The sequence below is a fragment of the uncultured Polaribacter sp. genome (assembly GCF_947495205.1).
In the GTDB taxonomy this organism is placed as follows: Bacteria; Bacteroidota; Bacteroidia; order Flavobacteriales; family Flavobacteriaceae; genus Polaribacter.
Window position 1 is genome coordinate 1 of the sequence record NZ_CANLXV010000006.1, and the last position, 57,671, is coordinate 57,671.

At 30.0% G+C, this 57,671-nt stretch carries 54 protein-coding genes and 2 tRNA genes (1 of these 56 running past the window's edge); 38 read left to right on the forward strand and 18 right to left on the reverse strand.

All coding sequences use genetic code 11. The features are described 5' to 3' along the window. Positions 1 to 213: 213 nt before the first annotated feature. From trxB to Q0762_RS07150, 4 genes are all read right to left on the reverse strand, one after another. The gene (trxB, locus tag Q0762_RS07135; protein WP_298765307.1) at positions 214 to 1,161 is read right to left on the reverse strand and encodes a thioredoxin-disulfide reductase; all 948 of its coding nucleotides are present in this window, start codon (positions 1,159 to 1,161) and stop codon (positions 214 to 216) included. 117 nt (positions 1,162 to 1,278) lie between these two features. After that, positions 1,279 to 1,713, reverse strand: a complete 435-nt coding sequence (locus Q0762_RS07140) for a cytochrome c (protein ID WP_298765309.1) — start codon at positions 1,711 to 1,713, stop codon at positions 1,279 to 1,281. Position 1,714: 1 nt separating this feature from the next. After that, complete coding sequence (locus tag Q0762_RS07145) at positions 1,715 to 2,824, reverse strand: PQQ-dependent sugar dehydrogenase (RefSeq protein ID WP_298765311.1); 1,110 nt, start codon at positions 2,822 to 2,824, stop codon at positions 1,715 to 1,717. Positions 2,825 to 2,844: 20 nt separating this feature from the next. Beyond that, entirely contained in the window at positions 2,845 to 5,160 is a 2,316-nt protein-coding gene (locus Q0762_RS07150; RefSeq protein ID WP_298765312.1) for a TonB-dependent receptor, read from the reverse strand. Positions 5,161 to 5,299: 139 nt separating this feature from the next. Between Q0762_RS07150 and Q0762_RS07155 the strand changes: the two genes are divergently transcribed. The 30 genes from Q0762_RS07155 (at position 5,300) to Q0762_RS07300 (ending at position 37,747) form a co-directional block, all read left to right on the forward strand. After that, positions 5,300 to 5,374 (forward strand) — tRNA-Pro (locus Q0762_RS07155). Positions 5,375 to 5,605: 231 nt separating this feature from the next. Continuing rightward, on the forward strand, positions 5,606 to 6,865 hold the full coding sequence (locus Q0762_RS07160; protein WP_298765313.1) for a site-specific integrase: 1,260 nt from the start codon (positions 5,606 to 5,608) through the stop codon (positions 6,863 to 6,865). Positions 6,866 to 6,897: 32 nt separating this feature from the next. Beyond that, on the forward strand, positions 6,898 to 7,245 hold the full coding sequence (locus Q0762_RS07165) for a DUF6660 family protein (protein WP_298765315.1): 348 nt from the start codon (positions 6,898 to 6,900) through the stop codon (positions 7,243 to 7,245). A gap of 53 nt (positions 7,246 to 7,298) precedes the next feature. Then, positions 7,299 to 9,485, forward strand: a complete 2,187-nt coding sequence (locus tag Q0762_RS07170; protein ID WP_298765317.1) for a TonB-dependent receptor — start codon at positions 7,299 to 7,301, stop codon at positions 9,483 to 9,485. Positions 9,486 to 9,487: 2 nt separating this feature from the next. Continuing rightward, positions 9,488 to 9,901 (forward strand): transcriptional repressor, encoded by a 414-nt coding sequence (locus tag Q0762_RS07175; protein WP_298765318.1) that lies wholly within the window; start codon positions 9,488 to 9,490, stop codon positions 9,899 to 9,901. Positions 9,902 to 9,957: 56 nt separating this feature from the next. Further along, entirely contained in the window at positions 9,958 to 10,320 is a 363-nt protein-coding gene (locus Q0762_RS07180; RefSeq protein WP_298765320.1) for a DUF3703 domain-containing protein, read from the forward strand. A 10-nt stretch (positions 10,321 to 10,330) separates the two neighbouring features. Further along, complete coding sequence (merTP, locus tag Q0762_RS07185; RefSeq protein WP_298765322.1) at positions 10,331 to 10,924, forward strand: mercuric transport protein MerTP; 594 nt, start codon at positions 10,331 to 10,333, stop codon at positions 10,922 to 10,924. After that, a complete protein-coding gene (locus tag Q0762_RS07190; protein WP_298765324.1) occupies positions 10,924 to 11,130 on the forward strand; it encodes a GDCCVxC domain-containing (seleno)protein in 207 nt (68 codons plus the stop codon). The genes merTP and Q0762_RS07190 overlap by 1 nt, the downstream gene beginning before the upstream one ends. 11 nt (positions 11,131 to 11,141) lie before the next feature. Then, on the forward strand, positions 11,142 to 13,091 hold the full coding sequence (locus Q0762_RS07195; RefSeq protein ID WP_298765325.1) for a heavy metal translocating P-type ATPase: 1,950 nt from the start codon (positions 11,142 to 11,144) through the stop codon (positions 13,089 to 13,091). Between the two features lie 63 nt (positions 13,092 to 13,154). Continuing rightward, a complete protein-coding gene (locus tag Q0762_RS07200; protein WP_298765326.1) occupies positions 13,155 to 13,577 on the forward strand; it encodes a hypothetical protein in 423 nt (140 codons plus the stop codon). Positions 13,578 to 13,687: 110 nt separating this feature from the next. Further along, the gene (locus Q0762_RS07205; protein ID WP_298765328.1) at positions 13,688 to 17,416 is read left to right on the forward strand and encodes an efflux RND transporter permease subunit; all 3,729 of its coding nucleotides are present in this window, start codon (positions 13,688 to 13,690) and stop codon (positions 17,414 to 17,416) included. Beyond that, complete coding sequence (locus Q0762_RS07210) at positions 17,413 to 18,630, forward strand: TolC family protein (protein ID WP_298765330.1); 1,218 nt, start codon at positions 17,413 to 17,415, stop codon at positions 18,628 to 18,630. The genes Q0762_RS07205 and Q0762_RS07210 overlap by 4 nt, the downstream gene beginning before the upstream one ends. Positions 18,631 to 18,635: 5 nt before the next feature. After that, positions 18,636 to 19,190: an AraC family transcriptional regulator gene (locus Q0762_RS07215; protein WP_298765332.1), complete on the forward strand. Its 555-nt coding sequence runs from the start codon at positions 18,636 to 18,638 to the stop codon at positions 19,188 to 19,190. A gap of 74 nt (positions 19,191 to 19,264) precedes the next feature. Further along, positions 19,265 to 19,990 carry a heavy-metal-associated domain-containing protein gene (locus Q0762_RS07220; RefSeq protein WP_298765334.1) on the forward strand — a complete coding sequence of 242 codons (726 nt, stop codon included), beginning with the start codon at positions 19,265 to 19,267 and terminating at the stop codon, positions 19,988 to 19,990. Between the two features lie 12 nt (positions 19,991 to 20,002). Beyond that, positions 20,003 to 20,494, forward strand: coding sequence for a DUF305 domain-containing protein (locus Q0762_RS07225; RefSeq protein WP_149025838.1), 492 nt, complete (start codon positions 20,003 to 20,005; stop codon positions 20,492 to 20,494). Continuing rightward, entirely contained in the window at positions 20,484 to 22,253 is a 1,770-nt protein-coding gene (locus tag Q0762_RS07230) for an efflux RND transporter periplasmic adaptor subunit (RefSeq protein WP_298765340.1), read from the forward strand. Before Q0762_RS07225 ends, Q0762_RS07230 begins: the two co-directional genes overlap by 11 nt. A 28-nt stretch (positions 22,254 to 22,281) precedes the next feature. Next, a complete protein-coding gene (locus tag Q0762_RS07235; RefSeq protein ID WP_298765342.1) occupies positions 22,282 to 22,680 on the forward strand; it encodes a heavy-metal-associated domain-containing protein in 399 nt (132 codons plus the stop codon). Positions 22,681 to 22,796: 116 nt separating this feature from the next. Then, the gene (locus tag Q0762_RS07240; RefSeq protein ID WP_298765346.1) at positions 22,797 to 23,108 is read left to right on the forward strand and encodes a DUF6660 family protein; all 312 of its coding nucleotides are present in this window, start codon (positions 22,797 to 22,799) and stop codon (positions 23,106 to 23,108) included. Between the two features lie 120 nt (positions 23,109 to 23,228). Then, complete coding sequence (locus Q0762_RS07245) at positions 23,229 to 27,563, forward strand: CusA/CzcA family heavy metal efflux RND transporter (protein WP_298765349.1); 4,335 nt, start codon at positions 23,229 to 23,231, stop codon at positions 27,561 to 27,563. A 4-nt stretch (positions 27,564 to 27,567) separates the two neighbouring features. Continuing rightward, on the forward strand, positions 27,568 to 28,773 hold the full coding sequence (locus Q0762_RS07250; RefSeq protein ID WP_070236305.1) for an efflux RND transporter periplasmic adaptor subunit: 1,206 nt from the start codon (positions 27,568 to 27,570) through the stop codon (positions 28,771 to 28,773). A 3-nt stretch (positions 28,774 to 28,776) separates the two neighbouring features. After that, entirely contained in the window at positions 28,777 to 29,184 is a 408-nt protein-coding gene (locus tag Q0762_RS07255) for a transcriptional repressor (RefSeq protein ID WP_298765365.1), read from the forward strand. 56 nt (positions 29,185 to 29,240) lie between these two features. After that, positions 29,241 to 29,603: a DUF3703 domain-containing protein gene (locus Q0762_RS07260; RefSeq protein WP_070238185.1), complete on the forward strand. Its 363-nt coding sequence runs from the start codon at positions 29,241 to 29,243 to the stop codon at positions 29,601 to 29,603. Next, on the forward strand, positions 29,600 to 31,558 hold the full coding sequence (locus tag Q0762_RS07265) for a heavy metal translocating P-type ATPase (protein ID WP_298765373.1): 1,959 nt from the start codon (positions 29,600 to 29,602) through the stop codon (positions 31,556 to 31,558). The genes Q0762_RS07260 and Q0762_RS07265 overlap by 4 nt, the downstream gene beginning before the upstream one ends. 114 nt (positions 31,559 to 31,672) lie before the next feature. Next, on the forward strand, positions 31,673 to 32,518 hold the full coding sequence (locus Q0762_RS07270) for an RteC domain-containing protein (protein ID WP_298765375.1): 846 nt from the start codon (positions 31,673 to 31,675) through the stop codon (positions 32,516 to 32,518). A 313-nt stretch (positions 32,519 to 32,831) separates the two neighbouring features. Continuing rightward, positions 32,832 to 33,110 carry a helix-turn-helix domain-containing protein gene (locus Q0762_RS07275; RefSeq protein ID WP_077811306.1) on the forward strand — a complete coding sequence of 93 codons (279 nt, stop codon included), beginning with the start codon at positions 32,832 to 32,834 and terminating at the stop codon, positions 33,108 to 33,110. Positions 33,111 to 33,500: 390 nt separating this feature from the next. Then, entirely contained in the window at positions 33,501 to 34,187 is a 687-nt protein-coding gene (locus Q0762_RS07280) for a hypothetical protein (protein WP_298765380.1), read from the forward strand. Further along, entirely contained in the window at positions 34,184 to 34,846 is a 663-nt protein-coding gene (locus tag Q0762_RS07285; RefSeq protein WP_298765383.1) for an ATPase, read from the forward strand. The genes Q0762_RS07280 and Q0762_RS07285 overlap by 4 nt, the downstream gene beginning before the upstream one ends. A gap of 50 nt (positions 34,847 to 34,896) precedes the next feature. Then, on the forward strand, positions 34,897 to 35,799 hold the full coding sequence (locus Q0762_RS07290) for a sce7726 family protein (protein WP_298765386.1): 903 nt from the start codon (positions 34,897 to 34,899) through the stop codon (positions 35,797 to 35,799). Further along, entirely contained in the window at positions 35,760 to 36,698 is a 939-nt protein-coding gene (locus tag Q0762_RS07295) for a sce7725 family protein (RefSeq protein ID WP_026775375.1), read from the forward strand. The genes Q0762_RS07290 and Q0762_RS07295 overlap by 40 nt, the downstream gene beginning before the upstream one ends. 2 nt (positions 36,699 to 36,700) lie before the next feature. Then, the gene (locus tag Q0762_RS07300) at positions 36,701 to 37,747 is read left to right on the forward strand and encodes an RES domain-containing protein (protein WP_298765398.1); all 1,047 of its coding nucleotides are present in this window, start codon (positions 36,701 to 36,703) and stop codon (positions 37,745 to 37,747) included. A gap of 968 nt (positions 37,748 to 38,715) precedes the next feature. On the opposite strand, the gene Q0762_RS07305 is transcribed toward Q0762_RS07300, so the two are convergent. The 4 genes from Q0762_RS07305 to Q0762_RS07320 are packed head-to-tail and all read right to left on the reverse strand — an operon-like array spanning position 38,716 to position 40,315. After that, positions 38,716 to 38,913, reverse strand: coding sequence for a hypothetical protein (locus Q0762_RS07305; protein ID WP_298765400.1), 198 nt, complete (start codon positions 38,911 to 38,913; stop codon positions 38,716 to 38,718). A 1-nt stretch (position 38,914) separates the two neighbouring features. Further along, on the reverse strand, positions 38,915 to 39,157 hold the full coding sequence (locus Q0762_RS07310) for a hypothetical protein (protein ID WP_298765401.1): 243 nt from the start codon (positions 39,155 to 39,157) through the stop codon (positions 38,915 to 38,917). Next, complete coding sequence (locus Q0762_RS07315; protein ID WP_298765402.1) at positions 39,135 to 39,557, reverse strand: DUF5675 family protein; 423 nt, start codon at positions 39,555 to 39,557, stop codon at positions 39,135 to 39,137. Before Q0762_RS07315 ends, Q0762_RS07310 begins: the two co-directional genes overlap by 23 nt. 2 nt (positions 39,558 to 39,559) lie before the next feature. Beyond that, positions 39,560 to 40,315, reverse strand: coding sequence for a hypothetical protein (locus Q0762_RS07320; RefSeq protein ID WP_298765404.1), 756 nt, complete (start codon positions 40,313 to 40,315; stop codon positions 39,560 to 39,562). 158 nt (positions 40,316 to 40,473) lie between these two features. Here Q0762_RS07320 and Q0762_RS07325 point away from each other — a divergent pair, with 158 nt between their 5' ends. Further along, complete coding sequence (locus tag Q0762_RS07325) at positions 40,474 to 40,674, forward strand: hypothetical protein (RefSeq protein WP_366940990.1); 201 nt, start codon at positions 40,474 to 40,476, stop codon at positions 40,672 to 40,674. A gap of 520 nt (positions 40,675 to 41,194) precedes the next feature. Here Q0762_RS07325 and Q0762_RS07330 read toward each other — a convergent pair. Further along, the gene (locus Q0762_RS07330; RefSeq protein ID WP_298765406.1) at positions 41,195 to 42,616 is read right to left on the reverse strand and encodes a DUF1338 family protein; all 1,422 of its coding nucleotides are present in this window, start codon (positions 42,614 to 42,616) and stop codon (positions 41,195 to 41,197) included. A 111-nt stretch (positions 42,617 to 42,727) separates the two neighbouring features. Then, positions 42,728 to 43,603, reverse strand: a complete 876-nt coding sequence (locus Q0762_RS07335; RefSeq protein WP_298765408.1) for an MBL fold metallo-hydrolase — start codon at positions 43,601 to 43,603, stop codon at positions 42,728 to 42,730. 207 nt (positions 43,604 to 43,810) lie between these two features. On the opposite strand from Q0762_RS07335, the gene Q0762_RS07340 reads away from it, so the two are divergent. Continuing rightward, positions 43,811 to 43,883 (forward strand) — tRNA-Gly (locus Q0762_RS07340). A 155-nt stretch (positions 43,884 to 44,038) separates the two neighbouring features. Here Q0762_RS07340 and Q0762_RS07345 read toward each other — a convergent pair. Then, positions 44,039 to 44,695, reverse strand: coding sequence for a rhomboid family intramembrane serine protease (locus Q0762_RS07345; protein ID WP_298765410.1), 657 nt, complete (start codon positions 44,693 to 44,695; stop codon positions 44,039 to 44,041). An 83-nt stretch (positions 44,696 to 44,778) separates the two neighbouring features. On the opposite strand from Q0762_RS07345, the gene Q0762_RS07350 reads away from it, so the two are divergent. Together Q0762_RS07350 and Q0762_RS07355 are read left to right on the forward strand one after the other, a co-directional pair. Continuing rightward, positions 44,779 to 45,678 carry a lysophospholipid acyltransferase family protein gene (locus tag Q0762_RS07350; RefSeq protein ID WP_298765415.1) on the forward strand — a complete coding sequence of 300 codons (900 nt, stop codon included), beginning with the start codon at positions 44,779 to 44,781 and terminating at the stop codon, positions 45,676 to 45,678. Positions 45,679 to 45,704: 26 nt separating this feature from the next. Further along, positions 45,705 to 46,616, forward strand: a complete 912-nt coding sequence (locus Q0762_RS07355; RefSeq protein WP_298765418.1) for a lysophospholipid acyltransferase family protein — start codon at positions 45,705 to 45,707, stop codon at positions 46,614 to 46,616. A gap of 201 nt (positions 46,617 to 46,817) precedes the next feature. Here Q0762_RS07355 and glmM read toward each other — a convergent pair whose 3' ends face one another. After that, positions 46,818 to 48,209 carry a phosphoglucosamine mutase gene (glmM, locus tag Q0762_RS07360; protein WP_298765421.1) on the reverse strand — a complete coding sequence of 464 codons (1,392 nt, stop codon included), beginning with the start codon at positions 48,207 to 48,209 and terminating at the stop codon, positions 46,818 to 46,820. Positions 48,210 to 48,473: 264 nt separating this feature from the next. Continuing rightward, positions 48,474 to 49,481, reverse strand: coding sequence for a 3-oxoacyl-ACP synthase III family protein (locus Q0762_RS07365; protein WP_298765424.1), 1,008 nt, complete (start codon positions 49,479 to 49,481; stop codon positions 48,474 to 48,476). A gap of 190 nt (positions 49,482 to 49,671) precedes the next feature. Here Q0762_RS07365 and htpG point away from each other — a divergent pair, with 190 nt between their 5' ends. Both htpG and Q0762_RS07375 read left to right on the forward strand, forming a co-directional pair. Further along, positions 49,672 to 51,579, forward strand: coding sequence for a molecular chaperone HtpG (gene htpG, locus Q0762_RS07370; protein ID WP_298765427.1), 1,908 nt, complete (start codon positions 49,672 to 49,674; stop codon positions 51,577 to 51,579). A gap of 135 nt (positions 51,580 to 51,714) precedes the next feature. Then, positions 51,715 to 52,083, forward strand: a complete 369-nt coding sequence (locus Q0762_RS07375; RefSeq protein WP_298765430.1) for a hypothetical protein — start codon at positions 51,715 to 51,717, stop codon at positions 52,081 to 52,083. 4 nt (positions 52,084 to 52,087) lie between these two features. Here Q0762_RS07375 and Q0762_RS07380 read toward each other — a convergent pair whose 3' ends face one another. Further along, positions 52,088 to 52,609 carry a YkgJ family cysteine cluster protein gene (locus Q0762_RS07380; RefSeq protein ID WP_298765432.1) on the reverse strand — a complete coding sequence of 174 codons (522 nt, stop codon included), beginning with the start codon at positions 52,607 to 52,609 and terminating at the stop codon, positions 52,088 to 52,090. Between the two features lie 208 nt (positions 52,610 to 52,817). On the opposite strand from Q0762_RS07380, the gene Q0762_RS07385 reads away from it, so the two are divergent. Next, the gene (locus Q0762_RS07385) at positions 52,818 to 53,960 is read left to right on the forward strand and encodes an ATP-binding protein (protein WP_298765435.1); all 1,143 of its coding nucleotides are present in this window, start codon (positions 52,818 to 52,820) and stop codon (positions 53,958 to 53,960) included. A gap of 131 nt (positions 53,961 to 54,091) precedes the next feature. Here Q0762_RS07385 and Q0762_RS07390 read toward each other — a convergent pair whose 3' ends face one another. The 4 genes from Q0762_RS07390 to Q0762_RS07405 are packed head-to-tail and all read right to left on the reverse strand — an operon-like array spanning position 54,092 to position 56,843. Then, positions 54,092 to 54,778 carry a hypothetical protein gene (locus Q0762_RS07390; protein WP_298765437.1) on the reverse strand — a complete coding sequence of 229 codons (687 nt, stop codon included), beginning with the start codon at positions 54,776 to 54,778 and terminating at the stop codon, positions 54,092 to 54,094. Continuing rightward, entirely contained in the window at positions 54,779 to 55,144 is a 366-nt protein-coding gene (locus Q0762_RS07395) for a GntR family transcriptional regulator (protein WP_298765439.1), read from the reverse strand. Position 55,145: 1 nt separating this feature from the next. Next, positions 55,146 to 56,018: a hypothetical protein gene (locus Q0762_RS07400; RefSeq protein WP_298765441.1), complete on the reverse strand. Its 873-nt coding sequence runs from the start codon at positions 56,016 to 56,018 to the stop codon at positions 55,146 to 55,148. Between the two features lie 3 nt (positions 56,019 to 56,021). Then, on the reverse strand, positions 56,022 to 56,843 hold the full coding sequence (locus Q0762_RS07405; RefSeq protein ID WP_298765443.1) for an ATP-binding cassette domain-containing protein: 822 nt from the start codon (positions 56,841 to 56,843) through the stop codon (positions 56,022 to 56,024). A 155-nt stretch (positions 56,844 to 56,998) separates the two neighbouring features. Between Q0762_RS07405 and argS the strand changes: the two genes are divergently transcribed. Then, positions 56,999 to 57,671, forward strand: partial view of an arginine--tRNA ligase gene (argS, locus tag Q0762_RS07410; RefSeq protein ID WP_298765446.1) — the start only. It continues 1,103 nt past the right edge of the window; 673 of the gene's 1,776 nt are visible here — the first part of the coding sequence; its start codon is at positions 56,999 to 57,001; its stop codon lies beyond the right edge, outside the window.

Sequence of the window (57,671 nt, forward strand, 5' to 3'; positions counted from 1 at the left end):
TGTTTATCAATTTATAATTCTAAAGATAGAAAATTTAGATATCTTTGAACATCTCAAAGATATGAGCCCAGATTGAAACGGCATCCTTTTTGTAAGCTCCTAAATGAAATTTAGGAGCTTACAAAAAGATATAGTGGAAAGCTGGAAATAGCTTCAAAAAAAAAAGATTCCATTACTGAAATCTCTTTTTTTATGATAAATGCAACTTTGTTACTATTCTAAAGCGCCTAAATAACGTTCTGCATCTAAGGCTGCCATACAACCTGTACCTGCTGCTGTTACTGCTTGTCTGTAGTCTTTGTCTTGTATATCTCCTGCTGCAAAAACACCTGGTAAATTTGTTTTAGTTGTTTTGCCTTCAGTGATTAGATAACCGGTTTCATCCATATCTAAAACGCCTTTAAATAAATCTGAATTTGGTTTATGGCCAATGGCAATAAATACGCCTGTTACAGGAATTTCTTGGGTTTCTTTGGTTTGGTTGTTAATGGCTCTAACACCTTCTACCACGTTACTTCCTAAAACTTCGTCTATTTCTGTGTTGTATAAAACTTCAATATTTTTAGTTTTATTTACCCTATGTTGCATTGCTTTAGAGGCTCTCATGTAATCTTTACGCACCAACATGGTTACTTTACTACAAATGTTAGCTAAATATGTTGCTTCTTCTGCGGCGGTGTCTCCTGCACCAACAACCACAACATCTTGTCCTTTATAAAAGAAGCCATCACAGGTTGCACAAGCAGAAACTCCGCCGCCAATTAAACGTTGTTCGCTTTCTAAACCTAAATATTTTGCAGTTGCACCTGTAGAAATAATTATGGTTTCTGCTTCTATTTGTTTAGATTCATCTACCACAACTTTATGAATGCCGCCAACTTTTTGGCTTAACGCTACTTTAGTAACCATACCAAAACGCACTTCTGTACCAAAACGTTCTGCTTGATGTTTTAAATCGTCCATCATTTTAGGTCCTTCTGTACCGTCTTTATATCCAGGAAAATTATCTACCTCTGTTGTGGTAGTTAATTGGCCTCCCATTTGCATACCTGTATACATTATCGGTTTCATATCTGCTCTTGCTGCATAAATTGCAGCAGTATAACCTGCAGGTCCAGAACCAATAATTAAACATTTTATTTTTTCTATAGTGTCTGACATAATCGTTCTTTTATTTTAGAATACAAATGTATTTTTTTAGTTTTATTATAGTGGCAAATTTAAATGAATAATTACAATTTAAGCATAACAAAAATTGATAAAAACACTAAAAAATAATTATGCTTCTTTTTTTTGAATTTTCTTAACCTCTTCTTTTGTTACCATTTTTGGGTTTTTATTTCCCCAAGCGTTGGTAATATAATTCATGACATCTGCAACTTCATCTTCATACAAACCTAAACTAGCCATATTACCATTATATGTTACGCCGTTAACTACTATTTTTCCTTTAAGACCATACTTAATTGCTTGTATACTTGCCTCGCGTTTTTTCATTAAATAGTCAGATTTCGCCAAAGGCGGATATATTTTTGCAACGCCTTTACCATTTGGTAAATGACAAGTGGCACACATATCTACATAAATTTCTTTACCACGTTTTATACTTTGTTGCAATTTAGTTTCTTGCTTTACTGTTGTATAATTTTGTTTGTTTTCTTTTGTTGATAAAAAAAACAAATTTGCTAGTATGAATAAACTTATAATTTTCATGTTAATTTGGTATTATTTTTACAATTCCTAAACTTTCTATTCCTGCATATAAGTAACCATCATTGCCTTGTTCTATAGATCTTACTCTTCCTAAATTTTCTAATATTTTTTCTTCTTTAACTACTTTGCCTTCTTTTAAGTAACAGTTGGCAATGTATTTGAATTTTAAAGAACCAATTAATACATTTCCTTTCCAAGTAGGATATTTGTCTGAATTTACAAAAGCCATACCACTTGGCGCTATAGAAGGATCCCAATAATGTAAAGGCTGTTCCATACCTTCTTTTGCTGTAATATCTGTAAATTTTGTGCCCGAATAATTAATGCCGTAACTTATTACAGGCCAACCATAGTTTTTACCCTTTTTAATAATATTAATTTCATCGCCACCTTTTGGTCCATGTTCATGCGCCCAAATTTCTCCTGTAAAAGGATTGGTTTCCATTCCTTGTGGATTTCTATTTCCATATGTAAAAATTGCTTCTTTTGCATTTTCTACACCAACAAAAGGATTGTCTTTTGGGATACTTCCATCATCATTCAACCTGTAAATTTTACCACAATCTCTAGTAATATCTTGCGGATTTACATCTCTATTTCCTCTATCTCCTACAGAAAAATAGATTCTGTTTTTTGAATCAAATGCAATTCTAGAGCCAAAATGTTGTCCTTTTCTACTATTTGGTGCGGCTTTGTACAATACTTTTTGGTTTGATAAAATACCGTCTTTAAAAACAGCACTCATTAAAGCCGTATTTACGCCTCTTTCTGAACCTTTTGATGATGCATAAGTAAAGTAAATGCGCTTATTTTCTTTGTAATTTGGATGCAATTCTATATCTAACAAACCACCTTGCCCTCTTACAGTTACTGCTGGCATTCCTGCTACATTGGTTTTTTTACCATCTTTGAAATGAATTAATTCACCCGATTTTTCAGTAATTAAAATAGAATTATCTGGTAAAAATGTAAATCCCCAAGGAATGTTAAGTTCTGGCACAACAACTTCTGTTGTGTACGTAAAAGGTACTACTTTTGTTGATGTTATTTTTTGCGCACATGAAAAACATGCAATCAAAAGAAATAACAAAAATGTGTAAGTTTGTTTCATTTTTTATTTTTAAAAATACGTTAAAAAAGATAATTAAAATTTATTCCTGTAAAATAATTTACAGGGTTTCCTGGATAAAAATATCTTGGTGCATTACCACCAAAACTGCTAGCATTTATTAATATTTGTGATGCATAGGTTTCGTTAAACAAGTTGTTTACACCAAAAAAAGTATTTACTTTGATGTCTTTTAAGAAATTAAATGCATACCCAACTTTAAAATTAGTTAGGTTATAGGCGTTAGAATACAAACTATTAGCATCTGTAATTGGCATACTACCCACATATTGATAATTTATATTGCCATAAAAACCGTTGGCAGCGTTAAAATCTACACCCGCATTAAAAACAGAAGAAGGTACTCCTGTTAAGTCATTTCCAGAAAAATTTTTTTCATTGTCTATAAACTCTTTAAAAACAAAATTGTTTAGTATATAATTTGCAAATAATTGTAAGTTAATCTTTTCATTTTCTATCCATTTATAAAAAACTTCTAACTCCAAACCATCGTGTTGTGTTTTGCCTGCATTTATTCCAATAAATTCATCTGCGGCTGTTCTTCTAGAAACCAAAAGGTTTTCTATATTTAGGCGATAGATTGATGCGTTAAATAACAATTTATTATCAAAATAACTCCCTCTTGTACCTATTTCATAATTCCAACCCGTTTCTGGTTTTAAGTTGGTATTAATTTGTCCGTTTGGCAATAAAGTTTCTTCTAATGAAATGGGAGAAAAACCATGACTTACACTAGAAAAAACAGAAATATTTTTTGAAAAGGAATGTGATAACCCAATTTTTGGCGAAAAAATAGCATTAAATGAAAAACTACCAGACTGATCTGGATTATCCTGAGAAACTTCAAAACGGTCTTTTAAAACATAACTGGTTTCATTTGCATTTATACCAATGGTTACGTTTGTGTTTGTTGTAAATTGATAATTTGCTTCTGCAAAAATATTGTAGTAGTTTCTATTTTCTTTAAAATCTGATAAATTATCTCCTTGAACGCTTCCTGTTCCTTCTGGAAAATCACGATACAAATTTGCAAAAGTTTTAGATTGGTAAATATCCTTAAAAACTTCTGCCCCAATTGTCCATTTTAAAGTTTTATCTAAAAAATTAAAATTCCCTAACAAACGAGTTCTTGCACCCACTGCCAAAGTGGTTTCATCTAAAATATTAAAAGGTCTTGGTTCATAATTTTCTCTAAAAGAAGTAAAAACACTCGTAATCTGTTGTACATTATCATTGTAAGAATGCTTCCAAGATAGTCCAAAAATACCACGCTGTGAATCTTCAAAACCTTTTGCTTGTTTCCAAGTAAAAGCAGCTGATTGTGGTCTATCTCTAAACGTTTGTTCATTTAAAGAACTTGGTATAAACGCTTTTAAATTTACATAGCTTGCTAAAAAAGTTAACTCGTTATGCTGTCCTAAATAATGATTGGTGTGTACTGTAAATGTTTCTCTGCTATAGTTGTTGTTTTCTCGAAAACCATCGCTTTTGGTATCACTATATACTGCTTTAACAGCATGGTTACTATCACCATAATTCGCCTTTAACATGTATTTTTGAAGACCAAAAGAGCCTAACAAAAACTCTGGCTGTAAACTAACTTCATTTAAATTGGCTGCTTTAGGATTTAATTGAATAACACCTCCTAAACCAGCACCATAAATGCTAGATGCTGCACCTTTTATTATTTCCATACTGCCAATAGCAGCCAATTCAAAATCTTCTATTGTTGTTTCTCCACTTCCATTTGTCAATGGTATTTCCTTAAAATATGCTCTAATTTTGGCTGTTCCAAAAAGATTCCTTGAACCAATACCTCTGATAGTTATTCGATTGGTATTTAATGCACCGTTTTGCATAAAAAGACCAGGAACCCTGTTTAAAATTGGTGCAAAATCTGTATGATTAGAGCGCGCAATATCTTTGGGTGAAATAATAGCAATTGCTGCCGTTGCTTTTTTTAATTGCTTAGGAATATGGTTAGCCATTACAATTATTTCTTCTAACTCTAAAGCGTTTAATTCTAATTGAATGGTGTGAAATTTATTGGCCTCTAAACGAATGGTTTTAAAATGATAACCTTTGCATTGAAAGGAATAAAATCCTATTTCTTGTACATTAAAACGCCCTGTTTTTGTTACCAATACTTCTTTATTTGTTTTTAAACTTACTATTTTAGTTTGCGTTAATGCAACTCCGTTTGCATTAATTACTTTCCCTTGAATATTGACTTGGATATTGACTTTACTAAAACCTGCAATTGTTTGCAAAAGAAAGGTAAGAAGCATTAATTTTCTAAAAAGTACTGTCAAAAACATTTTTTAACTTTAAGCGTACAAAAGTACATTATTCAAATAATAAATATTTCTTAAATTTTATAACCAACTAACAAATAAAAAAAGTATATTTGCAGACTCTAATGAAAATTGTAGTTCTCATAAACTATTTTTTTATTTTCGGGGTGTAGCGTAGCCCGGTCATCGCGCCTCGTTTGGGACGAGGAGGTCGCAGGTTCGAATCCTGCCACCCCGACTAAAATGAATACCAATAGAAACTAAAACCTTGTAAATCGTATGATTTACAAGGCTTTGTAGTTTTTGGGTTATCATAAGAATTGAATTAATATAGTTTAGTTTGGTTCACAATTCGGTTCACAGTTTCAAAACACAAAAAGTGTGAACCAATTGAATCCTTAATAAACTGTATTTGAAATAGTTGATTTGACTTTCGTCTAAAAGAATGTTTAATTAAAAGACGACAACTATGCAATCACAAATTAATTTTACCTTATCTTTTTGGGTAAACGCAGCACGTATTAAAAACAACCAAGTATCTGTATATGGTAGAATAACTGTAAATGGCAAAAGAGCTAATATTAGCTTACAACGAAAAGTTATTCTATCTGAATGGGATTCTAGAAGAGGAAGAGCAAAAGGTAATAAACAAGAATCACGTTTACTCAATAGATATTTAGACCAAGTTAAAAATAGAGTTTATACAGCATATGATGAACTTATAAAAGAAAAAGCATTTATCTGCTCTCAATCTATTAAAGCTCGTTTTTTAGGTGAAGACAATGAAGAATATTCTTTACTTACTTTAATCGATTATCACAACACTCAAATGAGTGAATCTTTAACTTATGGGACTTTAAAAAACTACTTCACAACTCAAAAGTATATCAAACTATTTTTGACTAATAAAAGAAAAATTCAAGACATATATTTATCTCAATTAACATATCGTTTTGTTGTTGACTTTGAAAAATTCTTGCGTTCATATGTTCCTTCAGACCATCAAAAACAGATGGAAAACAACACAGTAATGAAACATATTCAAAGACTCCGTAAAATGGTAACTTTAGCTTATAAAATGGAATGGATTGACAAAGACCCTTTTATAAAGTTTAAGCCCACTTATATTAAAAATGAACGCGAATTTTTAAGAGAAGATGAGTTACAAAAAATCATTGAAAGAAAATTTGATATAGAAAGATTAATCTTGGTCAAAGACTTGTTTATTTTTAGTTGCTATACAGGATTATCTTACATAGATGTTATGCAGCTAAACGAAGATAACATAAGTTTAGGAATTGATGGAGGTAAATGGATTATCACAAATAGACAGAAAACGCACAATAAAGTTAAAATACCTCTATTACCAATAGCTGAAATTTTAATTAAGAAATATAAAGGTCACATTAAAACAAAAAAAACTAAAACATTATTCCCTAACATTTCAAATCAAAAATTAAATTCATACTTAAAAGAAATTGCAGATTTAAGTGGAATAAAAAAGAATCTTACTTTCCATATCGCTAGACATACTTTTGCTACTACCATAACTTTAAGTAATGGTGTGCCTATAGAAACTGTTTCAAAATTATTAGGTCATACAAAAATTGCTACAACGCAGATTTATGCTAAAGTTATTGAAAGAAAAGTTAGTGATGATATGGCTATTTTAAAAAGTAAATTAAGTCTAAATAATACTGAAAAAAGTAAGAAAGAGCTTCATTTGTAAATTTATTATATAGGTTTCATTTTGCACAACCATTGCACATATTATTTTTTACTTTTGTATTAATGAAATTTGCTACAATCATATTATCAATATTAATACTATTGCTTTCTGCAACACCTTGTTCAGATGGTCTAAATCAAGAAGACCTAAATCAAGAAGAAATAGGTGTTAATCATAATCATCAAGAAGATAGTGACGATTCTTGTCCTCTTACTTGTATTTGTAATTGTTGTGGTATGTCAATAACCTATGAGTCTTTAGCAACATTTGAGTTATTAACTTTCAATAGAATTTCTACAAAATTAGTATCTACTTATCAGTCAAATTATAGATTTGATTTCCAATCTAATATTTGGCAACCACCAAAAGTAATAAGCTAAATTATTACGATTTATAAAATCAATTATTTAGTTAATATTTCAATTAAAATTCAATGAATAAATACTTATTGAGCATAAAGCTCATATTAATACTTTGCCTATCTTTAAAGGCACAAACAAAAGATATACAAATAAAAGTAATTACAGCAGAAGAAAACGAGCCTTTAATGGGTGCTACTGTTTACTTTGAAACATTAGAAAAAGGAGCAGTAACAAATTTTGATGGTATTGCAGAATTTACAAAAATCCCAGATGGTCAGCATCAAATAATCATTTCATTTTTGGGTTTTGAAACATTTGAGACTTCAATTCAAATTCCAAGTAATATAGCGTTAGTCTTTAAATTAAAAGAAGGAGCTAATCAATTAGAAACTATTGTAGTGCAATCTACTAGAAGTACAAGAACGGTTAAAAAAATACCAACACGTATTGAATTTATAGGAGTTGAAGAATTAGGAGAAAAAGCAATAATGAACCCTACTAATATTTCTATGGTGCTTCGTGAAAGTACAGGAATACAAATGCAACAAACCTCATTAAGTAGTGGTAATACCAATATTCGTATTCAAGGATTAGATGGAAGGTACACACAACTTTTAAGAGATGGTTTTCCATTATATGGTGGTTTCTCAAGTGGGTTAAGTATTTTACAAATCCCACCTTTAGACCTACAACAATTTGAAATTATTAAAGGAAGTTCATCAACACTTTATGGTGGAGGTGCAATTGCAGGTTTAATAAATATGGTATCCAAAACACCAGATTTTGAACCTGCTTTAGATATAATGCTCACGCAAACACAAGCATTAGGAAGTACAGCAAATGTATTTTATAGCAAACGAACCGATAAATTCGGTGTATCACTTTATGGCTCTGCTCATTACCAAAAAGCATACGACCCTGAAGGTGATGGGTTTAGTAACTTACCAAAAACAACTGCAATTTCTTTTAACCCAAAACTTTTTTATTATCCATCAGAGAATACAACAGTTTGGTTAGGTTTAAATGGAACATATGACGATAGAATTGGTGGTGATATTAATAAAATTGAAAATGGTGAAGAGGGTATTCATCAATACACAGAAGAAAACAATTCAAAACGATTAAGCAGTCAATTGGTATATCAAACGCAATTAGATGCTGTTAGTTCATTAGAGTTTAAAAATAGTGTCTCTTTTTTTGATAGGAATTTAACAGTTCCCGATTTTAATTTTGATGGAAAACAAACAAATACGTTTACTGAAATTACATATAATACAGCATCAGAAAAAACGGATTGGATAATTGGCGCTAATCTATATACCTCAAATTTTGATGAAAATGATAACTTACCATTACAAAGAGACCAAAAAGATGTAACCTTTGGTGCATTTGCCAATAATATCTATGACTTATCAGATAATTGGATATTGGAAACAGGATTAAGAGCAGATTACAATACTGATTTCGGTTTCTTTCCACTTCCAAGAATTTCATTACTCTACAAAAATGATAATGGTTTTTCAAGTAGAATTGGTGGAGGTTTAGGGTATAAGATTCCAGATATTTTCACAGAAGAAGCAGAATATATTAACTTTGAAAATGTACTAGGTATAGATAAGTCTACCACCAATGCAGAACGTTCTTATGGCGTTAATTTTGATTTCAATTATCAAACGCGACTATCTGATGAGATTGGTTTTTCTATAAATCAATTATTTTACGTGACTGCTATTAAAGATGGAATGCTTTTAAATTCAACAGATAACGGTTTATTTCAGTTCGAAAATGCAACAGATGAAATCTTGAGTAAAGGAGCAGAAACAAATATTAAATTTACCTACAAAGATTTTAGATGGTTTTTAAACTACGCACTTATTGATACCAAACTAAATTATTTACCTGGTAATCCACAGAAACCATTAACTGCAAAACATAATGCAGGTAGTGTTTTAATGTACGAATCTGAAAAATGGCGAATAGGTTATGAAACCTTTTATACTGGCAAACAGTTTTTATCTAATGGTACAGAAACCACAGACTTTGTAACTATGGGTTTATTGATAATGCGTAACTTTAAATTAGGAAGTGTATTTGTAAATATTGAAAATTTTACGGATAGAAGACAAAGCAGGTTTTCACCTTTGGTTTTACCACCTCACGAAAATCCTGTTTTCCCAGAAATATATGCGCCAACAGATGGTTTTATATTTAGTGTAGGACTTATTATTAAACCATTTGGTAACAAAGAACAAGATTAATTATGAAAACAATAGAACAATTATTAGAGTCAAAACAAATACGTGTTACAGCAATGCGTTTATTAATTTATAAGTTTCTTGCTGAAAAAAAGGTAGCAGTAACTTTGAGTGATATTGAAAACGCATTTGAAAAAGCAGATAGAACTACCTTGTACAGAACTATTAAAACCTTTGAAGAGAAAGTCATTGTTCATCAAATAGACGATGGAACAGGAATTACCAAATATGCATTATGTGAACAAGGATGTAATTGTGATATAAAAACCGATTTACACCTACACTTCCATTGTAACAATTGCAATGAAACTATTTGCCTAACAGATCATAAAATACCACAAATTAAAGTGCCTGATGGCTTTGTTTCAGAGAATGTAAACTTGGTTGTAAAAGGTATTTGTGATAAATGTAGTAGTTAACAAATGCACTTCCATTGCACTTACTATTGTACTAATTTTACACAAAATTAATGGATATGAAGTTTAATACTAAAATACCTAAACACCTTAAACAGGCGTATAACGAAGAATTAAAACAATACAGTTTCTGTTTAGAAAATAAGCAGTTTGGTAATGCTTGGTTTCATTTAGAACGTAGTCATATAATAGGTCAATCTTATCCTTTAGAACATACCTATTCACATTGGCTAATGCTAAAGTTTGGCTTTAGACAAAAAGATACTAAAGAGGTATTCGGTCAAATTATTAGGCTTATTGTTGGTGGTTGGAAATCATTTATTAATCACGTCCCACTTGGTAATACAGGTGGTGCAAACGTACCACCATTAAAGCGAATGCCTATTCCAAGTGATATTGAAAAATTATTAAATAAATTATGAAAAATAAATTATGAAAAATAAATTAGCGGTTACAAGTATCCTTACAGCAATCACAGCTTCATTGTGTTGTATCACACCTGTTTTGGCTTTAATTGCAGGAACAAGTGGTGTAGCTTCAACTTTTTCTTGGATAGAACCATTTAGACCTTACTTAATTGGGTTAACTATATTAGTTCTTCTCTTAGCTTGGTATCAAAAATTAAAACCAGAAAAAGAAATCGACTGTGAATGTGAAACAGATGAAAAACCAAAATTTATAAAGTCAAAAACCTTTTTAGGCATTGTAACCATATTCGCAATAGTGATGTTGGCATTTCCATACTATTCAAGTATATTTTATCCAAGTAACGAAAAACAAATCATAGTAGTTGATAAAACAAATATAAAAACAATAGAGTATAAAATAAGCGGAATGACTTGTGCCAGTTGTGAAACTCACATAAACCACGAATTAAATAAACTTAACGGAATTGTAAACTCAAAAACATCTTACAAAAATGGTAATACAATCATTGAGTTTGACAAAACAAAAACAAATGAAGCGGAAATTGAGAAAGCAATTAACTCTACAGGTTATAAAGTAACTAATAAAAAAGAAAATTAATGGAAACTATATTAAAATCGGAAATCACTTGCCCTAACTGCGGACATAAAAAAGTGGAAGATATGCCTACTCACGCTTGCCAATTCTTCTACGAATGTGAGAATTGTAAAACGGTTCTAAAACCACACGAGGGAGATTGTTGTGTGTATTGTTCTTATGGCACAGTTCCTTGTCCACCAATTCAAGAAAACAAAAGTTGTTGCTAAAAGAAAACTTGATGAAAAAAAAGAAAGTTAATTTAAGTGATTTAAAACCAGGTTCAGAAAAGCAACACAATCACAAAGATCATCATAATCACGAACACTCAAATAGTAATTCATTAAAAACCTATATACCTGCAATAGCAAGTTTTATAATGCTAATTATTGGTATTGCATTAGATTATTATGATGTTGATTTTTTTAAAGATTGGATTCGTATTGTTTGGTATGGTGTTGCTTATATTCCAGTTGGTTTTCCTGTAGTAAAAGAAGGTTGGAAAAGTATTACAAAAGGCGATGTTTTTACAGAGTTTTTTCTAATGTCTATTGCAACCATAGGTGCATTTGTAATTGGAGAATATCCTGAAGGAGTTGCAGTAATGTTGTTCTATGCAGTTGGAGAATTGTTTCAAAGTGCAGCAGTTAATAGAGCAAAAAGTAATATTAAAGCGCTACTTGATGTTCGTCCTAATGAAGCTTTGGTATATCGAAATAATGATTATAAATCGGTAAATCCTGAAACTGTAGAAATTGGAGAAAAAGTAAAAGTTCGTGTTGGTGAGAAAATTCCTTTAGATGGTATTTTATTATCCGAAAAAGGTTCTTTTAATACTGCTGCATTAACTGGTGAAAGCAAACCTGATACGATTACAAAAGGAGAAAAAGTGTTTGCAGGTAGCATTAATATGGATGGTGTTATTGAAATTGAAACTACTAAAGAATTTAAGGACAGTTCTATTGCCAGAATTCTGGATATGGTTCAAAATGCAACAACTCGTAAGTCTAAAACCGAATTGTTTATTAGAAAATTTGCGAGAGTATATACACCAATTGTTGTGTTTTTAGCAATAGCTGTTACATTTCTACCTTATTTTTTTGTAGATGATTATGTGTTTAGAGATTGGCTATATCGTGCATTAATATTTTTAGTAATATCCTGTCCTTGTGCTTTGGTAATTTCTATTCCTTTAGGATATTTTGGTGGTTTAGGTACAGCTTCAAAAAATGGTATTTTATTTAAAGGTGCTTCTTTTTTAGACGCAATGACCAAGATTAATATTTTGGTAATGGATAAAACTGGAACCGTAACAAAAGGAGTTTTTAAAATTAAAGATATTAAAGCCATTAAATGGGAGGAAAAGGAATTTATGAAATACTTAATGGCTATGGAGGAACAATCTACACATCCTATAGCAAAAGCTATTTTAGAGTATAAAGCAGATGGTAAAGATTTTGAAGCTTCACAAGTATCCGAAATTGCAGGTAAAGGATTAAAAGGGAACGTAAATGACAAACCTGTTTTAGTTGGTAATAAAGCCTTAATGAAGGCAAATAATATCGAAGTTTCCAAAGAAATTGACACTATTGTAGAATCTATAGTTTTAGTGGCTATTGATAACGCTTTTGCAGGCTATGTTGTTATTGCAGATGAATTAAAAGAGGATGCAAAAGAAACAATTACGGCGTTACACAAAGTAGGTATTAAAAAAATAATGATGCTTTCTGGAGATAAAGATTCTATTACCCAAAAAGTAGCATTAGAATTAAATATTGAAGAAGCCAAAGGCGGTTTATTACCCGAAGATAAATTAAATGAAGTAGAAAAGTTAAAACAAAATTCAGAAAATAAGATTGCTTTTATTGGTGATGGAATTAATGATGCACCTGTTTTAGCAGTAAGTGATGTTGGTATTGCAATGGGTGGTTTAGGTAGTGATGTTGCCATTGAAACAGCAGATATAATTATTCAAACAGATCAACCTTCAAAGGTGGTAAAAGCGATTCAAATTGGTCGTTCTACAAGAAAAATTGTATGGCAAAATATCGGATTAGCATTTGGCGTAAAAGTGATTGTCCTAATTTTAGGAGCAGGTGGTTTAGCTACAATGTGGGAAGCAGTTTTCGCAGATGTTGGTGTTGCTTTGTTAGCAATATTGAATGCTGTAAGATTACAGAGAATTTATTAAAACAATATTTTTCAACATTAATTTTAATCTTTTTTGTCACTATTTCGTACCTTTGTTTTTAGAATGTCAAAGTTATCACATAAAATATTAGCTGTTTTAATGTCGTTTGTAGTCTTATTTTCTACAACTTCATTTGCTATCACAAAACATTTTTGTGGTGATACTCTTGTAGATACTGCAATTTTTTCTGAAGCTTCAACTTGTGGGATGGAAAGTCAAAAAGATACTTCTGCAACTATTTCTGGTTGTTCAATCATAAAAAAAGATTGTTGCAAAGATGAACAAGTATTAATTGATGGTCAAGACGAAGTACAATTGCAGGTTGATAAAATATCTTTTAACCAAGAATTATTTATTGCTTCGTTTATCTACACATACATTAATCTTTTTGAAAATTTAGAGAATAATGTATCTTCGTTCGAAGAATACGAACCACCACTCGTCATAAAAGAAATCTTCAAGATTGACGAGACTTATTTAATTTGATTTTTAAACAATAGACTATAATATCCTATAACTGCAATGTTATAAGGATAATTTGTTGTATTCGATGTTTTTCTAACATCTATGTCTAATTGTTTAATAATCAAAATATAATGCTAAATAAAAGCATCAAATTCTTAATAGAAAATAAACTTGTAGCAGTTTTACTACTCTTATTATTTGTAGGTTGGGGTACCGTAAACGCTCCTTTTAATTGGGATATTCGATTTTTACCAAGCAATCCTGTAGCTGTTGATGCTATTCCAGATATTGGCGAAAATCAGCAAATAGTATTCACAAAGTGGGATGGTCGTTCACCTCAAGATATTGAAGATCAAATTACATATCCATTAACAACTTCGTTATTAGGTATTCCAGGAGTTAAAACAATTAGAAGTTCTTCTATGTTTGGTTTTTCCAGTATCTACATTATTTTCGAAGAGGATATCGAGTTTTATTGGAGCAGAAGTAGAATTTTAGAAAAACTAAATTCATTACCTAACAATTTATTACCAGAAGGTGTAAATCCTGCTTTAGGTCCAGATGCCACAGGTTTAGGTCAAATATTTTGGTATACTTTAGAGGGGCGTGATGAAAAAGGAAACGTTACTGGTGGTTGGGATTTACAAGAATTGCGAAGTATTCAAGATTACTACGTAAAATACGGATTGTCATCTGCAAGTGGCGTTTCTGAAGTTGCTTCAATTGGTGGTTATGTTCAAGAATATCAAGTGGATGTGAATCCAGAATTAATGCGTCAATACAATATTGGTTTAAATCAAGTTGTAAAAGCCGTTAAAAGTAGTAACCAAGATATTGGAGCACAAACTTTAGAAATCAATCAAGCTGAATATTTAGTTCGTGGTTTAGGATATATAAAATCGATTGATGATATTGAAAACGCAGTAGTTACTTCCGTAGATTTTACAGCAATCAAAATAAAAGATATTGGTAAAGTTTCTTTAGGTCCTGCTACAAGAAGAGGTTTGTTAGATAAAGAAGGCGCAGAAGTTGTTGGAGGTGTTGTAGTTGCAAGATATGGAGCAAATCCTATGGAAGTAATTACGAATGTAAAAACTCAAATTGAAGAATTAAAAGGAGGTTTACCAACAAAAATTTTAGCAGATGGTAGAACATCACAAGTAACTATTGTCCCTTTTTACGATAGAACAGAATTAATTGAAGAAACTTTAGATACACTAAATGAAGCGTTAACATTAGAAATTTTGATTACCATTTTGGTAATTATTGTAATGGTTTTCAATCTTCGAGCTTCTATTTTAATATCTGGTTTATTACCTGTTGCAGTTTTAATGGTTTTTGTAACGATGAAACTATTTAATGTGGATGCAAATATTGTAGCACTTTCAGGTATTGCAATTGCGATAGGAACTATGGTTGATGTTGGCGTAATTCTCGCCGAAAATATGATTCGTCATTTAGATGATAAAAAGTTACAAACTCGTGAAGATGGTACAAAATATACTACAGACGAAGTAATCTATAATGCAACTGCAGAAGTTTCTGGTGCCATTTTAACAGCAGTTTTAACAACAATTATAAGTTTTGTACCTGTTTTTACAATGATTGGTGCAGAAGGTAAATTGTTTAGACCTTTGGCGTTTACAAAAACAATGGCACTATCAGCTTCTTTGGTTATTGCTTTATTTTTAATTCCCCCTTTTGCAGCTTATCTATTTAGAAAAACAACACTAAAAAAATCTTTTAATCATATTATAAATATTGCTTTAATAGTGGCTGGTATTGTAATTACAATTAGTGGTTATTGGTTAGGAGTAATTCTAATTGCTTTTGGAGTTAATGGTTTATTATTTGTTATAGGAAAACTAAACAAGAAAAATAACAACCTTATAAATATCATTATTTCTTGTACAGCTATTATATTCTTACTTGCAGAATATTGGCGTCCATTAGGTTTTAATAGAAGTATCTTAATCAACCTGCTTTTTGTAGCCATTATTTGCTTTGGTATTTTAGGTATATTTTCAGTTTTTAGAAAATACTATGGTCAAATTTTAAAATGGGCCTTGGCTAATAAAGTTTTGTTTTTAATAATTCCTGCAACTGTTCTTATTTTTGGAGGTTGGATTTTAAACAACACAGGTAAAGAATTTATGCCTTCTTTAAATGAAGGTTCATTTTTATTAATGCCAACTTCGTTGCCACATTCTGGAGTTGCAGAAAATAAACGCGTTTTACAACAATTGGATATGGCAGTAGCCACAATTCCAGAAATTGAAACTGTGGTTGGTAAAGCTGGTAGAACAGAATCTGCTTTAGATCCTGCACCTTTATCAATGTATGAAAATATGATTCAGTATAAAACTGAATATATAAGAAATTCAGAGGGAAAAAGACAACGTTATAAACTAAATGAAGATGGTGCTTTTGAATTGAAAAATGGTGGTTTTGTAACAAATCCAAATAATACTGAAAATGTCTCCTTGAGCGCAGTCGAAAGGTCTCAACTTATCGAAGATGAAGATGGAGAATACTACAGAAATTGGCGACCAGAAATTAGTTCTCCAGATGATATTTGGAATGAAATTGTAAAAGTCACCAAATTACCAGGCGTTACTTCTGCTCCAAAATTACAACCCATAGAAACAAGGTTGGTAATGCTTCAAACAGGTATGCGTGCACCTATGGGAATAAAAGTAAAAGGACAAGATTTAAAACAAATTGAAGCTTTTGGTTTGCAATTAGAAAGCTTTTTAAAACAAGCAGAAGGTGTTAAAGTAGAAGCAGTTTTTGCAGATAGAATTGTTGGTAAGCCATATTTACTAATTGATATTGATAGAGAAAAAATAGCACGTTATGGAATTTCTATTGAAGATGTTCAGAATGTTTTAAAAGTTGCAGTTGGTGGTATGCAATTAACTCAAACTGTTGAAGGAAGAGAACGTTATGGTATTCGAGTTCGTTATCCAAGAGAATTGCGTAACAATCCTGAATCGATAAAAGACATTTATATCCCTGTTGTAAAAGGGAGTCCTGTTCCTTTAAGCGAGTTAGCAACGATTAGATATGAGCAAGGTCCACAAGTTATAAAAAGTGAAGATACTTTTTTAATTGGTTATGTACTGTTTGATAAATTAGATGGTTTTGCAGAGGTTGATGTAGTAGAAAATGCCCAAGAATTGTTTCAACAAAAAATAGATTCTGGTGAATTAACGGTTCCAAAAGGCATCAGTTATAAATTTACGGGAACTTATGAAAACCAATTACGTGCAGAAAAAACCCTGTCTGTTATAGTTCCATTAGCATTAGCAATTATTTTCTTGATTTTATATTTTCAGTTTAAATCGGTTGCTACATCATTTATGGTTTTTACAGCCATAACCATTGCATTTGCAGGTGGTTTTATTATGATTTGGTTATATGGGCAAGATTGGTTTTTCAATTTTAGCTTTTTTGGTGAAAATATGCGAGACTTATTTAATATGAAAACCATCAATTTAAGTGTGGCAGTTTGGGTTGGTTTTATTGCATTGTTTGGTATTGCTACAGATGATGGTGTAGTTATGGCAACCTATTTAACACAAACTTTTAAACGTGAAAAACCTACAGATAAAAAGAGCATACGAGCTTCAGCTTTGGAAGCTGCAGAAAAAAGAATTCGTCCTTGTTTAATGACTACTGTTACAACAATTTTAGCATTATTACCAGTTTTAACCTCCACAGGTAAAGGTAGCGATATTATGATTCCAATGGCGATTCCAATTTTTGGAGGAATGGTCATAGACATCACATCTTATTTTCTTTTACCTGTTTTATATAGTTGGAGAGAAGAATTAAAATTAAAAAAAGCAAACAAATGAAAAATTTAATTTTTACACTCATAAGTTTTTTAGCTTTTGGTTTTTCAAATGCACAAGAATTAAATGTACTTATTGAGCAAGCTCTAAAAAACAATCCAGCAATTCAAAAATTTGAATTGCAATATAATATTGCATCAGAAAAAGTGAATGAAGTAAATACATTGCCAAATACTGAATTTGGTGTTGGGTATTTTGTAAGTGAACCAGAAACCAGAACTGGTGCACAACGTTTTAGAATTTCTGTGAAACAAATGTTGCCTTGGTTTGGTACAATTACTTCCAGAGAAAGCTATGTTTCTTCTATGGCAAAGGTTAAATATGAAGATATTGTTATTGCCAAACGAAAACTAATTACTTCAGTTTCCCAATCATATTATAATTTGTATGCAAATAAAGCAAAGCAAAATGTTTTAAAAGAAAATATAAAACTACTTCAAACTTATGAAACACTAGCATTAACATCCGTTGAAGTTAATAAGGCATCTATGGTAGATGTATTGCGTTTGCAAATGCGCCAAAATGAAATGGAGCAACTATTGGCAATTTTAAATCAACAGTATTTAACAGAACAAACTACCTTCAATAAGTTATTGAATCGTGATAAATCAATTTTTATAAATGTTGTGGATGATTTGAATTTTCCTGCAGAAAATTTTGATACCAAAACTAATAATTTATCAGTTCATCCAGAATTATTAAAGTACGATAGATTGTATCAATCTATAGAAAAATCAGAATTATTAAATCAGAAAGAAAGCGCTCCAATAATTGGTTTTGGTTTAGACTATATAAATGTTACAGAACGTCCAAATATTAGTTTTAGTGATAATGGTAAAGATATTTTGATGCCAATGGTATCTCTTTCTATTCCTATTTTTAATAATAGTTATAAATCAAAAACCAAACAATATAGCTTACAACAAGAAGAAGTTTTAGCACAGAGGAAAGAACGAAAAAATAAATTAGAAACGTTTTTAGATAAAGCAAAAAATGAACGCATTTCTGCAAGAATTAGTTATAAAACACAAACTAAAAATCTGAAACAAGCTAAAAATGCAGAAGAAATTCTAATTAAAAACTACGAAACTGGTACTATAGATTTTAATGATGTTTTAGATATTCAAGAGTTACAATTGAAGTTTGAAATGAATCAAATTGAATCTATAAAATCTTACTTCGTACAAACCACAATTATTAATTATCTAACCAATTAAAAAAGATGCAAACACTAAATATAAAAAATATGGTTTGTAACAGATGTAAAACAGTTGTTCATCAGTTATTTAATAATTTAGGTTTTCAGATCTTGTCTATAGAACTTGGTAAAGTTGAGATAAAAGAAAATGACAATAATAATTTTGAAAAACTTGAAAAGGCATTAAAAAAGGAAGGTTTCGAAATTATTAAAGAGACATCAAAAGCTTTGATGGAAAAAATTAAAATAGCACTAATTAAACATATTGATAAAAGTGATACAGACTATATACTTTCTGAATTAGCAAACGAATTAGGTAAAACATATTCTTTTTTAAGCAAGTCTTTTAGTAAATCTGAAGGCATAACACTTGAGAAATATTTTATAAGTCTCAAAATTGAAAAAGTAAAAGAACACATCCAACTAAATGACTTAAACTTTACAGAAATAGCGTACAGTTTAAATTATAATAATAGCAGTCATTTAGCAAAACAATTTAAAAATAATACAGGTATTACAATGACAGATTATAAAAAATCAGAGATATGGAATAGAAAGTCTTTAGACAAAATTGTATAAATATGAACCATAATTAGAAAAGTAAATTAGAAAAGCTCATTGTAATTTTACAGATTAATTTAAAATATTTAATAATGAAACACACGTATAATATTACAGGAATGACTTGTGGAAACTGCAAAGCTTCTGTAGAAAAATATTTAGGAGATATAAATAATGTTACCAATGTTTCTGTAAATCTCGAAAAAGGAGAAGCAGAAGTTACAATGGAAAAACATATAGAAACCAAAGTTTTAAAAGATGCTTTGCCAGAAAAATATACACTTTCAGAAAAAAAAGAAGAAAAGAAAGAAATACCAGCAGTAGATTTTGGTGAAGAATTTGAAAAATCAAAATTCGAGCAATTAAAACCATTATTTCTAATCATCTTTTATATTACAACTGCAGGTATTTTATTGAACTACAAAAACTGGAATTGGAGTAGTTTTATGCTCGATTTTATGGGTTTATTCTACATTATATTTAGCTTTTTTAAAATGTTAGATTTAAAAGGATTTCCAGATTCATTTAGAATGTATGATCCTTTGGCAAAAAGAGTTCCTATTTATGCTAAAATTTATCCCTTTATAGAAACTGCATTAGGTCTAATGTTTTTAATGCGTTTTGAAATAACTGTAGCCCTAATAATTACACTGGTTATTTTAGGTGTTACTACAATTGGTGTTACAAAAACACTTTTAGACAAAAAAGCAATTAGATGCGCTTGTCTTGGTACTGCTTTAAAGTTACCAATGACAGAAGCTACTTTTATAGAAAACGCAATTATGATTATAATGGCAATATTAATGTTAACAATTTAAAATAGAAAAATTATGAATTCAAATGAACACAAAAACAATAATAAAAGTATGAGCAATTACACCAAATTCTTTTTAATGTTAGGTTTATCTTTTATAGCGATGTACATAACTATGTATTTAAATACCTATGAATTTGACCACGTATATTTTAGTCTAACACGCTTTTATATGGTTTGTTTAGGTACTTCTACAATGGCAGTAATTATGTGGTTTTTTATGAGAAATATGTATGAGAATAAGAAAAAAAACATTGCAATTCTTATTGGAAGTTTTGTTCTTTTTGCAGGTTCATTAGGTTTGGTTCGTGAGCAAAAATCTACAGTTGGCGACGTTCTTTGGATGAAAGCAATGATTCCACATCATTCAATTGCAATCCTTACAAGTGGAAGAGCTGATATTAAAGACCCAGAAGTTAAAAAATTGGCAGAAGATATTATTAAAGCGCAGAAAAGAGAAATTGAAGAAATGAAAGCGATGATAAAACGTTTAGAAAATGAAAAATAAAAATATAGCAATCTATTTAGGAATACTTGCTTTCGGTTTGTTGTTGGGCTATTTTTTCTTCGGAAATTCTTCTGATAAGACAACTCACAATCACAATGAAGTTTCTACAAAAAGTCAAATGTGGACGTGTTCTATGCATCCACAAATTATGAAATCAGAACCTGGTGATTGCCCAATTTGTGGTATGGATTTAATTCCTGCAGAAAATAGTTCAGATGGTTTAATGGCAGACCAATTTAAACTGACAGAAAATGCAATGGCTTTAGCAAACATTCAAACGTCTATTGTTGGTAATGCTAAAGTAGAAGATAATGGAACTCTATTATCAGGAAAAATTGTAGAAAATGAAGAAGAAAATGCTATACAAGTAAGTTATTTCTCTGGTAGAATAGAACGTTTAAACATCAATTCTACAGGTGTAAAGGTTAATAAAGGGCAACTATTAGCAACTATTTATTCACCAGAATTATTTGCTGCACAACAAGAATTAATTACAGCTTCCTCTTTAAAAGAAACACAACCAACATTATACAAAGCTGTTCGTAACAAATTGAAATTATGGAAACTTTCAGAAACTCAAATTAATCAAATTGAGACATCAGGTAAAGTAAAAGAAAACTTTCCTGTGTATGCAACTGTTACTGGTACAGTTTCAGAAAAATTAGTAGCAGAAGGAGCGTCTGTAAAACAAGGGCAACCTTTATTTAAAATAGCAAACTTTAACACTCTTTGGGCAAATTTTGATGTGTATGAAAATCAGATTGGTTTGTTTAAAAAAGGTCAAGAAATTTCTATAACAACAAATACCAATAAAGTAATTAATGCAAAAGTAGATTTTATAGACCCTGTTTTAGATACAAAAACAAGAACCGTAAAATTAAGAGTTGTACTTAATAATAGAAACAACCTATTAAAACCAGGAATGTTTGTTGAAGGAAAAATTAAAGGAATCAATTTCGATAAAGGAGCAATTATTTCTATACCAGCATCAGCGATTTTATGGACAGGAAAACGCTCTGTTGTTTATGTAAAAACAAATGATAATGCTCCCGTTTTTGAAATGCGCGAAATTACATTAGGCAATAGAATTGGCGACAACTACGAAGTTTTAAAAGGTTTAAAAAATGAAGATGAAATTGTAACTAATGGAACTTTTACTGTAGATGCTGCTGCTCAATTACAAGGCAAAAAATCTATGATGAATAAAAAAGGTGGTGAAGTAATGACAGGTCACGAAAATCATCTTGGTATGGCAAAGAATACTTCATCAATAACAAACAGCTTCAATAAAAACGAGAGAATAGAAGTGTCAGAAGATTTTCAAAATCAATTAAAAACAGTTTTTAATGAGTATATAAAATTAAAAGATGCTCTGGTTAAAGAAGAAACTAATAAATCAATTTCAGCTTCAAAAAAGCTATTAGAAAAATTATCTAAAGTTGATATGAAACTACTAAAAGATAACGAAACTCATACAAATTGGATGTCTTTAGTAAAAGAGATAAAAATTTCTACAACATCAATTTCTAAAGCATCAAATATTGAAGAACAAAGAAGTCATTTTAAAAATTTGTCTTTAAACTTAATAAAAGCAATTCAAATATTCGGTATCAACACAAAAGTGTTTGTAGAATTCTGTCCTATGGCAAATAGTAACAAAGGTGCGTATTGGTTAAGTAAAGAAGAAAAAGTAATAAATCCTTATTATGGTGATAAAATGTTAACCTGTGGTGAAGTAAAACAAGTAATAGAACAATAAAACAAATTAATAATTAAATTTTAAACAAATGAAAAAAGTAATTTTAAGTGTAGTAATTATTGCAGCAACATTATTTGTAAGCTGTAAAAACGAAGGTAAAAAAGAAACAAACACCAACAAAACTGAAGTTTCTAAAGAAATGGCAACAACAGAAATTTCTTTTGGTGTAAGAGGAAACTGTGGTATGTGTAAAAGTACAATTGAAAAAGCAGCAAACAATGTTGAAGGTGTTGCAACTGCAGATTGGGATGTAGATAAAAAGAAAATTGCTGTTTCTTTTGATGAAAGTAAAACTAATGAAATGGCTATTCATAAAGCAATTGCAGCTTCTGGTTATGATACAGAAAAAGCGATAGGAGATTTAGATGCTTATGATAATTTACCTGGTTGTTGTAAATATGACCATACTATGGAAATGAACCAATAAAACTGTTTAGGGAAGAAGTGTATTTTTTTTTATAAAAAAGCACTTCTTCCAAAACTATTAGTTAAGCTTTATTATTTGCACAACCATTGCATTAATTTATTTATATCTTTGCTATAATGAAATATTTAACCTTCATATTATCGCTTTATATTTTAGCTCTTAATTTAGCACCTTGCGAAGATTATGCTGCGCTTGATAATGAGGTTAAAACAGAAAATTTACAAGCAACAAACATTGATCATCAACATCAAGATTTAGACTTATGCTCTCCTTTTTGTATTTGTCAATGTTGTCATATTAATACAATAGATTTCAAATTTATAGATGTAAATATTATCTCATACTACATTTCTACCCAAGACTTTTTCTACCAAAATGGTACAGAAAAAGACTTTACTACTTCAATTTTACAGCCACCAAGGGCTTAATTCAGTTTTTCAAAGGATAATTATATCCAATTTAGAACCTAAAGGTTCTTTAAATCTCGTGTAATTCTATTTTTTTTTACGAATTATATCAATAAGTTTAACTGAATTAACATATTCACTATGATTAATAAAATCATTGATTTTTCAATCAATAACAAATTTATAATTGGTTTGCTAACGCTTACCATTATCGGAGCTGGTATTTGGAGTATGACCCAAGTACCAATAGATGCAGTTCCAGATATTACAAATAACCAAGTACAGGTCATTACTCAAGCACCAAATTTAGGTACAGAAGATATTGAGCAAATTATTACTTATCCTGTAGAGATTGCTATGAGTAACCTACCTAATGTTCAAGAAATTCGTTCTGTATCTCGTTTTGGTTTGTCTGTAGTTACTATTGTTTTTAACGATGATATGGGGACATATTTACCTCGTCAATTAGTTGCTGAAAAATTGAACGACATCAAAGAACAAATACCTGCTGGTTTTGGTGAACCCTCTATGGGTCCAATTTCATCAGGTTTAGGCGAAATATATCAATATACATTAAAAGTAAAACCTGAATTTAAAGATAAATATTCTGTAACTGATTTACGTACGATGCAAGATTGGATTGTACAACGTCAAATGGCGATGGTAGAAGGTGTTGTAGAAGTAAATGCAATTGGAGGTAAAATAAAACAATATGAAGTCGCTGTTGACCCTAACGAATTACGTGCGATTGGACTAACCATTACCGACGTTTTTGAAGCACTGGAAAATAACAACCAAAATACTGGTGGTGCGTATATCGAAAAAAATCATCAAGCTAATTTCATTCGTGGAGAAGGATTAGCTCGTAGTTTAAATGATATAAAAAAAATTGTTGTAAAAAACACTAATAATATTCCTATTACTATTGGCGATATTGCCAAAGTACAATTTGGTGCTGCTATTCGTTATGGTGCATTAACACAAGATGGCGAAGGAGAAGTTGTAGGTGGTTTGGTAATGATGCTTAAAGGCGCTAATTCAAATGATGTAATAGAAAATGTTAAAGTTAGAATGGCTCAAATTGAAAAATCTTTGCCAGAAGGTGTGATAATTGAACCTTTATTAGACCGAAGTAAGCTAATAGCTGAAACAACATCAACTGTAGCAACAAACCTTATTGAAGGTGCATTGATAGTCATTTTTGTCCTTATTTTCTTATTAGGAAACTGGCGTGGTGGCTTAATCGTTGCATCAACCATTCCGCTATCATTATTATTTGCTTTTATATTGATGAATGGATTTGATGTTTGGGCGAATCTAATGAGTTTAGGTGCAATTGATTTTGGTATTATTGTAGATGGCGCAGTAATTATTGTAGAAAGCACCGTTTTTCTCATTGCATCAAAAATATTAAAGAAAAAGAAATTAACATCCAAAGAACGTGATGGCGTTGCAGCAGATGCTTCAAAAAAAATGATGAATGCTGCCTTTTTTGGTCAGCTTATTATTCTAATCGTATTTCTGCCAATATTGGCTTTAGAGGGTATTGAAGGGAAAATGTTTAAACCTATGGCATTGACTTTCATTTTTGCAATGATTGGTGCAATGGTGCTGTGTTTGACTTATGTACCAATGATGTCCGCATTAATTTTAAGAGCTCCAAAATCAGAAAAAAAATCTTATGGAGATAAATTTGTGCATTGGGTTGAACATAAATACCAACCTATATTAGAAAAAGCATTAAAAAAAGGAAAACTAATAATTGGTGTTTCTGTTATTTTATTTGGTATTACTGTTTTTATGTTTACAAGAATGGGGGGCGAGTTCATACCTCAACTTGATGAAGGTGATATTGCTTTTCACGCTATTTTAAAACCTGGTAGTTCATTAACTGAAACTATTGAAACAACAACAAAGATTGAGCAAATTGTTAAAACAAAGTTTCCAGAAGTTGAAAAAATTGTAAGTCGAATTGGTGTTGCAGAAATACCTACAGATCCTATGCCTATGGATATTGCAGATATTTTTGTGATTTTAAAACCAAAAAGGGAATGGACTTCAGTTAATTCTAAAAAAGAACTCATTGAGCAAATGAAAGAAGCTGTTGAAATAATTCCTGGTGTAAATTACGAATTTACCCAACCAATTGAAATGCGTTTTAATGAATTATTAGAAGGTGTTAGAGAAGATATAGCTATAAAGATTTATGGTGAAGATATAAATGTATTATCTCAAAAAGCAGAAGAAATATCTAAAATTATTGCAGGTACAGAAGGTATTGGAGATATGAAAGCCGAAGCTACAACTGGCTTACCACAAATTACAATAACGTATAATAGAAATAAATTAGCTCAATATGGCCTTCAAATAAATAAAATGAATCAATTGGTACAATCTGCTTTTGCTGGTGGTACTGCAGGTATCATTTTTGAAGGAGAAAAAAGATTTGATTTAGTAGTAAGATTAAATGCTACCAATCGTAAAAATATTTCTGATGTTCAAAATTTATACATCAATTTACCTTCTGGAAATCAAATTCCTCTTCGTGAAATTGCAGATGTAAGTTATAAAGCTGGCCCAATGCAAATAAGTAGAGATAATACAAATAGGAGAACCTATGTTGGAATAAATGTTAGAGGACGTGACGTAAAATCATTAGTAATGGAAATAAAATCAAAGTTAGATGCCCAATTAGAATTACCAACAGGTTATTTTATACGTTATGGTGGTGCTTTTGAGAATTTAGAACGCGCAAGTAATCGTTTACTAACAGTGGTACCTATTGCATTATTATTAATTTTTGTACTTATTTATTTTGCCTTAAAATCATTACCTCAAACTTTAATGATTTATATCGCAATACCAATGGCAACTATTGGAGGTGTTTTTGCATTATGGTTAAGAGATATGCCTTTTAGTATTTCTGCAGGTGTAGGTTTTATTGTGTTATTTGGTGTTGCAGTTTTAAACGGATTGGTTATGATTAGTGGTTTAAATGAACTAAAAGAAGAAGGTGTAACCAATTTAAAAGATAGAATTATAGAAGGCACAAAACGAAGAATTAGACCAATTATGTTAACTGCTTTTACAGATGTTTTAGGTTTTTTACCGATGGCAATTTCGGCATCAGCTGGTGCAGAAGTGCAACGACCTTTAGCAACGGTTGTAATTGGTGGTTTACTAACTTCTACATTGTTAACATTATTCGTTTTACCAATTTTATATCATTGGGTAGAAAACAAATCATTCAAATTGAGAGCTAACAAAAAAATGATTGCAGCAACAGCTATGGTAGTTTTTCTCTTTTTGTTACCTACAAAAGGAAACGCACAAGATATCAATGATACGTTGCCAGTTATTTCGATGCAAGAAGCTGTGAATTTAGCCAAAGAAAACTACCCTTTATTGAAACAAAAGCAATTAGAAATCAACAAACAAGAGCAGCTTAAAAATACAGCTTACGATTTTGGTACTACTCAAATTTTTACAGGAGGTGAAGAAGTTAATAATGGGAATGGCATTTATACAACTATAGGTATTGGTCAAAACAACATTGATGTGTTTGGTATTTCTGTAAAAAAACATTTGCAAAAACAACGCATTCAGTTAGCTCAAAAAGCGTTTCAGCTTTCAGAATTAGATTTAGAACTGGAAGTAAAGAAAGCGTGGGCAAATGCTTTACAGAGTAAAAGGAATTATAATTTATACAAAGAGTTAGATTCTATTTACACCAACTTTGAAAAAGCAGTAGCATTAAATTATGAAGTAGAAGCTATTTCTAAATTAGAATACTCTGCAGCTAAAACTCAAGTACTAAAGATTAAAAACAAGTTGATGCAATCAAAAAGAGAATTTAGGATTGCATTACAACAACTAAATTTATGGCTAGTTACTAATACTTTCTATACCGTTCCTAATAATTTTGAAATATCACCTGAAATAGATGTTGACGCTTTTAACCCAGAAAAACATCCTTTGTATGCTTTGGCACAATCACAATTTGCAGAAGCAGAAGCAAATTATAAGGCAGCAAAAGCAGATAATTTACCAAAACTAAACCTACAAGGTGGTTTACAAAAAGTAAATGGAAATTCAGGTTTTTACACATATCAAGCAGGTATTTCAATTCCTTTTTTATCAGGTACAAATAAAGCAAAAGTTAAAACTGCAAGAATAGATAAGGAAATTGCTGACACCAACATTCAGTTTAAAAAACAAGAAGTACAATCGAAGTTTAAACAATCAAAAGAGAATTATCAAAAATGGAAAAAAGCTTGGTTCTTCTATAAAATGGAGGTGTTACCTCTTGTAAAAGAACAAAAATTGGGAGCTTTATTTGCTTATAAAGAAGGAGAGATAGATTACACGAGGTTTACACTACTCATAAAAGAAGCTATTCAATCTGAAATAGAAGCACAAGAAGCATTAATAAATTATTTAGAAAGCACATTTCAACTACAATATTTTAATCAATAAGACAATGAAAAACACACAATATATAATTTTAGCACTACTAACAGTTTCATTTTTAGTTGTTGCTTGCGGAAATAAAGAAAGCCATAAGGAAGGTGATGGTCATTCCCATAACGAAGAACAAAAGATTGAAGAAAACGATGACCATAGCGAAGGCGAAGAAGTGATGCTTTCACAACAACAGTTTGAAGCTTTAAAAATGAAGATAGACACCATTGCATTGCGTAATATGAGTGGTTATGTAGAAGCAAATGGCACATTGGAAGTACCACCACAAAGTGAAGCAGCAATAACTTCTGTAGTTGGTGCAAATGTGTTATCCATAAAAGTGATTGAAGGAGACAAAGTGAATAAAGGTCAAGTTGTGGCATATCTTTCACATCCAAATATTATTCAAATGCAAACCGATTATTTGAATGCTTTTAGCAATAGTAATTTTTTAAAGAAGAACTTTGAGCGTCAACAAAAATTATATGATGCAGGAGTTGGCTCTGGTGCAAATTTTCAAAAAGCAGAAGCTGAATATGATGCCTCAAAAGCGATGGCAAACGGTTTAGAAGCACAATTAAAACTATTAAACATAAACACCTCATTAGTTAAAAATGGAACAATTGCTCAAAGTATTTCACTACGCAGTCCTATTGAAGGCTATGTGCAAAAGGTTGAAGTGAAAACAGGTCAGTATGTAGAACCACAAACCGAACTTTTTGAAATTGTAAACACACATCACGTTCACGCTGATTTAATGGTCTTTGAAAAAGATGTGTATAAAGTTAAGAAAGGTCAAAAAGTAAGCTTTAATATACAAACAATGCAAGATGAAGAATTAACAGCAGAAATCTATTCCGTAAGCAAAACATTTGAAGATGACCCTAAAGCAGTACACGTACACGCTGAAATTGAAAACAAGAAAGGTAACTTAATTCCTGGAATGTATATTCAAGGAAAAATTCAAACAGAAAACACACAAACTATGGCATTGCCCGAAAGTGCGATAGTAAAAGAAGGTGATAAATTTTTTGTGTTTTCGGCAGAAAAAGAAAATGACGATTGGAGTTTTAAACCAGTTGAAGTGCTTTTAGGAGCAAAAGATGGCAATTGGATAGCTATTCAATTTTCTGAAGATATAAAACCAAATACAAACTTTGCTTATAATAATGCCTATTATTTAATAGCCGAAATGAAAAAAGGCGAAGCAGAACACGAACATTAGATTATGCAAACCATAGAACAATTATTAGAGTTAAAAAATATTCGCGTTACGGCAATGCGTTTATTGATTTATAAGTTTCTTGCAGAGAAACAAGTAGCAGTAACATTAAGTGATATTGAAAATGCTTTTGAAAAAGCAGATAGAACTACATTGTACAGAACTATTAAAACATTCGAGGAAAAAGACATTGTACATCAAATAGATGATGGTACAGGTATTACCAAATATGCTTTATGTGAACAAGGTTGTAGTTGTGATATAAATAAAGATTTACATTTCCATTGTAACAATTGTAATGAAACCATTTGCTTAACAGACCATAAAATACCAAAAATTAAAGTGCCTGATGGCTTTGTTTCAGAAAATGTAAACTTGGTTGTAAAAGGTATTTGTGATAAGTGTAGTAGATAACAAATGTACTTCCATTGCACTTACTATTAGATTATTTTTATAAAAAATTAGTGGATATGAAGTTTAATACTAAAATACCTAAACCTCTTAAACAGGCTTATAATGAAGAATTAAAACTATACAGTTTATGTTTAGAAAATAAGCAGTATAATAATGCTTGGTATCATTTAGAACGCAGTCATATAATAGGGCAATCTTACCCTATAGAACATACCTATTCACATTGGCTAATGCTAAAATTTGGATTTATGCAAAAAGATACTAAAGAAGTACTCGGTCAAATTATTAGGTTACTTGTTGGTGGTTGGAAATCATTTATTGACCACGTGCCACTTGGTAACACAGGCGGTGCAAACGTACCACCATTAAAATCTATGATTATACCTAATGATATTAAAAATTTATTCAATTCAAAATGAAGAAAAAGAAAGTCAATTTAAGAGATTTAAAACCAAATTCAAAGGAACAACATTCTCACGATGATGGTCACGACCACGGAGATGGTAGCGCATTCAAAACATACATTCCTGCTATCATAAGTTTTGTAATGTTAATTGTAGGTATCGCTGTAGATTATTTTGATGTGATTCCTCAATTTAAAGGATGGATTCGAGTAGTTTGGTACACTTTAGCATATATTCCAGTTGGATTTCCAGTAATTAAAGAAGGATGGAAAAGCCTTATAAAAGGCGATGTTTTTACCGAGTTCTTTTTAATGTCTATTGCCACGATTGGTGCATTTATAATTGGTGAATATCCAGAAGGTGTTGCAGTAATGCTATTTTATGCAGTAGGAGAATTATTTCAAAATGCAGCAGTAAATAGAGCAAAAGGAAATATTAAAGCATTATTGGATGTTAGGCCAAAAGAAGCCAATGTATTTCGTGATGGTGACTATATAAGTGTGTCGCCAGAAGCTGTAAATATTGGAGAGAAAATTCAAGTTCGTGTAGGTGAAAAAATTCCATTGGATGGTATTTTATTATCCGAAAAAGGGTCTTTCAATACAGCAGCTTTAACTGGTGAAAGCAAGCCAGATACGATTTCAAAAGGTGAAAAAGTATTTGCCGGTAGCATTAATATGGATGGTGTAATAGAAATCGAAACTACAAAAGAATTTAAGGATAGTTCAATTTCTCGAATTCTACATATGGTGCAGAACGCAACAGCTCGTAAATCTAAAACAGAATTATTCATTAGAAAATTTGCTCGTATCTACACTCCTATTGTGGTTTATTTGGCTATTGCGATAACATTTTTACCATACTTTTTTGTAGATGATTATGTGTTTAGAGATTGGCTATATCGTGCATTAATATTTTTAGTAATTTCCTGTCCTTGTGCCTTGGTTATTTCTATTCCTTTAGGATACTTTGGTGGTTTGGGAGCAGCTTCAAAAAATGGAATATTGTTTAAAGGCGCTTCATTTTTAGACGCTATGACCAAGATAAATACATTGGTAATGGATAAAACTGGCACTGTAACAAAAGGAGTGTTTAAAATTAAAGAAATTAAAGCCATTAATTGGGAAGAAAAAGAGTTTATGAAATACCTAATGGCAATGGAAGAACAATCTACACATCCTATTGCAAAAGCTATTTTAGAATATAAAGCAGATGGTAAAGATTTTCAAGCTTCAGAAGTATCGGAAATTGCAGGTAAAGGTTTAAAAGGGATTGTAAATGGTAAAACAGTTTTAGTAGGAAATAAAGCCTTAATGTCTTCTAATAATATTGATGTTCCATCTGAAACGGAATCTATTGTAGAATCTATCGTTTTAGTTGCAATCGATAATCAATTTGCAGGTTATGTTGTGATAGCAGATGAACTAAAAGAAGATGCAAAAGAAACAATTACCAATTTACATAAAGTAGGTATTAAAAAAATAATGATGCTTTCTGGGGATAAGGATTCTATTACGCAAAAAGTAGCTACAGAACTAAATATTGAAAAAGCTAAAGGCGGTTTATTGCCAGAAGATAAATTGAATGAAGTAGAAAAATTAAAACAAAATTCAGAAAATAAGATTGCTTTTATTGGTGATGGAATTAATGATGCGCCTGTTTTGGCTGCAAGTGATGTTGGTATTGCAATGGGTGGTTTAGGTAGCGATGTTGCTATTGAAACAGCAGATGTAATTATTCAAACAGATCAACCTTCAAAAGTGATAAAAGCAATTCAAATTGGTCGTTCTACAAGAAAAATTGTATGGCAAAATATTGGATTAGCATTTGGTGTAAAAGTGATTGTGTTAATTTTAGGAGCTGGTGGATTAGCTACAATGTGGGAAGCCGTTTTTGCAGATGTAGGTGTTGCGTTATTAGCTATTTTAAATGCTGTGAGATTACAGAAAATGAAATGGAGTGTGAATTAAAAAACAACTCCATAAATTAAATATTAATGAAATATAAATATGTGCGATAAATAAAGTGATAACTAAAATCATACTAATTTAGATATTGGTATGATTTTTTACAGATGAAAAAAATTGAAAAAGATTGAAAAAATTGTTAAAGAATTAGACTATAATTTAGATTTTTTAGAAAAAGAAACAGAAGGAGTATTAGAAAAAGCAGAAGAAAGTATTAGAATAACAAAAAGAGCATTAGAACAAATAAGAATACTTTTTTTAAGGAAAAAATTAATCCCGAAAAACGAAGAGATTGGTTTTTTCAAAAATATGAAGCCTTATGTTTTTAGTAAACTAATATATTATGTCAAATTATTTAGTATAGAAAGTAAAAGACCAAGAAGTAGTAATAAATCTCAAGTAAAATACTTCAATAATCACATAGATAGGCTTCAAAACTATTTTAATGATAATCTAGAATTTTATCATTATTTCAGAAGAGGTGCCATTTTTTTAGATGAAGAATATTTTATGAGAGGTAAAGCAGATATTAGGCTATTTCCAGACTCATTATCATTTTTTACAGATGATAAATTTTCTACGAGTCACGATACAACTGTGGCTACTATTATGGCATATGATATGTTAATCATCTATCTAAAAAGAGAAATAGATAAACTTGAAAACAATAATAGTATGGAAACCAATTTCAATGCATTTAAAAAGCAGTCAAAACTTTTTTGGACTGGAAATAAAACCGATTTAATAGAGCTTATCTATGCACTTCATAGTTCTGGTTCCGTAAATAGTGGTACTGCAGATATTAAAGAAATGGCATCAGCTTGCGAGCAAATGTTTAATATAGACCTTGGTGATTATTACAGAACATTTTTAGAAATCCGTTCACGTAAAATGAATCAGACTAAATTCATAGATAAACTAAAAAATTCTCTAGAAAATAAGATGTTAGATTCAGATGAATAAACACCCAAGTTGGGTGTTTCTAAGTGCAAATTATTTTTCATATAATTTGCACTTTTTTGTTGCTCTTATAAATAATCACAATAACAATTAAAAGGAATATAACCTATTAAAAATGAGTACATAAAATCACCCAAGTTGGGTTTTACCTGTGTATAAACTTCAATAAATCATATCATATTTGCCAAACGAAAGTCAAATCGTAGGTTCACGAACACATATGTATAGTAACAGAAAACTCGTGAACTAAATTAACCCAAAGAAGCTGTTTGAATGTGGGGGCATTCAACAGCTTCTTTACAAAAATTGTTAGAAAATGGCAGCAACTATTATTACTACAGAAGATTTACAAGAATTCAAACACGAATTATTAGAAAACATCAAAGCAATGATTAACCATCAATCAGGTTTTGCACCTAAAAAATGGTTAAAATCTCCAGAGGTCAGAGATTTATTAAGCATTTCTCCAGGAACATTACAAAACTTAAGAATTAATGGCACACTCCCCTACTCTAAAGTTGGTGGAGTTATCTATTACGATTATGAAGAAATTCAAAAAGTATTAGAAGAAAACCGAATCCATAACAAGTTTTAATTGTCACTTCGAGTGGTTTTAATGTCCTATTGCGCATAGCGGAATGCGTCAGTAAAATTGTATCGAGAAGTTTAAGCTATGCAAAAAGTAAATTACATAAAACAACTGAAAATATTTGAAATACAGTTAAAATACAATGTATTAAGATTTATGGAAATGCTTTTATGCTAGTAAACATCTCATTTGTCATAGCATCTGGCAGGCGAGTGTCAATCATTTGAAAAAAGTGTAAAAAGAAAAGCTGTTTGACACTGACTAAAAGGAAGTGGAGTTCTTTTCTTTTAGCTATTGAAAATTGATTTGACCGCCGAAGATGCAAGACTAGATTTTTTTGTTACTTTTTTGATCAATGCAAAAAAGTAAGAAGTAAAAAAACAGAAAATAGTAGAAATGCAAAACGTAAACTACATAAAACACTTAAAAGGTGTATTCATTCAATTCTCTAAAGACAATCGTTTAAATCCAACACATATAAGTTTATATATGGCATTATTCCAATTATGGAATATCAACCGTTTTGAGGAGGTCTTTTTTATCAATCGAGAAGAAGTGATGAAGTATTCAAAAATAGGTTCAAAATCAACATATCATAGATGTATGAAAGAATTATGTAATTATACATATCTAATTTATTACCCATCCCACAATCCATTTAAAGGCAGCAAAATCAAGATGCTCAAATTCGAGACAACCTCTGGACAAGTAGAAGTACACAACCGTCCCAAAAATGAAACAAGCAGTGGACAAGCACTGGTATCTATTAATAAACATATACAAACTAATAGAAACAATAAAAACATTAATAAACTTGACCAGCCAAAAAACGAAAAAGAAGTAATTGATTTTTTTAGAAAAGAAAAATGGCCAATAATTGAAGCTCAAAAATTCTTTAATCATTACCAAGGTATTGATTGGAAAGTTGGTGGCAAAACAATAATTGTCAATTGGAAAGCAACAGCTAAAAATTGGATGATAAAATCCGAAGAAATAAAAAATAAAGAAACGCAAAAATCAGTTAGCCAAAATCAAGACAACCTAAAGACCAGTAAAAATAAAAATTACAACGAACCTTTATGATTAAAATACAACCACATATCATTCAAGAAGGAAGTGTGCAATTTCAATTGGGCGTACAGAATGGAAATCAAATAAAATACGATTTTCCAAAAATGTTAATCTATTTAGAAGCAAAAGGAAAATTATTATTTGGTAAAAATTTCAAAATATATTCAGAAGATGAAACTGTTTTATATAAACTATGTATCTATTTCATTCGTGATTTTGAAACTTGCAGAAAATTAAAGATAGATCCAAACAAAGGTATTTTATTGTCAGGACCAGTAGGTTGTGGAAAAACAAGTTTAATGAAATTATTACCGTTTATTGTACCTCATCAAAATCAACATAGTCTAATCCCTGCAAGAAATATCACTTTCAATTTTAATAAAAATGGTTTTAAAATTATTGAAGATTATGGTAATAATGGCTTTTATTGTTTTGATGATTTAGGTGTAGAAACCACAGGAAGACATTTTGGTAAAGATTGCAATGTAATGGGGGAAATACTTTTGTCTCGCTATGATTTATTTTTAAAACGTAAAATTAGAACACACACCACTACAAACTTAAATGCACAAGAATTAGAGAGCAGATATGGTATTCGTGTACGTTCCAGAATGCGAGAATTATTTAATTTGATTGCTTTTGATAAAGAAAGTTTAGATAAGCGAAAATAGTTTTTAAATCATTTAGTTTAAATTTTGTAAATTGTTAACTTTGTAAAATAATGCAAGTAGCTAAAAATATAGAAAGTTTAAGGAATTTATCACAAATTCTATCTCCTGCTAATTTTAAAAAAATAGTAAAGGATAAGAATTATTTTGATACATTTTATCGTATTAACAAACACACTAAAATATCAGAATCTACCACTAACTTTGAAGTCATTAATGCTATTTACAAATCACTTTTAGGTACTTACAAAAATGAATATATTTATAAAAACATCCTTTTAAATCAAAAACTTCTTAAAAAGTATAGCTTAAAAAATTCAATAGCACTATCAGAATTTAAAATTGGTAATTCAATAGCAGACTTTGTTATTTTAAATGGTGAAGCTCGTGTTTATGAAATAAAAACTGAATTAGATGGTTTAGATAAATTGGATAAACAATTAGCAGATTATAAAAAATTTGCTGATAAAATCTATGTGGTTTCAAATTCAAAACACATTCCTAATCTATTAGTTAAATTTTATAACACAGAAATTGGTTTAATTGAATTGACAAAAAGAAACGCGCTTAAAACTATTAAAAAAGCAGAACAAAATTTTTCATTTTCCCACGAAACACTATTCAAGAGTTTAAGAAAAGATGAATATATTAGTTTACTGAAAAAACATTTTGGAGCAATTCCTGTTGTTCCTAACACACTAATTTTTAGAGAGTGTTTTAAACTTTCAAAAAAAATAGATATTTTAGAGTTTCAAAAATTAGTTATCAAAGAATTAAAATTTAGAAATATTTCTAATCCAGAATTATTTAATGATGATTTAGTCCCAGATTCATTAAAACATATCTGTTACACTTTAAATTTTTCAAAAAAAGATTTCATTGAATTAGAAGATTTTCTTTATAAAAAAAGTAAGCTATGTATTTCCCATATGTCAGAGGTAAACAATTTGAATTAATCGCGTTACGAGAATTATGTGGTTTACTACCAAATTTTTCAACTAAAATTTCACCTGTAATCGAACCAATTAAAGGTTCTTCTACCTTAAAATCTGCATTAAAAACTTTAGCATCTAAAAATGTAAACTTTAGTGTTATTATAAATCCTAAAGTGGGTGGTTTAGTTGGTGAGGGTAATAAAATTATAGATCTTTTAAAAGAGGTATTACAACATTATAATAATTATCAAATTGCAATAATTATAGACACAAAAATTGAAGAGCAAATTCCAGCTTTAATTGAAGGTGTAAATAGTTTAGAGTTAGATTATAAAGGCGTTACTTTAATTCATAATTCTGAAATATCAGAAGTTAGTATTACTGAAATTCAAAGTAACATAAACGTTATTTACAATATTATTTACTTTAGTCATACAAGTAGGCGTTATTATAGATTATTCTCTGAAGATAGCAGAATTTCATTAGATGATTATTTTAGAGATATGCCAAGAAATGCAGATTATCTTGAAGTAGGGGAAAGTCCTTTTTCTGAAGAATACAGTTTTTATAAAGCTGAAGGGTTTTTCGGTTTTTCTGATTTTTTAACGGTTGGTGACAATTATTCAGATTCAGGTTTTTTACCAAGAGCTGTTGCAATGCATTTATCTTACATTAATGCATCAGGTAAAATAATGGTAAAACATTTTGTATCTGACTCAAATGGTGATGTATCTGATATAGGAGGTAAATTCGCAGAAGCACTTGAAAAACTTGTTAATTGGTGTGTTAGCAATAATATAAACACCAAAGCTGTTGAAGTTTATAAAGATCTTCATAATCGAGGACATTTCCCTGGTTTAGGTACCTTAAAAAAACTATCAATAATGAATCATATCGAATTAATTGTAGATAAGATTTAATTATGAATTGTTGTGTAAATTGTTTCAATAGCGAATACTTAATAAGTATAATTAATGCTGATGACAGAAATGGAAATTGTGATTTTTGCAATTCAATAAGCGTATCTATTTATGCAGCAAGAGAATTAGCTCCTTTTTTTCGGAATATAATTTCTTTGTATGAAGTGGATGTTGATTCAGAATTTAATTTAGCACAATCCGTAAAAAAAGACTTTAATCTCACTACTAATTTAGTTGATGATAATAAACTATTATTTGAATCAATTTTTGTAGATGAAGAAGAAATTTTAAATGAATTATTTAATGAGAATGTATCATCAGAAATAAAGATTGAACTAATTTCTGAAACAAATCAAATTCATAGTATTTGGAAGGAATTCAAGGATGAAATCAAATCTGTAAATCGATATCATATTAAAAATACCATTGATTTAAAAAAATTAGCTAATTTCTTCAATCACGAAAGCTTCTATAAAACAATAAAAAAAGGGCGTATCTTTTATAGATGTCGTATATCAGATAAAATTGGTTTTAATTCAAACCAAATGGGCAATCCACCTAACGAACTCGCTACTGGTGGTAGAGCAAATCCTAAAGGAATATCTTATTTATATATAGCTGATAAGTTAGAAACATCATTATATGAAACAAGAGCATCTTTATTTGATTATGTTACAGTTGGCGAATTTCGGTTAAATGAGGATTTAAAAATTCTTAATTTGAGAAATCCAAAAGACGACCCTATTCCTTGGTCTGAAAATGAAGCCATAGAAGATTTTTTAACCTATGTTCCATTTATACAGACTTTACAAAAAGAGATCTCGTTACCAATAAGAAAAAGAGATAAACAATTAGATTATATTCCTACTCAATATATTTCAGAATTTATCAAATCATTAGGTTTTGATGGTGTAGAATATCAGAGTTCATTATTTGCTGAAGGTTATAATTTAGCCGTTTTCAATCCAGATAAATTAGAATGCATTGCTACAAAAGTTTATGAAATTGAAAATATAAAACTACATCATAAGTTACTTGATAATAGTTAAATTCCCCACAAACCAAAATCCAGTTTGTTGCAAAAGCAAAAAATCTCTGTCTTTTGGTTTGTTCCGCGCGCCAATGCAAGTTTAGCGTTTTAATATTCTATAGGTAGTTGCATTTTAGAGCTTGTTTCATTCGCAAACTCATTACACAACTCTAAAAAGCAATACGTTTTTATTATTTCATAAAACACAAAACTCCCCAAAGCTATCTTTACATAATGCGCAGTTATACTGCTCTTCCACAAAAGTTCCAGGCACTATAACGCCATTATGTAAAATAGCCGCTCTTCCAACGCTCACATCCGTAATTAATAATGAAGTTTGGTTATTTTATCAACATTCAGTCTTTGTTGCATTGTTTTTATAAGTGCTTGTTGGTAGTGTGTAATTAACTTTGATAGAACTAATCAAATTTCAGTTTATAAAAGAAATTCTAAAGCACCTATAAAATCAAGAAAAAGCCAATAAGAGTATATTTTTTTATTTGTAAGAAAATGGGATAAAATTGTTTTCACAAAAGCAAATGCTAATCCAAGTTTAAAAACAATTTAGTAACCATAGAAATTTACTAACAATAGAAATATTTTTAGAGGCATTCACTTTTTACAAAAACAATCAGAAAAATAATACAGAACAAATAAAAAAATACACACTTATTTTCGCTTCTGCCAGCGCACTACGTACTTCGTCTTTAATAATTTTCATTCAATCGCCATTGGGCTAACATTTTTAAAGATTGATAAACTCCACGCTCAAACCCACCTCTGTTGATCAATCTTTAAAAACGATAATTATCATTGATATTTTTTCCTTATCTCATTCTCCTGCACAAAAATTCTGCTAAATTCATTTAGTTTCTTTATCAAAATTCTTTGTTTGTCTCATTTCGTTAAGTAAAAAACAAAAATATTGGATATATAAAAAGAGCATTCAAAATATAAATGCTCTTTCTAATTACTGATGCTTAAATTTTACTTTTTATGATGTTTTTTTATTGATTTTACAAAAAACTTCATCATTACAGAAGCAATAAAACTGACAATTGCACCCAAAGTAGCCAAAACAATTGTTGTAATAATATCCTCTGAACCAATATGAGAAATTGTAGTCAAAAAAGTACCACCAATAACACCAGCGCTCAAATTTTGATGTGGGATTTGAAAGCTCATTTTAGTTGTTTTTAGTAGTTTCTATTGCTGTTTTCTCTTTTTCATCAGAAACTACAGCTTGACTTACAGCTGTTGCCACAGTTCCTGCAACTGTCATATATGTAGCAATAGTAACTATTGCTGCAGGAATACTTACAGGAGCTGCAATAATAGCTCCTCCTGTAGTAACCAATGCAATGCCTATATTTCTTAAAATTCTAAAGAATTTTGGTGTTGGTTTTTTATAACGTTCTATAATTTTCATAATTCTGTGATTTAACGATTAATATTATTTTTTCCTTTCGTTCTTTAGCTTGATAAACCAAAGACAGTAATTTTTGCATTGCATCCCTTGAATAAATCCCTTTTCCAATACCACTTAAGTAAGTTACAGGAGCAATACAACCTTCTAAATCTCTTTTTGCATCATTTGCAGGATGAAATAAAATAAAGCTTCTATTAGCTACATTTTTCAATATCAAATGATGTTTAAACTTTTTAGAAAATCGAGGAATAACTTCATATTTTCCTTCTGGTATGCAAGATATATTACGTTGATTATTTCTCCAGGGTAATTCAATGGTATGACAAAGGAATTTATCAGAAGCAAACAGAGTACCATTGGTACCCTGTTTAAAATATGCTCTTTGCAATAGCAACTCCATAATTATGGTTTGTCAATAATCGCAACTGATAAGGCATTATAAGCACCATTTTTAAGTGCATACATATCGCCATTTACTTCCTGATAAAACTCAACTCCAATCACTTGCGTTACTGGTTGTGTAGAATTCGCAGTAATTGTTGCAGATAATGCAATTGCAGCAGTGTCAGCAGCTGTATAGGGTAAAATAGTAGTTGCATCACTTTCAAAAGTTGAGGTTTCATTTTCAAAATCTAATTCAGCAGCACCCATTACAATTTTAAAATGTGTCGTTCCTGCAGGAGCTGCAATTCTTACCACTGGTGAAAAAGCAACCAAATCCAAAGCTGCTTCACCAGTAACTCTGTCAAAAGCTTTGGTAAACGGAGCGAATAATGTTGCTCCCAACTTTCCATTCAAATTGAATTCAAAACCCTCTAAAAGAGTTAAATTCCCATCCTGCAAGGTTCTTAAACCTCTCTCATTAACCACATCAGTTTTAGTAACTGCCACTAACGTTTTTGTTAAACGAGAAACCACTCTTTTATCCTTTGCATTTTGTAAAAGCAAACGAATTGCATTTCGCAATACTTTTCCACCTTTACCAGCTCTTCCAAATTCAGAACCATTTTCACGCGTTCTTTGAAACGCTGGATCATTCTGAATTCTGTTTTTGTCCACCCCACCTTTTTCACGAGCCAAATGTCCATCACTTGTTTTGTAAAAAGAAATACCTCCGATAGTTCCTTTTAATTTGATAATTCCTGTTTGTTTTGCCATAATTTTTACTTTTTTATATGATTAATATTTCAAATCACGTAACTTTATGACACACTTAAAAAAAAGAGATTCCGCTTTAATCCATCCTTACCGATTAAACCTAAATAACCTTAATTAGGCACTAATAGTTTTAAGTATAGATAAAGCATAGATAATGTATGATGATTACAAAAAGAGCTTGTATATACCCAAAAGACATTCAACGCATCACAGGGCGTAGTGAACGTTATTGTCGTAAGCTTATTAATAAGATAAAAGAGTATTTAGACAAAGAGCCTCATCAATTTATAACAGTACAAGATTTTGCTAATTATAGTGGTATTGAGGAAGAAACTATTAATAAATATTTAATAGATTAATCATAACATTTGACGCTATTTGTTTGGTTTTAATGAAGTTAAAATCGTAAATTTGTTTTAGACGTTCAAACAAAACATACTATTTCAATTTAACTATTAGGTCTACAATTCGGTTCACACTGTTTTAGCACTTTTCCTAAAGTATTGATTTTACTGCATAGTGGCGGTTTAGTTATCATCCTGCCACCCCGACAAAAAAACTCCAGTTTCCTTTAGATTCTGGAGTTTTTTTTATTTAAATCATGTTTAGAGTATGCATACTTTACGGATCAAGTCATAAAGTTGTGGAATTTGATTAAATGAATTTCTTCTTCTTTGACCTTATGTTTGGTTAACTCAAAATAAGTAACTAAAACTTCTGGTAATAAAAATTTTACAATCGATAGTAAAGTGCCTGAAGAGATAAAAAAAAATTATCAAAGTTCCTCAACTTATAGCTACTTCACAACTTTTAGTATTGATCCTACTTTAATTATAACGTATGCATTACCAAATAATGCTTCTTTGCATAATTCTTAATTTAAGAATTTAAAACTAGCAAACATTTCTCAATACTTTCTTCTTGCTTGTTTTCATACCACTTCATTAAATTTATTACAGGTTCACCCAAATATTTTTCAAATAAATTTTGATTCGCAGTTTCTTTATAGGATTGCTTTATTTCATCATTACCCAAATTAGATGTAAAAATACCTGCTGCACTTATTGGTAAAAAGTCTTCGTAGATTATTGGGGTAATATGTAACAAACCCACTTCTAATAGTTTGTTAATGTCTGTTTTGGTATACTTTTTAACTGAATATTTTTCTTTTCTTTTTGCGGTAATATGATAATAAAAATAAGCCAATTTATCTCTTTGCATTACTGCATAATCATCAGGAAATGATTTAAAGTTTTCTGCTAGTATCATGTTATACTCCTCAACATTATCCGCATTTGGAGCACCTCCAAAAGCAATCCGTGTTTCTGCCAATAATTTGTCATACAAATCTTGCCCTTTTTGAGTTAATGCAATACCGCGTTGCTCTATTTCACCAAAACGAGCCTTATGCTCGCCTTCTTTTAAAATTTTACTACTATTTTTAAAAATAACGTTTTCTGACAGTGCTTTAAAACTTGTTTGTCTTAATAAAATAGGGCATTTTCTAGCTGGTGGCCCTTCTATGTTCTCTTTGCATGAAATATGCTTCAATTTCATTTTTACTTGTACACAATCTATATCTAAAGTTCTTGGCGTTAAATGATTAATATGTGGACCTTTAAAAGCAACTACATCTGCAACCAACCTATGTTGTGCTAGTAGCTCATTATAAACTTCTATACTTACAGTAGCATTTTTGTGCCATCTAAATGTTTCTATAGCTTCTTGCGCAAATATTTCTGAATCACTTTTAGTTAAACCTCCATGCTTTTCAAACTTATCAATTAAATGCAATACTTTTTCTGTAAATATTTGACGGTTTTCTAAAATAGCGGTTACCTTTTGTTGAAGCTCTAAGCTATCTATTAAATCTAAACGTAATAAAGAAGTAAAAACTCGAAAAGGAGCCTTATTTAAAGCACTATTATCTATTGCCCTAAAAGCTGTAGAATGCACTGGTACGCCCGCAGAAGCCAAATCATAATAACCAACAGGAAACATACCCATTACCTTAAATAAACGACGCATATGAAATAATTCGCTAGGTTTTCCTAAACGGATAGCACCATGACGCTCTGCATCTAATCTTTGAATTTCTCCTGTTTTTGTAAACTCATTTCTTAGTTCTGGTTTGTTTAAAAGAAACGCTTTGTTCACAGATTCCACAAGTTGAAGTAAATCGCCATACAAAGGCACTTCAATTTTATACATTTCTGACATGGTTGAAGAAAAAAGATTGCGAATAAATTCTGCTGATACAAACGTGTTTTTAGAATTCTCTTTCGTATTTTTTATATCCATAATATTTTTTGTGAAAAAAATAAATATAACTTTTGTTAGCGGTGCATTTTTTAATTATTCAAAATGTACTGTAAAATTCATCATTAAATAAATCTGTTACAAAACAGAATTTTATTGTATCAAGCTATTATATATTGCAATTCTTATTTTCTCTTCAGTAATCCAGCCATTAAACAATTTATAATTCGCGGTAATTGTATTGTTTTTTGAAACTTCTGCTAAAGTTTTTCCTTGGTCTATTTCTAGTTGAATTTTCTCTTTTAAATCTACCAGCATATTTTTATATGCAATTAATTGTTTTCTGTTAGCAACATTACCATGGCCAGGTATAATTTTAGTTTCATCATCTGCCAACAAAATAACCTTTTCTGCGGACGCTATAACACCGTTTATATGACCTCCAGAATTTAAATCTATGTATGGGAATTTTCCTTGAAAGTAAGTATCACCCATATGAATTACATTATTTGAAGTAAAATAAATAATGGCATCTCCATCAGTATGTGCATTATGAACATGCGCTACTAAAATATCTTCATTATTAATGTGTAACATCATATTATCAGAAAAAGTAATTACAGGTAGCGCTTCTTTGGGTGAAGCCTGTTTAATTTTACCTCTTATTTCTGCTGTGGTATTCATTCGTTTTCTTACATTTTCATGTGCTAGAATTAACGCGCCCTCTTTTGCCATATTTAAATTTCCGCCTGTATGGTCTCCATGCCAGTGAGAATTTACCAAATAACTTACAGGTTTTTGGGTAATTTGTTTTATTGCTTTTAATATTTTGTTTGTTAATGGTGCAAATTGGTCATCAATCAGAAAAACAGCATCTTCTCCAACAAACAAACCAATATTACCTCCTTGTCCTTTTAAAACATAAATATGATCCGTTAGTTTTTCTGTAGTAATTTTAACTTCATTTTTTTGTGCATGTAAAGGCATTGTACTTAACAATAGAAGAACTACTAATTTTATAATTTTCATAAAAAGTATTTAGTATTTGCACAAATTACGATTTTTTGTGGGTAAAAACACTGGATAAAAAGGTTAAATTTTACCGAAAATTGTAAGAATTTAAAATGCTGCTGCATGTAAGTTCTTCATTTTTAGCATGCTCTAAAAAGAGTTTTTTTATTTAAAAAAATCGTTGCAGAAGTTAAAAAACATAGTATATTTGCATCTCTTTACCACGCGAAAGTAGCTCAGTTGGTAGAGCGTCAGCCTTCCAAGCTGAATGTCGCCAGTTCGAACCTGGTCTTTCGCTCTAAGACTTTATCAGAAATGATAAAGTCTTTTTTTTGTGGTAAATTTCTTAGATGAAATATAACCATCAGCAAAACTTATTAAATTTTAAAGGCTACATTTATCTTACCTGAGTTTCACTTCTAGAAGTGCAACTGTAAACCTAAAACAAACAACTTATAAATCTCTTAGTTTATCACCAAACAATAGTAATAACACAATAGGAACTGCCAATAAAATTACCAAAAAAGTATTGGTTGTAATCAAATTAGGACTTAATACTAAAGTAACAATAAAACCTCCAATAGTTCCTCCTAAATGCGCAGAATGCCCAATATTACCCAATTGTTTTTTCATTCCATAAATAGAATAGAGCAAATAACCGACTCCAAAAATGTAACCAGGAATTGGTATTTGAATAAAAAACAGGTACAAACTCATACTTGGGTACAACAAAATGGAAGCATAAATAATACCAGAAACAGCGCCTGAGGCACCCACAGCAGAATAGTAAGGTTCAGATTTATGATATTTTAAAGTATATAAACTTCCTGCAAGTAAACTTAAACCATAAATAATTAAAAAATTTGATGTTCCTAACCTACTTGCCACAATTCCTCCAAAAAGATATAAAGCATACATGTTAAAACCTAAATGCATCCAATCTGCATGCAAAAATCCAGAAGTTAACATTCTAATTTTTTCTCCAGATAATATACTGCCAATCTGAAATTTGTACTTATTCAAAAAAGAATAATCATTAAAACCTTTTATTGAGACCAAAACATTGGCTACAATTATAAATAAAACTGCTTGATTTAAATTGCCCATCATAATACAAACATACTAAAAACCAATGCATAAAAAAGTGTTCATTTTAAATTTATATCCGATATTTGCGACATTAAAAAAATTATATGCAATTTTTAGCTTTTGCGTTTATATATCCTTTTCTATGGCTAATTTCTAAGCTGCCAATGAAAATTTTATATCTAAAATCTAGTATTTTTTACTACATTACATTTTATATTTTTCGATATCGAAAAACGGTAGTTTTAAACAATTTAAAACTTGCTTTTCCTGATAAAAACTTGGAGGATTTATTAAAAATTAGAAAAAAATTCTTTAAACATTTTATGGATTCTATGGTAGAAACTATAAAAGCCATTTCTATCTCTAAAAAAGAAATTGCTAAAAGGTATACTTACAAAAATGCAGCGCTTTTAGAGAAATACGTAAAAGAAGGTAAAAGCATTGCTTTGTTAGGTGCACATCAAGGTAATTGGGAATGGATTGCTGGTTTACCTTTATACACTTCTGCAAATATCTTTGGCTCTTACAAACACATTAGAAATGCTTTTTTTAATAATTTGGTTACCAAAACACGTTCTAAGTTTGGCATTACATTGTTTGAATCTAAACAAATTGTAAAGGCAATACACAGAAATTTTAGCACCAATAAACATGGCGCTTATGTGCTTATTAGTGACCAATCTCCTATGTTGACAAAAAAAATGTATTGGTCTAATTTTTTTAATGTAAAAGTACCTATTCATGCAGGTGCAGAAGCCATGGCTAAAAAGTTTGATTTGGTTGTGCTTAATTGGAGTGTTACCAAAATAAAACGCGGGTATTACAACGCTGAATTTACTGTAATTACCGAAAAACCAAAAGAAGAAGAAAAGAACTTTATTACCGAAAAATATTTAGAACTTACAGAAAATCAGATAAAAAAACAACCCGAATGTTATTTGTGGTCTCATAAAAGGTTTAAACACAAAGACAGATTTGAAGATTGGCAAAAAGAAAATTTGTAAAAAAATAGTACCTAAATAAACATAAAATGAACAAATTAGTTTTCTACATCGTTTACCCAATTATCTGGTTACTATCTAAATTACCAATGTGGTTTTTATACATTTTATCAGATATTTTTTCTTTTTTAATTTACCATGTTTTTGGTTATAGAAAAAAAATTGTAGTTACAAATATTAAATACGCTTTTCTAGAAAAATCTGAAAAAGAAATTTTAGAAATCACTAAAAAATTCTACAAAAACCTTACAGATATTGCTGTAGAAAGTTTTAAATCTTTTTCAATTTCTGAAAAAGAAATTTCTGAAAGATACACTTACAAAAATCCTGAATTAGTAAATAAATATATTAAACAAGGTAAAAGTGTTGTATTAGTAGGTGCACACCTTGCTAATTGGGAATGGTCTTTTGGTTTACCTTTAGTCCTAGAAGGTAGTATTTTTGGTACATATAGTAAACTTAGAAATAAAGCTTTTGAGAAAAAACTTTTAAAGACGAGAACTAAATTTGGTTGTTATGGTATAAAAACTACAAATACTGTAGCAAAAATGACAGAAAACTTCGAAAAGAAAATCATAGCAACATATATTCTTTTAAGTGATCAATCTCCACGAGTTGCTAAAACTTTTTACTGGAGCGAGTTTTTTGGAGTTAAAGTACCCATTCATACTGGTGCAGAAATGTTAGCCAAAAAATTTGATTTGGTGGTAATAAATTATGTTACTAAAAGAGTAAAACGTGGTTATTATGAAGCTGAATTTGAATTACTCACAGAAAATAGTAATGCATTTAAAAACTACGATTTATCGGAAAAATATTTGCGTTTAACAGAAAAAAATATCAAAAAACAACCAGAAAATTATCTTTGGTCTCATAAAAGGTTCAAACACAAAGATAGTTATGATGCTTGGTTAAAAATGAAACCGCAAATTAAGAGATAAGCAAATCTTGTTCTTAACAGAATGGTTTTGTGGGTTGCATAGTTTTAACACAATTATATTTATAATTTTTAAACCATTTGCCATTTGGCTTTACAAATACCGACTAGCTGTATAAGCTGCATAGACTAACTTTTGTTCTCCAAAAGGAGAAACAAAAGTTTTTGCTATACTAAATATACTTGTTCTAAATATGTTTGCTTTTTATGCTGTAATTGCTTTTATTTCTGCAATAAAACGTGTTGCTAAGGCATCTGCCTTTTCTTGAGATTTTGCTTCTGTATAAATTCTAATAATTGGTTCTGTATTAGATTTTCTTAGATGAATCCACTCGTCTGCAAAATCTATTTTTACACCATCTATAGTGTTTACATCTTCATTTGAATATTTACTTGCCATGGTTTGTAAAATAGCATCTACATTAATTTCTGGTGTTAATTTTATTTTATTTTTACTCATAAAATAACTTGGGTAAGCATCTCTTAAGGTTTTACAAGATACTTTTTTATGCGCTAAATGCGATAAAAACAAAGCAACACCCACTAAAGAGTCTCGTCCGTAATGAGATGCAGGATAAATAATTCCTCCATTTCCTTCACCACCAATAACCGTGTTGGTTTCTTTCATTTTAATAACAACATTTACCTCACCAACTGCAGATGCTGTGTACGTTCCGCCATGTTTTTCAGTAACGTCTCTTAATGCTCTTGAAGACGATAAATTAGAAACGGTATTTCCGCCGCCTAATCTGCCTAAAACATAATCTGCACAAGCTACTAAAGTATATTCTTCACCAAACATAGAACCATCTTCAGAAATTAAAGCTAGTCTATCTACATCTGGATCTACAACAATACCAAAATCTGCTTTTTCTTTTACGACTAGTTCAGAAATATCTGTTAAATGTTCTTTTAATGGCTCTGGATTGTGTGGAAATTGCCCATTTGGTGTGCAATACAACTCTACACAAGTTACATTTAATTGATCTAATAACGCAGGAATAAAAATACCTCCTGTAGAATTTACGCCATCTACAACTACTTTAAAGTTCGCTTTTTTAATGGCTTCTACATCTACCAATTCTAAATTTAAAACTTCGTTAATGTGTTTTTGTAAATAAGAATTGTCTTTGGTGTACGTTCCTAAATCATCTACTTCTGCAAATTCAAAATCTTCGTTTTCTGCTAAAGCTAATATTTTTTCTCCTTCTGCTCCGTTTAAAAACTCTCCTTTTTCATTTAATAATTTTAAAGCATTCCATTGTTTTGGATTGTGTGATGCTGTTAAAATAATACCACCATCTGCTTTTTCTAAAGGAACTGCAACTTCTACTGTTGGTGTGGTTGATAAACCTAAATCTACTACATTAATTCCCAAACCTACAAGTGTATTGGCTACCAAACTAGAAATCATTTTTCCAGAAATACGGGCATCTCTTCCTATAACAACTGTTATTTTGTTTTTATTAGGATTTCTATTTTTGATAAATGCACCATATGCTGATGCAAATTTTACAGCATCTATGGGTGTAAGATTATCTGCAGTTTTACCTCCAATGGTTCCTCTAATTCCTGATATTGATTTTATTAATGTCATTTTTTTTGGTTGATTTTTTTTCTCTGAACAAAGATAATTCTATTAAACGAGTTCTTAAAATTATTTAATAGCTACTGCTTTTAAGATTGCATTTTGTTGGCAAGTAAGCGCGTTAGGGATTGCAACGAAAATCCTTTTTTGAGGTACGAAAAAAAGATTGTAGTGTAAAGCCCGACCACACTTTTTCTGTGTGGTAACGCCCAAAATAATTGCATAAAAATAGCGGTATTTAAGCTAAATTTACATTACATAAATTTTGATAAATTACCAACGAATTATAACAGAACCCCAAGTAAAACCAGAACCAAAAGCAGCTAAAACAACCAAATCGTTATCTTTTATTTTACCTTTTTCCCAAGCTTCTGTTAAAGCAATAATTACAGATGCTGCTGTTGTATTGCCGTATTTCATAATATTATTGTACACATTTTCATTTGGCAATTGAAATTTTTTCTGAATAAATTGTGCAATACGCAAGTTGGCTTGATGTGGTATTAACATATCAATATCTTCTTTTTGCAAATTATTGGCTTGTAAACCTTCTACAATTGCTTCTGAAAAACGGGTAACTGCATGTTTAAACACAAATTGGCCATTCATATATGGAAAATAAGACTGATCTTCTGCATCATTGGCTGCTATAATTTCTGGCACCCATCTTTTGGTAGAAGGCCCTTCTAAAACCAATTCTTTGGCATGCTTGCCTTCTGAATGTAAGTGAGAAGATAAAATTCCTTTGTCTTTTTCTTCTGTTCTAGACAATACTGCAGCTCCTGCCCCATCGCCAAAAATTACGGTAACTCCTCTACCTCTTGTAGATTTTTCTAAACCACCAGAATGGTTTTCTGCACCAATAACTAGAATGTTTTTATACATACCTGTTTTTATAAATTGGTCTGCAACAGACATGGCGTATATAAAACCAGAACATTGGTTACGCACATCTAAGGCGCCAATTGTTGGCATTTCTAAAATATCTTGTACTTGCACGCCACCACCAGGAAAATACATATCTGGACTTAAGGTTGCAAAAACTATAAAATCGATATCATCTTTGGTTAAACCGGCTCTTTCTATGGCAATTTTAGATGCTTTTGCGCCCATTACAGCTGTGGTGTCTTCTGTTTTTGGATCTATCCAACGTCTTTCTTGTATGCCTGTTCTTTCTTGAATCCACTCATCTGAGGTATCCATAAACGCTGTTAAATGGTTATTCGTTACAACGTTTTCTGGAACATAATAACCTAAACCTATAATTTTTGAATTGTACATTATCTCTAATTTTCTTTTTTTATTACCTTTTATTTGTGGTTTATAAATGTAATGAATTTTGTCTTTGATTCTACATGAGCTTTTGAAACAAAAAACAAAATTTCTGTCAACTTGTCACAAATTCTGCTTTGGTATTTTTTTTGACTAATGCTTAGCAGTAAAATTTAAGTTAAATAAATAATCATATAAAATGGCAAAAGGAAATATTAATGTATCAGTAGAAAATATTTTTCCGCTGATTAAAAAGTTTTTATATTCTGATCATGAAATTTTCTTGAGAGAATTAATTTCTAATGGTACAGATGCAACTACGAAATTAAAACACTTAATTTCTATTGGTGAGGCAAAAACAGAATTGGGTGATGCTAAAATAGAAATTAGTATTAACAAAGATGCTAAAACCTTAACAATTAAAGATCAAGGTTTAGGAATGACAATGGATGAAGTTGAAAAATACATTAACCAAATTGCTTTTTCTGGTGCTGAAGAATTTTTAGATAAATATAAAGACGATAAAAATGAAACTGGTGTAATTGGGCATTTTGGTTTAGGTTTTTACTCTGCTTTTATGGTTGCTGATAAGGTAGAAATTAAAACGAAATCTTTTAAAGATGCGCCTGCTGCACATTGGACCTGTGATGGTTCTCCTGAATATACTTTGGTAGAAAATGACAAAACTGACAGAGGTACTGAGATTGTTTTACACATTGCAGAAGATTCTACAGAATTTTTAGAAGAAGGTAAAATTAGAGGTTTGTTAACCAAATACAATCGTTTTAACCAAGTGCCAATTAAATTTGGAACTAAAAAAATAAACGATCCTGCGCATGAACCTGCTACTACAAAAGATAAAGATGGCAAAGAAACTACAGAGCCTCACAGACAAATAGAGGTTGATGATATTATTAACAACACAAACCCTGCTTGGACAAAAGCACCTGCAGATTTAGAAAAAGAAGATTACGATAATTTCTACAGAGAATTGTATCCAATGCAATTTGAAGAGTCTTTATTCCACATTCATTTAAATGTAGATTATCCGTTTAACTTAACAGGAATTTTATTTTTCCCTAAGTTATCACAAAACATGGATATGCAAAAGGATAAAATTCAATTGTACCAAAACCAAGTTTTTGTAACAGATAATGTAGAAGGTATTGTGCCAGACTTTTTACAGATGTTAAAAGGTGTTATTGACTCTCCAGATATTCCGTTAAACGTATCTCGTTCTTATTTACAAGCAGATGGTGCTGTTAAAAAAATATCTGGTTACATTACTAAAAAAGTGGCCGATAAATTAAGCTCTTTATTCAAAAAAGATAGAGCAGATTTTGAGCAAAAATGGAACGATATTAAAGTAATTATCGAATACGGAATGTTATCTGAGGATAAATTCTTTGATAAAGCAAAGAAATTTGCTTTGTACCCAACTGTTGCAGATACTTTTTTCACTTTTGATGAATTAATTGAAAAAACAAAAGACAACCAAACCGATAAAGATGGAAACCATGTAATTTTATACGCATCTAACAAGGAGGCGCAACACAGTTACATACAAGAAGCTACTGCAAAAGGTTATGAAGTGTTAGTTTTAGATTCGCCAATTATATCGCATTTAATGCAAAAATTAGAAGGTGGAGATGCTAAAGTGAAATTTACAAGAGTTGATGCTGATTTTATTGATAATTTAATTAAGAAAGACGAAAATGTAATTTCTAAATTATCTGACGAAGAAAAAGAAAAATTAAAGCCTGTAATTGAAGGTGCTGTAAATAACAAAAGTTACACAGTTCAGCTAGAAGCTATGGATTCTGCATCTTCTCCGTTTATAATTACTGTACCAGAATTTATGCGTAGAATGAAAGAAATGCAAGCTTCTGGTGGTGGTGGAATGATGGGAATGGGCAACATGCCAGACATGTACAACTTAGTTGTAAACACCAACAGCCCATTAGTTTCAGAAATTTTAACTGCTGATGAGGACAAACAAAAAGGCTTAATTTCTCAAGCTTTTGATTTGGCAAAACTATCTCAAAACCTATTGCATGGTGAAGAGTTGACAAACTTTATTAAACGTTCTTATGAACTTATAAAATAAATTCTGAAATTGTTTCTCAGTAATAAAAGCCACTTTGTAACAACAAAGTGGCTTTTTTGTTAAACTGTGCTAAAGTTTTAAATACATCGCACTTGTTTTGTTATTTTTAAACTTCACTTTTTAAATCAATTAAAGATGAAAAAAATTACCATACTTTTATTTTGTGCTTTTTTAATGCAATCTTGTGCACATAATTCTTTAAAAAATTCACAAAAAAATAATACAGTTTTAAATTTAGACGGCAACCAAAGCATGTGTATTACAGGCAAAGGCATTGGGCAAGATGCAGCAATAAATCCTTATAAAAATGAAGATAGTTTTGCTATTGTAAAAAATATTGGCAAAACAACTTTATCTGTAAGAATTCGAAATAAAGGAAAAATAACTGATGAAATAGCCATAAACCCTAAAGAAACTAAAAAAATAGTCTTGTTAAAAAATTACGAATTGTATTTAGATAGCGAAAGTGTAGCTAAAGCAGCCGTTAGTTTTGTAAAATCTTAAAACATTATCTCCTAATCTTCTTACGAGATTCCATGGGTATTTTGGCTTTTAAAGCTTCTACAATATTATAGGTTGCAGGACAAACAAATGTATTTTGCACGGTTAAATCTGTAAGTTGAATAAATTTTCTACGATTTGTATGTGGGTATTCTGCACAAGCTTTTGGCCTTACATCATAAATAAAACATGTATTGTCTGTTTCATCTAAAAAAGAACAAGGTGCTGATTTTAAAACTAAAAAATCATCTGAATCTAACTCAATATATTGCTTTTTAAAATCAACCACTTTCATTTTTAAGTGCTTGGAAATACGCTCAATATCTTTTTCTGTAAAAATTGGCGATGTTGTTTTGCAACAATTTCCACAATCTAAACAATCTGTTTTATTAAACTCTTCTGTATGCAACTCTTGCATTACATAATCTAAGTTTTTAGGAGTACGTCTTTTAAGGTTTAGAAAATATTTTTTATTTTCTTTTTCTTTTTCTGATGCTAATTTTGGCAGTTCTTCTAAACGTTTTTCCATCTTACAAAATTACAAATTAAAGCTGACAATGAGTTTTCTTTTTTCATCTTAAAAAATGACTATTTATGTACTATAAAAATTCAAAAAATGACCAAATTAATGTAAATACAGTCAACGTATTGACTAAATTAACGTAAATATAGTCAGTTAATTGACTAAATTAATGTAAATACAGTCAATTATATGTAATTTTTTATATCTTTGTTGTATGAAAACAGAAATAGAAAGAGCTGTAATTAATGTAGTTAACAAAAAAGCACAACCTAATAAAGTACTATTATTAGTAGGTGCTAGACGCGTTGGAAAAACAAGGTTTATAAAAAAATACATTCATCATTTTCCTAAAAACAAGGTTTTAAAATTAAATGGCGAAGATATTGATGACGTAGCATTGTTAGCTAGAAGAAGTGTTGCCAATTACAAACGCTTATTAAAAGGTATAGCATTATTAGCCATTGATGAAGCACAACACATACCTAATATTGGTTTAATTTTAAAGTTAATTGTAGATGAAATTGAAAACATAAAAGTAATTGTAACAGGAAGTTCTATGTTTGATTTAAACAATCAATTAGGAGAACCTTTGGTAGGTAGAAAATATACAATTTACATGTATCCATTAAGTCAGATAGAATTTTCTAAAGAAGAAAACTATAAAATAACTTCAGAAAAACTAGAAGAAAGATTACTGTTTGGTGGTTATCCAGAATTGGTGCATTTAAACCAATGGCAAGATAAACAAGAGTATTTACAAGAAATTATAAACGATTATTTATTAAAAGACATTTTAATTTTTCAGAATATAAAAAAAGCCGATAAAATTTATAACCTTTTAAGATTACTAGCTTTTCAGATAGGAAATGAAGTCTCTTTAAACGAATTGGGCAATCAATTACAAATTTCTAAAAATACTGTAGAAAGTTATTTAGATTTATTAACCAAAGTTTTTGTGATTTTTAAGGTTGAAGGTTACAGCAAAAATCTACGTAAAGAAGTTACAAAATCTAGTAAATGGTATTTTTATGATGTTGGCATTAGAAACGCCATTATTAAAAATTTTAATATTTTACAAAACAGAAACGATGTTGGCCAATTATGGGAAAACTATCTCATTGTAGAACGCATGAAAAAACAAGAATACCAAAGAATTATAGGCAATAATTATTTCTGGAGAACGTATGATCAACAAGAACTAGATTGGTTAGAAGAAAAAGCAGAAAAACTATCTGCTTTTGAGTTTAAATGGAATGCAAATAAAAAAGTGAAAATTCCTACAGCGTTTGGTAAAGCTTACACAGATGCTAATTTTAAAGTAATAACTAAAGAAAATTATTTGGATTTTATTACCTGAAAATAACATATTTAGAATTTAAGGCTAAAAACTTATGTAAAAAAAGACCTGAAAGAATTTTAAAATCTTTCAGGTCTTTCTAATTAATAAACTTTCACAAAATGAAAGATAAAATTTATCTTTTAAAAAATCTAATTATTTAAATTATAACTACTTAAACTGTCAGTTTTAATGGTTACATTTTTTGGTTTTGCCATCCACAGTTTTGTTTTATCCTTTAAATTAATTGTTGCGTTTTTAAGGTTCGCATTCTCTATTATAACTGTTTGCTTTTTAGTTACATTATCTATTTTAATTACTCTAGCAGGTCTATATATAAATACATAAGATTGTTTTTTCGCGTTTAAAGAAAAATAATTAATAGAGTCTGCTTTTAAATGCCCTGTTAATCTACTTTTTGTTAAATCTATTTGCAAACTATCTGCATAAAATCTGCTTAAATTTACTTTTGAGTTTTCTAAACCAATAATGCTTTTTACATTTTCCACAGAAATATGTGTATCATATTTTTCATCAGTCTTGGTAACAAATAACGTATCGTTTTTAACCAAAAAATTATCAAAACTATAATTTTCAGGAATTACTTCATTATTTGGAGCATAACAACTAACAATATTACTGATACTTTTTGATATATTAATTTTAGTATTTTCTTGAGCTACAATTACAGAAAATAACGGTAATTTTAAATATTTAGAGTTAGCTTTAGATTTTTTAAGCGACTTTTCTTCATGGTTTTTAGCATTTATAAACAACGTTAAAGTTGCACCAAAAATAAATACGAGCATTGTTAGGTGTATGTATCTAGACGTTTTCATTTAATTGTTTTTATTAATTTCTTGTAAAAGGTTTTGTAAATCTGTGGCGTTTAATTTTAAAAGTTTTACCTTTTGAATTAATAAAGGCAAATCGTTTTCAAAAAAATGAATCTTTTCTTTGGCTCTTATCTTTTCAATAGCATTTTCTGAAACAAAATAGCCAACACCACGTTTGTTTTCAAAAATTCCTTCGTCTTGCAAATACGCATAACTACGCATTACCGTATTTCTATTTACTTCTAGGGCAACTGCTAAATCTCTAACAGACAAAACACGCTCATTGGGTTTTAAATCACTGGCTAATATTCTGTTGCACAAATTATCTGCAATTTGTAAGTAAATTCCTCTATTTGATTTAAATTCCATATTAAACCTCTCTTTCTTTTAAATTAAAATAAGCTAATGGAGCTAAAAATAAACTGATGCCAGAAAAAAGTACTAAGTAATAAAGATCATGATTTGTAACACGTTTACTAACAAAATGTTTTGTTAATTTTAATTCAAAAAATTCGTTTTCGCCATGAGCATAAAATATATGAGAGCACAATAATTGAAGTAAAAAAACAGAAAATGCAATAATTGCAAAAGCAAAAACAGTTTTAAAAAGCGCATATTTTTTAAAATAACTTGCACCAGCAAAAGCAAAAAATGTTACAAATAAAAATAGGGATATGAATATATAATAATGAATAGATTTTACATTAAAAACAGCGTATTTATATTTATGATAAATAGTTAAAGGATCTAAAATAGTGTAGTTTTTTAAAGTATTAGAAATGGGTTCAAAAATTTCAAAAAATAAATAAGATACCTTAAATATGCTCCAAAACAAAATAAAGTACAATAGCACAAAAGCTACTATTCTAATTAAAAATTGTGCTACAAATTTTTCTAAATTAGAAACTGGCAAAAGCAAATAATGCAAACTCTTTTTGTTAGATCCTAACGCAGGAAAGGCAGTACCAGCACTTACTAATATACCAATAAATAAGCTAATCAGAAATGGTGGCAAATAACTCTTTTTAAAAAAAGTTATATTTACATTATAAACACTATCTATTTTATGATTGTCTATATATTGTATTTGTTTAGTATAATCAATTAGATTAAAAGTATTTATAAAGAATAATACAATACACAAACCTAAGAGTGTAAAAAGGTACGTTTTGCCGTTTAAAGCCAAGTCGTATTTTAAATATAGATAGAATCTTTGGGAACTAAAATATTTTTTTGTCGTCATAATTTATAAGTTAATTTCTGCTTTATTCGCAATTGCATTAAACAATAATTCAATATCAATTTCTGTTTCTTCGTTATTGGCAACAGGCACAATAACTTTATAACCAAAAGGATTTTTCTCGTAATATTTTACATTCTCTAAATTGGCAATAGAACTTACGTTTTGAAACTGATATTTTTCCGTGATTTTAAATGTTTCTTGTTCAAAAACAATTTTACCATCTGCAATTTGTACAATTTTATCTATTACATTTTCTACATCTTTTACTTGATGTGTAGATATAATTACCGTCTGATTTTCGGTAACAGATTCTATTAAAACTTTTCTAAATATTTTTTTTGAAGGAATATCTAAGCCATTTGTAGGTTCATCTAACAACAATAATTTACAATTGGTAGACAAGGCAAAAGCTATGATAAACTTCTTTTGTTGCCCGTGAGAAATTTTATGTAATTTCTGATTTTCTGTTAATTGAAAAGATGCTAATAAATGATGCATTTTATCAAAATCGAAATTTTTATACAAAGCACCATAAACAGCTAAATAGGTTTTTATAGTAAGACTTGGCAGAAATGGAGTATCATCTACCAAAAAAATATCTGATAAAAAATCGGGTTCACGCTGAATAGGTTTGGTGTTGTTTACTACAATTTTTCCTTGTTTTACATGTAGTAAACCCGAAATAATTTTTAATAAAGTAGATTTTCCTGCGCCATTTTCTCCCAACAAACCTATAATATTACCAGATTCTTGAGTAAAACTAAAGTCTTTAAATAAAAACTTTTTTTTGGTATAACCAAAAGATATATTTTCAATTGCAATCATAAATAATGTATTAGTGTACTATTTAACTATGACACAAAGATAGGATTTGTTTTAAATTCCGCAAGAAAAAACAAAATAAACTTTTGAAACAAGCTATAAACTACCCATTTAAATAAATAAAAATGTTAATTTTGCAACTCAATTTTCAAGAACCAATGAACATTCAAAATACCATAGAAACCAAAGTAAAAGAAGGTTTTTTAGCATTATATACTATTGAAATTCCTACAGTAGAATTTCAAGCCACTAGAAAAGAATTTGAAGGAGATATTACCGTTGTTGTTTTTCCTTTATTGCGTTATAAAAAAGGAAATCCTGTACAAATAGGCGAAGATTTAGGAAAATATTTGGTAGAAAATGTTAAAGAAATCACTAATTTTAATGTGGTTAAAGGTTTTTTAAATCTGGTTATAGAAGATAGTTTTTATACCAACTTTTTTAATAGTATTTATGCAGATACTACATTTGGTTTTAGTGCGCCAAAGGCAGATGATAAAGCTGTTTTGGTAGAATACTCCTCTCCTAACACCAACAAACCTTTACATTTAGGGCATGTTAGAAATAATTTATTAGGCTATGCTGTGGCAGAAATTATTAAAGCATCAGGAAAAAAAGTCTACAAAACACAGATAATTAACGATCGTGGAATACACATTTGTAAATCTATGTTGGCTTGGGTAAAGTTTGGTAATGGAGAAACTCCTGAATCTACTGGCTTAAAAGGCGATAAATTGGTTGGAAATTATTATGTAAAATTTGACCAAGAATACAAAAAAGAAATTTCGCAGTTAGTTGCAGCAGGAAAAACAGAAGACGAAGCAAAAAAAG

What these genes read in the sequence shown, in the direction of transcription:
- Q0762_RS07380 (WP_298765432.1), bottom strand. Translation starts at nt 52,609, where the DNA reads ATGGAAAAACGTTTAGAAGAACTGCCAAAATTAGCATCAGAAAAAGAA.
- Q0762_RS07195 (WP_298765325.1), top strand. Translation starts at nt 11,142, where the DNA reads ATGAAAAAAAAGAAAGTTAATTTAAGTGATTTAAAACCAGGTTCAGAA.
- Q0762_RS07390 (WP_298765437.1), bottom strand. Translation starts at nt 54,778, where the DNA reads ATGAAAACGTCTAGATACATACACCTAACAATGCTCGTATTTATTTTT.
- Q0762_RS07310 (WP_298765401.1), bottom strand. Translation starts at nt 39,157, where the DNA reads ATGAAAATTATAGAACGTTATAAAAAACCAACACCAAAATTCTTTAGA.
- Q0762_RS07180 (WP_298765320.1), top strand. Translation starts at nt 9,958, where the DNA reads ATGAAGTTTAATACTAAAATACCTAAACACCTTAAACAGGCGTATAAC.
- Q0762_RS07205 (WP_298765328.1), top strand. Translation starts at nt 13,688, where the DNA reads ATGCTAAATAAAAGCATCAAATTCTTAATAGAAAATAAACTTGTAGCA.
- Q0762_RS07285 (WP_298765383.1), top strand. Translation starts at nt 34,184, where the DNA reads ATGATTAAAATACAACCACATATCATTCAAGAAGGAAGTGTGCAATTT.
- Q0762_RS07210 (WP_298765330.1), top strand. Translation starts at nt 17,413, where the DNA reads ATGAAAAATTTAATTTTTACACTCATAAGTTTTTTAGCTTTTGGTTTT.
- Q0762_RS07290 (WP_298765386.1), top strand. Translation starts at nt 34,897, where the DNA reads ATGCAAGTAGCTAAAAATATAGAAAGTTTAAGGAATTTATCACAAATT.
- Q0762_RS07295 (WP_026775375.1), top strand. Translation starts at nt 35,760, where the DNA reads ATGTATTTCCCATATGTCAGAGGTAAACAATTTGAATTAATCGCGTTA.
- Q0762_RS07305 (WP_298765400.1), bottom strand. Translation starts at nt 38,913, where the DNA reads ATGAGCTTTCAAATCCCACATCAAAATTTGAGCGCTGGTGTTATTGGT.
- Q0762_RS07230 (WP_298765340.1), top strand. Translation starts at nt 20,484, where the DNA reads ATGAAAAATAAAAATATAGCAATCTATTTAGGAATACTTGCTTTCGGT.
- Q0762_RS07200 (WP_298765326.1), top strand. Translation starts at nt 13,155, where the DNA reads ATGTCAAAGTTATCACATAAAATATTAGCTGTTTTAATGTCGTTTGTA.
- Q0762_RS07375 (WP_298765430.1), top strand. Translation starts at nt 51,715, where the DNA reads ATGAAAAAAATTACCATACTTTTATTTTGTGCTTTTTTAATGCAATCT.
- Q0762_RS07365 (WP_298765424.1), bottom strand. Translation starts at nt 49,481, where the DNA reads ATGTACAATTCAAAAATTATAGGTTTAGGTTATTATGTTCCAGAAAAC.
- Q0762_RS07240 (WP_298765346.1), top strand. Translation starts at nt 22,797, where the DNA reads ATGAAATATTTAACCTTCATATTATCGCTTTATATTTTAGCTCTTAAT.
- Q0762_RS07300 (WP_298765398.1), top strand. Translation starts at nt 36,701, where the DNA reads ATGAATTGTTGTGTAAATTGTTTCAATAGCGAATACTTAATAAGTATA.
- Q0762_RS07275 (WP_077811306.1), top strand. Translation starts at nt 32,832, where the DNA reads ATGGCAGCAACTATTATTACTACAGAAGATTTACAAGAATTCAAACAC.
- Q0762_RS07140 (WP_298765309.1), bottom strand. Translation starts at nt 1,713, where the DNA reads ATGAAAATTATAAGTTTATTCATACTAGCAAATTTGTTTTTTTTATCA.
- Q0762_RS07400 (WP_298765441.1), bottom strand. Translation starts at nt 56,018, where the DNA reads ATGACGACAAAAAAATATTTTAGTTCCCAAAGATTCTATCTATATTTA.
- Q0762_RS07395 (WP_298765439.1), bottom strand. Translation starts at nt 55,144, where the DNA reads ATGGAATTTAAATCAAATAGAGGAATTTACTTACAAATTGCAGATAAT.
- Q0762_RS07235 (WP_298765342.1), top strand. Translation starts at nt 22,282, where the DNA reads ATGAAAAAAGTAATTTTAAGTGTAGTAATTATTGCAGCAACATTATTT.
- Q0762_RS07160 (WP_298765313.1), top strand. Translation starts at nt 5,606, where the DNA reads ATGCAATCACAAATTAATTTTACCTTATCTTTTTGGGTAAACGCAGCA.
- Q0762_RS07385 (WP_298765435.1), top strand. Translation starts at nt 52,818, where the DNA reads ATGAAAACAGAAATAGAAAGAGCTGTAATTAATGTAGTTAACAAAAAA.
- glmM (WP_298765421.1), bottom strand. Translation starts at nt 48,209, where the DNA reads ATGACATTAATAAAATCAATATCAGGAATTAGAGGAACCATTGGAGGT.
- Q0762_RS07280 (WP_298765380.1), top strand. Translation starts at nt 33,501, where the DNA reads ATGCAAAACGTAAACTACATAAAACACTTAAAAGGTGTATTCATTCAA.
- Q0762_RS07145 (WP_298765311.1), bottom strand. Translation starts at nt 2,824, where the DNA reads ATGAAACAAACTTACACATTTTTGTTATTTCTTTTGATTGCATGTTTT.
- Q0762_RS07345 (WP_298765410.1), bottom strand. Translation starts at nt 44,695, where the DNA reads ATGATGGGCAATTTAAATCAAGCAGTTTTATTTATAATTGTAGCCAAT.
- Q0762_RS07220 (WP_298765334.1), top strand. Translation starts at nt 19,265, where the DNA reads ATGAAACACACGTATAATATTACAGGAATGACTTGTGGAAACTGCAAA.
- Q0762_RS07325 (WP_366940990.1), top strand. Translation starts at nt 40,474, where the DNA reads ATGATGATTACAAAAAGAGCTTGTATATACCCAAAAGACATTCAACGC.
- Q0762_RS07260 (WP_070238185.1), top strand. Translation starts at nt 29,241, where the DNA reads ATGAAGTTTAATACTAAAATACCTAAACCTCTTAAACAGGCTTATAAT.
- htpG (WP_298765427.1), top strand. Translation starts at nt 49,672, where the DNA reads ATGGCAAAAGGAAATATTAATGTATCAGTAGAAAATATTTTTCCGCTG.
- Q0762_RS07355 (WP_298765418.1), top strand. Translation starts at nt 45,705, where the DNA reads ATGAACAAATTAGTTTTCTACATCGTTTACCCAATTATCTGGTTACTA.
- Q0762_RS07330 (WP_298765406.1), bottom strand. Translation starts at nt 42,616, where the DNA reads ATGGATATAAAAAATACGAAAGAGAATTCTAAAAACACGTTTGTATCA.
- Q0762_RS07350 (WP_298765415.1), top strand. Translation starts at nt 44,779, where the DNA reads ATGCAATTTTTAGCTTTTGCGTTTATATATCCTTTTCTATGGCTAATT.
- merTP (WP_298765322.1), top strand. Translation starts at nt 10,331, where the DNA reads ATGAAAAATAAATTAGCGGTTACAAGTATCCTTACAGCAATCACAGCT.
- Q0762_RS07245 (WP_298765349.1), top strand. Translation starts at nt 23,229, where the DNA reads ATGATTAATAAAATCATTGATTTTTCAATCAATAACAAATTTATAATT.
- trxB (WP_298765307.1), bottom strand. Translation starts at nt 1,161, where the DNA reads ATGTCAGACACTATAGAAAAAATAAAATGTTTAATTATTGGTTCTGGA.
- Q0762_RS07250 (WP_070236305.1), top strand. Translation starts at nt 27,568, where the DNA reads ATGAAAAACACACAATATATAATTTTAGCACTACTAACAGTTTCATTT.
- Q0762_RS07190 (WP_298765324.1), top strand. Translation starts at nt 10,924, where the DNA reads ATGGAAACTATATTAAAATCGGAAATCACTTGCCCTAACTGCGGACAT.
- Q0762_RS07170 (WP_298765317.1), top strand. Translation starts at nt 7,299, where the DNA reads ATGAATAAATACTTATTGAGCATAAAGCTCATATTAATACTTTGCCTA.
- Q0762_RS07255 (WP_298765365.1), top strand. Translation starts at nt 28,777, where the DNA reads ATGCAAACCATAGAACAATTATTAGAGTTAAAAAATATTCGCGTTACG.
- Q0762_RS07265 (WP_298765373.1), top strand. Translation starts at nt 29,600, where the DNA reads ATGAAGAAAAAGAAAGTCAATTTAAGAGATTTAAAACCAAATTCAAAG.
- Q0762_RS07320 (WP_298765404.1), bottom strand. Translation starts at nt 40,315, where the DNA reads ATGGCAAAACAAACAGGAATTATCAAATTAAAAGGAACTATCGGAGGT.
- Q0762_RS07225 (WP_149025838.1), top strand. Translation starts at nt 20,003, where the DNA reads ATGAATTCAAATGAACACAAAAACAATAATAAAAGTATGAGCAATTAC.
- Q0762_RS07215 (WP_298765332.1), top strand. Translation starts at nt 18,636, where the DNA reads ATGCAAACACTAAATATAAAAAATATGGTTTGTAACAGATGTAAAACA.
- Q0762_RS07175 (WP_298765318.1), top strand. Translation starts at nt 9,488, where the DNA reads ATGAAAACAATAGAACAATTATTAGAGTCAAAACAAATACGTGTTACA.
- Q0762_RS07150 (WP_298765312.1), bottom strand. Translation starts at nt 5,160, where the DNA reads ATGTTTTTGACAGTACTTTTTAGAAAATTAATGCTTCTTACCTTTCTT.
- Q0762_RS07335 (WP_298765408.1), bottom strand. Translation starts at nt 43,603, where the DNA reads ATGAAAATTATAAAATTAGTAGTTCTTCTATTGTTAAGTACAATGCCT.
- Q0762_RS07315 (WP_298765402.1), bottom strand. Translation starts at nt 39,557, where the DNA reads ATGGAGTTGCTATTGCAAAGAGCATATTTTAAACAGGGTACCAATGGT.
- Q0762_RS07405 (WP_298765443.1), bottom strand. Translation starts at nt 56,843, where the DNA reads ATGATTGCAATTGAAAATATATCTTTTGGTTATACCAAAAAAAAGTTT.